The following is a 57,671-nucleotide window of genomic DNA, read 5'->3' on the forward strand; positions in this document are numbered from 1 at the left end:
AAACCCAATCGGATGAACGATGCAGTCCAGGATGAGGAGATACAGCAAGCAGACCATGTGAAAAGAGTAAGGGAAGAAATACAGAAGCATCTGCTCACCTGTTTGACTGAGGAGCTGCATGTTTCCCGCGATTGGGTGGAGCCAAATGCAAATATCCAAAGTCTTGGTGTGAATTCTATCAAGATGATGAAGCTCATTCGATCGATCGAGAAAAACTACCATATCAAACTAACAGCCAGAGAGATACATCAATATCCTACAATTGAACGCTTAGCCAGCTATCTATCAGAACATGAAGACCTCAGCAGCTTGTCTGCTGACAAAAAGGGCACGGACACATATAAAACCGAACCGGAAAGGAGTCAGGCAACTTTTCAGCCTCTCTCTGAGGTTCAAAAAGGATTATGGACATTGCAAAAAATGTCACCCGAAAAAAGTGCATATCACGTACCTCTCTGTTTTAAATTTTCGTCAGGGCTTCACCTTGAAACATTACAGCAGGCTTTCGGCCATGTATTGAATCAGCACCCAATCTTAAAGCACGTCATCCAAGAGAAAGACGGAGTGCCATTTCTTAAAAATGAGCCAGCACTTTCAATTGAAATCAAGACAGAAAATATCTCAAGTATGAAAGAGTCTGATATTCCTGCTTTTCTTAGAAAGAAAGTAAAGGAACCGTATGTAAAGGAAAACAGCCCGTTAGTGCGTGTCATGAGCTTTTCCAGATCTGAACAAGAGCATTTTTTATTAGTTGTCATTCACCATTTGATTTTTGACGGAGTTTCGTCTGTCACATTTATACGCAGTCTGTTTGATACCTATCAGCTTCTTTTAAAAGGACAGCAGCCGGAAATAGCTGTTTCTCCTGCCATTTATCATGATTTTGCGGCATGGGAGAAAAACATGCTTGCCGGCAAAGACGGTGTGAAGCATCGTACATATTGGCAGAAACAGCTATCGGGAACTTTGCCGAATCTTCAGCTGCCTAATGTCAGCGCAAGTTCAGTCGATTCTGAGTTTAGAGAGGATACATACACCAGGCGGCTGTCCAGCGGCTTCATGAATCAGGTCAGAACGTTTGCGAAAGAGCATTCTGTAAATGTCACGACGGTATTCTTAAGCTGCTATATGGTGCTGCTTGGCCGTTACACCGGCCAAAAGGAACAGATCGTCGGCATGCCGGCCATGGTGAGGCCGGAAGAAAGATTTGATGATGCCATTGGACATTTTCTCAATATGCTCCCGATTCGGAGTGAGCTGAACCCGGCAGACACTTTTTCTAGCTTTATTTCAAAATTGCAATTAACGATATTGGATGGACTTGATCATGCAGCATATCCTTTTCCAAAAATGGTGAGGGATCTGAATATTCCTCGCAGTCAAGCAGGTTCACCGGTATTTCAAACCGCTTTTTTCTATCAGAATTTTCTTCAATCCGGAAGCTATCAAAGCTTGCTGAGCCGCTATGCTGACTTCTTTTCTGTCGATTTCGTTGAGTGTATTCACCAAGAGGGCGAATACGAATTAGTATTTGAACTGTGGGAAACAGAAGAAAAAATGGAGCTGAACATCAAGTACAATACTGGGCTGTTTGATGCGGCTTCTATATCCGCCATGTTCGACCATTTTGTTTATGTAACAGAGCAGGCGATGTTGAATCCTTCTCAGCCTTTAAAAGAGTATTCTTTATTACCAGAGGCAGAGAAGCAGATGATTCTCAAAACATGGAACGCCACAGGAAAAACGTATCCATATATAACTTTTCATGAGTTGTTTGAGCAGCAGGCGAAAAAGACGCCTGATAGAGCGGCTGTCAGCTATGAAGGTCAAACATTGACGTATCAGGAGCTTGATGAAAGAAGCACACAGCTGGCCATTTATTTGCAGGCGCATGGAGTGGGTCCTGACCGTCTGGCGGGGATCTATGTGGATCGATCGCTGGACATGCTAGTGGGTTTATTAGCGATCCTCAAGGCTGGGGGAGCGTATGTGCCGCTAGACCCGTCCTATCCGGCTGAACGATTAGAATACATGCTTGAGGACAGTGAAGTTTTCATTACACTGACGACATCGGAATTAGTAAATACGTTGAGTTGGAACGGTGTCACAACAGCTCTTTTAGATCAAGATTGGGATGAAATTGCTCAAACAGCCTCTGATCGAAAAGTGCTTACACGCACTGTCACGCCGGAGAACTTGGCATATGTCATTTATACATCCGGCAGCACAGGAAAGCCAAAAGGTGTCATGATACCGCATAAAGCTTTGACAAACTTTCTCGTTTCGATGGGGGAAACACCAGGTCTTACGGCAGAGGATAAAATGCTTGCTGTCACAACCTACTGTTTTGATATCGCAGCTCTGGAATTATTTTTGCCTTTAATAAAGGGCGCACACTGCTATATTTGTCAAACGGAGCATACAAAAGACGTTGAAAAACTGAAACGGGACATCCGCACGATCAAACCGACAGTGATGCAGGCAACCCCCGCTACGTGGAAGATGCTCTTTTATTCAGGCTGGGAAAATGAAGAGAGCGTGAAAATTTTATGCGGAGGCGAAGCATTGCCTGAGACATTAAAACGATATTTCTTAGATACGGGCAGCGAAGCCTGGAATATGTTCGGGCCAACCGAAACAACTATCTGGTCAGCGGTTCAGCGCATTAACGATGAATGCTCTCATGCCACGATAGGAAGGCCAATCGCCAATACACAAATCTATATTACGGATTCTCAGCTCGCGCCAGTGCCGGCAGGTGTCCCGGGTGAGCTGTGCATTGCAGGAGACGGTGTGGCGAAGGGCTACTACAAAAAGGAAGAATTAACGGATTCGAGATTCATTGACAACCCTTTTGAACCTGGGTCTAAGCTTTATAGAACGGGAGACATGGCCCGCTGGCTTCCGGGAGGGCGAATTGAATATATAGGCCGCATCGATAATCAAGTAAAAATCCGCGGATTCCGTATTGAACTTGGTGATATTGAAAGCAGGCTTAGTGAGCATCCCGGCATTCTGGAATGCGTTGTGGTCGCAGATATGGATAACCTAGCTGCCTATTATACAGCTAAACATGCAAATGCTTCTCTCACAGCGAGAGAACTGCGTCATTTTGTGAAAAACGCTTTGCCTGCCTATATGGTGCCTTCTTATTTTATTCAGCTTGATCATATGCCGTTAACCCCGAACGGAAAGATAGATAGAAACAGCCTTAAGAATATCGATTTATCAGGGGAGCAGCTAAAGCAAAGGCAGACCTCTCCTAAGAACATTCAGGATACTGTTTTTACCATTTGGCAGGAAGTGCTGAAAACGGGTGACATTGAATGGGATGACGGATTTTTCGATGTGGGCGGGGATTCGCTTCTCGCGGTCACTGTGGCTGATCGCATCAAACATGAACTATCCTGTGAGTTTTCTGTCACAGACCTGTTTGAGTATTCAACGATTAATAATATCAGCCAGTACATCACTGAACAGCGAATGAGCGATGCAAGTGACCATGTGCCGATAGAACCGCCAGCTCATATAGAAGATCAGTCTACCGAGATGAGTGATCTCCCGGACTATTATGACGATAGTGTGGCGATTATTGGCATATCGTGTGAATTTCCAGGGGCAAAAAATCATGATGAATTTTGGGAGAACCTCAGAGACGGCAAGGAAAGCATTGCGTTTTTCAATAAAGAAGAGCTTCAGCGCTTTGGCATTTCAAAGGAGATAGCGGAGAATGCCGACTATGTCCCTGCTAAAGCTTCAATTGAGGGGAAAGACAGATTTGATCCAAGCTTCTTTCAAATCTCTCCTAAAGACGCTGAATTTATGGACCCTCAGCTTCGGATGCTGCTGACTCATTCATGGAAAGCAATAGAAGATGCCGGTTATGCTGCGGGACAGATTCCGCAAACCAGTGTTTTTATGTCGGCAAGCAATAATTCTTATCGCGCGCTGCTGCCGTCAGATACAACAGAGAGCCTGGAGACGCCGGACGGCTATGTTTCGTGGGTGCTTGCACAGAGCGGGACGATTCCGACAATGATTTCTCATAAACTCGGGCTGAGAGGGCCAAGCTATTTTGTTCATGCCAACTGCTCATCATCTCTGATTGGATTGCATTCTGCCTATAAAAGCCTGCTGTCGGGTGAATCTGATTATGCTTTAGTTGGCGGTGCAACGCTGCATACCGAGTCAAATATCGGATATGTGCATCAGCCGGGGCTGAACTTTTCGAGTGATGGACATATTAAAGCTTTTGACGCTTCAGCTGACGGAATGATAGGCGGTGAGGGCGTTGCTGTTGTATTGCTGAAAAAAGCAGCTGATGCAGTAAAGGACGGGGATCATATCTATGCCTTGCTGAGAGGCATTGGTGTAAATAACGACGGCGCTGACAAAGTCGGCTTTTATGCTCCAAGCGTTAAAGGCCAGGCTGACGTGGTCCAACAGGTCATGAATCAAACGAAGGTACAGCCTGAATCCATCTGCTATGTAGAAGCACACGGGACCGGAACGAAGCTGGGGGACCCGATCGAGCTGGCGGCTTTAACAAACGTTTACAGGCAATATACAAATAAAACGCAATTTTGCGGCATTGGGTCGGTGAAAACCAATATCGGACATTTAGATACAGCCGCCGGTCTTGCGGGCTGCATTAAGGTCGTGATGAGTCTTTATCATCAAGAGCTTGCACCGAGTATCAATTATAAGGAGCCGAATCCAAATACAGACTTAGCCAGCTCTCCTTTTTACGTCGTTGATCAAAAGAAAACGTTAAGCCGTGAGATCAAAACGCACAGGGCTGCACTTAGCTCGTTCGGGCTTGGCGGGACAAATACCCATGCCATTTTTGAACAATTCAAAAGGGATTCAGATAAGAGAAAGATAGACGGAACCTGCATTGTCCCGATCTCGGCGAAAAATAAAGAGAGGCTGCAAGAGTATGCAGAAGACATTCTGGCCTATTTGGAAAGAAGAGGGCTTGAGAACAGCCAGCTGCCTGATTTTGCGTATACCCTTCAGGTGGGGCGCGAAGCGATGGAGCATCGCGTTGTCTTTATTGCCGATCATGTAAATGAGTTAAAACAGAGGCTCACAGATTTTATCAATGGAAAAACAGCGATTGAAGGCTGTTTTCAAGGAAGTAAGCACAATGCAAGAGAGGTTTCATGGCTGACGGAGGATGAGGACAGCGCTGAACTCATACGTAAGTGGATGGCCAAAGGAAAAGTAAACAAGCTTGCAGAAATGTGGAGCAAGGGAGCGCATATAGATTGGATGCAGCTTTACAAGGGAGAGCGCCAAAACAGAATGAGTCTGCCGACTTATCCATTTGCAAAGGAACGATACTGGCCGTCGCAGGATGACCGCAAACCGGTGGCGCAAATATCCGGAAATCAGACAGGGATCGGCTCTATTCATCCATTGCTTCATCAGAATACATCTGATTTTTCTGAACAGAAATTCAGTTCGGTTTTCACTGGTGACGAATTCTTCCTAAGAGACCATGTGGTAAGAGGAAAGCCTGTGCTTCCTGGTGTTGCGTACCTTGAAATGGCGTACGCGGCTATAAACCAGGCGGCAGGAAGTGAAATTGGCCAAGCTGTCAGAATCAGATTGAATCATACAGTCTGGGTTCAGCCTGTTGTGGTTGACAGACATTCAGCTCAAGTGGATATCAGGCTCTTTCCTGAAGAAGATGGAAAAATCACCTTTGACATTTACAGTACACAGGAAGACGGGGACGACCCTGTTATTCATAGTCAAGGCAGTGCGGAGCTGGCATCTGCCGTCGAAACACCAGTCGCAGATCTCGCTGAAATTTCACGCCGCTGCGGCAAAGGAAAGATGTCGCCTGATCAATTTTACGAAGAAGGCAGAAGCAGAGGAATGTTCCATGGTCCGGCCTTTCAAGGAATTAAGAATGTGAATATAGGAAACAGAGAGGTTTTGGCGCAGCTGCAGCTTCCAGAAATCGTTTCTGGAACGAATGAACAGTTTGTGCTGCACCCAAGTATCATGGACTCCGCCTTGCAGACAGCAACAATATGCATCATGCAGGAATTGACGGATCAAAAGCTGATTTTGCCATTTGCGCTTGAGGAGCTTGAGGTGATCAAAGGGTGTTCTTCTTCTATGTGGGCTTATGCTCGCTTAAGTGACAGCGATCACTCCGGAGGGGTTGTTCAGAAAGCGGATATCGATGTCATTGACGAGAGTGGAAGCGTATGTGTCAGGATCAAAGGATTCTCAACGAGAGTATTAGAAGGGGAGGTTCATACTTCAAAGCCTTCAACACGGCACGAACGCTTAATGCTTGAACCGGTGTGGGAAAAACAGAATGAAGAACGAGAGGACGAAGATCCTTCGTACACGGAGCATATCATTGTTCTCTTCGAAACTGAACGAAGTGTCACAGACAGCATTGCCTCCCACATGAAAGATGCCCGTGTGATTACTCTAAACGAAGCTGTAGGACATATTGCTGAACGTTATCAATGTTACATGCAGAACATTTTTGAACTCCTGCAAAGCAAGGTCCGTGAGCTTTCTGCAGGCCGTATCATCATTCAAGCGATTGTTCCGCTGGAAAAAGAGAAGCAATTGTTTGCCGGCGTTTCCGGTCTGTTTAAAACAGCAGAAATAGAGTTCAGCAAACTGACTGCTCAGGTCATCGAAATTGAGAAACCTGAAGAGATGATAGACCTTCACCTCAAGCTGAAAGACGACAGCCGGAGACCATTTGACAAACAGATTCGATATGAGGCTGGACACCGTTTTGTGAAAGGCTGGAGGGAAATGGTGCTTCCTTCAGCTGATACGCTTCACATGCCGTGGAGAGACGAGGGTGTTTATCTAATCACAGGCGGAGCAGGAAGCTTAGGCCTTCTGTTTGCAAAGGAAATTGCCAAGCGAACTGGCCGGTCTACTATTGTGCTGACGGGACGATCTGTTTTAAGTGAGGATAAGGAAAACGAACTGGAGGCTCTTCGAAGCATCGGAGCGGAGGTTGTCTATCGAGAGGCTGATGTAAGTGATCAGCATGCGGCTCGTCATCTTTTTGAGGAAATCAAAGAAAAATATGGCACTCTCAATGGAATTATTCACGGTGCAGGCAGCATTAAAGATCACTTCATCATTCATAAAACGAATGAAGAGTTTCAAGAAGTGTTGCAGCCTAAAGTAAGCGGGTTGTTACATGTAGACGAATGCAGCAAGGATTTCCCATTGGACTTTTTCATTTTCTTCTCATCTGTTTCGGGATGTTTAGGAAACGCTGGACAAGCCGATTATGCGGCAGCCAATTCGTTTATGGATGCATTTGCTGAATACCGCCGTTCTCTTGCGGCATCAAAAAAGAGATTCGGCTCCACCATTTCCTTCAATTGGCCGTTATGGGAAGAAGGCGGTATGCAAGTCGGCGCTGAAGATGAAAAGAGAATGCTGAAAACGACGGGAATGGTCCCGATGCCGACAGATAGTGGCTTGAAAGCATTTTATCAGGGGATAGCATCTGATAAGCCGCAAGTTTTTGTGATGGAAGGACAGCTTCAGAAAATGAAACAAAAACTGCTTTCCGCAGGATCGAAAGCCAAGCGGAACGATCAGAGAAAGGCGGATCAGGATCAAGGACAAACTAGAAAATTGGAAGCAGCCTTAATCCAAATGGTTGGCGCAATTTTGAAAGTAAACACTGACGATATCGATGTCAACACAGAGCTGAGTGAGTACGGATTCGACTCAGTTACATTCACTGTCTTTACAAACAAGATCAACGAAAAATTTCAGTTGGAGCTAACACCGACCATTTTCTTTGAATATGGCAGCGTCCAAAGCCTGGCTGAATATGTAGTTGCTGCGTATCAGGGCGAATGGAATCAAGATGCTACTGCTAAAGGCATAGATGAAAGAACAAACTCATTGCACAGTTTAAACAGCCTGGAGGCATCATTAAGCAACATGGTCAGTGCAATTTTAAAAGTAAATAGTGAAGATATTGATGTCAATACAGAGCTGAGTGAATACGGATTTGATTCCGTTACATTTACGGTCTTTACAAACAAGATTAACGAAGAATTTCAGTTGGAGCTAACGCCGACCATTTTCTTTGAATATGGAAGCATCCAAAGCCTGGCTGAGTATTTGACTGCTGAACATGAGGACACCCTGGTTCAGGAGCGCGAAAAACCAGAGGGACAGGAAGAGTTACAGACAAAATCCCCTGAAGCGCCGAAAATCACATCACGTAGAAAGCGCCGCTTTACACAGCCTGTTATTGCAAAAGCAGAAAGAAACAAAAAGCAGGCTGCCGATTTTGAGCCGGTTGCAATTGTCGGCATCAGCGGCCGATTCCCTGGCGCTATGGATATAGATGAATTTTGGAAAAACCTAGAAGAAGGAAAAGACAGCATCACAGAAGTTCCAAAAGATCGATGGGATTGGCGGGAGCATTATGGAAACCCAGACACTGACGTCAATAAAACCGACATCAAATGGGGCGGATTTATTGACGGTGTCGCTGAGTTTGATCCGTTGTTTTTTGGTATTTCGCCGCGAGAAGCTGATTATGTAGACCCTCAGCAGCGCTTGTTAATGACATACGTGTGGAAGGCACTGGAAGATGCGGGTTGCTCACCGCAAAGCCTTTCGGGTACAGGGACCGGTATCTTTATCGGTACGGGAAACACCGGTTATAAAGATCTATTCCAAAGAGCGAATCTTCCAATTGAAGGCCATGCTGCTACAGGTCATATGATTCCTTCGGTAGGCCCGAATAGAATGAGTTATTTTTTAAATATTCATGGTCCGAGCGAACCAGTAGAGACGGCCTGTTCCAGTTCTCTTGTAGCCATTCACCGTGCTGTGACTGCGATGCAAAACGGTGATTGTGAGATGGCGATCGCTGGAGGCGTGAATACGATCTTAACCGAGGAGGCGCATATTAGCTACAGCAAGGCTGGTATGCTCAGCAAAGACGGCAGGTGTAAAACCTTCTCCGCCGATGCGAATGGCTATGCCAGAGGCGAAGGGGTCGGAATGGTCATGCTGAAAAAGCTGGAAGATGCCGAGCGCGACGGAAATCATATTTACGGCGTTATTCGGGGGACGGCGGAAAATCACGGCGGAAGAGCCAATACCCTGACATCGCCTAATCCGAAAGCACAAGCTGATTTGTTGGTGCGTGCATATCGCCAAGCAGGCATAGATCCAAGCACTGTCACATATATCGAAGCACATGGAACAGGGACGGAATTGGGCGATCCGATTGAAATAAATGGGCTGAAAGCCGCGTTTAAGGAACTATCCAATATGAAAGGCGAGAGCCAGCCGGATGTTCCGGATCACCGTTGCGGCATCGGCTCAGTTAAAAGCAATATCGGTCATTTAGAGCTAGCAGCCGGTATTTCCGGTTTGATCAAAGTGCTTTTGCAAATGAAGCATAAAACGTTAGTGAAAAGCCTGCATTGCGAGACGCTTAATCCTTATCTTCAGCTGACAGACAGTCCGTTTTACATCGTTCAGGAAAAACAGGAATGGAAGTCTGTCACAGATCGTGACGGAAACGAGCTTCCGCGCCGTGCCGGAATCAGTTCGTTTGGGATTGGCGGAGTAAACGCGCATATTGTGGTTGAAGAATATATGCCAAAAGCCAATTCAGAACACACGGCTACAGGACAGCCAAACGTGATTGTGCTGTCGGCTAAAAATAAAAGCAGGCTGATAGATCGTGCTTTGCAATTGCTTGAGGCGATTCGCAATAAAAAATATACAGATCAGGAGTTGCACCGCATCGCTTACACCCTGCAGGTCGGGCGCGAAGAAATGGATGAGCGTCTGGCGTGTGTTGCGGGGACAATGCAGGAACTTGAAGAGAAACTGCAGGCGTTTGTTGACGGTAAGGAAGAAACAGACGAATTTTTCCGGGGACAGTCTCATCGAAATAAAGAGACCCAGACTATTTTTACAGCAGATGAAGATATGGCGTTGGCACTTGATGCTTGGATCAGAAAAAGAAAATACGCCAAACTTGCTGATTTATGGGTCAAAGGGGTCTCAATCCAGTGGAACACATTATACGGAGAGACCAAACCGCGCCTGATCAGCCTCCCTTCATATCCGTTTGCGAAGGATCACTATTGGGTGCCGGCAAAGGAACATTCAGAAAGAGACAAAAAAGAACTGGTTAATGCGATTGAAGATCGGGCTGCATGCTTTTTGACGAAACAATGGAGTTTGAGTCCAATTGGCTCAGCAGTGCCGGGGACAAGAACTGTTGCCATCCTGAGCAATCAAGAGACAGCAGATTTAGCAGCAGAAGTGTCTTCGTATTTTCCGAATCATCTCTTATTAGATGTGAGCCGGATAGAAAATGATCAGTCAGACATTGATTGGAAAGAGTTTGACGGCCTAGTGGATGTCATCGGATGCGGTAAGGATGATGAGGGCCGGCTGGATTGGATTGAATGGGTGCAAAGACTGGTTGAATTCGGGCATAAAGAGGGGCTCAGGCTGCTTTGTGTGACGAAGGGGCTCGAATCGTTTCAAAACACATCTGTCCGGATGGCTGGCGCCTCACGGGCTGGGTTGTATCGAATGCTCCAATGCGAGTACAGCCATCTTATATCAAGGCATATGGATGCAGAGGAGGTTACTGATCATCGCCGTCTCGCGAAGTTGATCGCTGATGAGTTTTATTCCGATTCTTATGATGCGGAGGTTTGCTACAGGGATGGTTTACGGTATCAAGCTTTTCTAAAAGCTCATCCGGAAACAGGTAAGGCCACGGAACAGAGCGCGGTCTTCCCGAAAGATCATGTGCTTCTCATTACAGGCGGCACACGAGGCATCGGACTATTATGCGCCCGTCATTTTGCAGAGTGCTATGGAGTGAAAAAACTGGTGCTGACCGGACGAGAACAGTTTCCTCCGCGAGAGGAATGGACTCGTTTTGACACCTCGAACACATCAGTTGCCCAGAAAATCCAGGCAGTGCGGGAGCTGGAAGCGAAGGGTGTACAGGTGGAGATGCTGTCGCTGACGTTATCTGATGATGCTCAGGTTGAGCAAACGCTGCAACATATCAAGCGAACATTAGGACCGATTGGCGGTGTCATTCATTGTGCAGGTCTGACGGATATGGATACGCTGGCATTTATCCGAAAAACTTCAGATGATATTCAGCGGGTGCTGGAACCTAAGGTGTCAGGTCTTACAACGTTATATCGCCATGTGTGTAACGAGCCTTTACAGTTTTTTGTCTTATTTTCTTCTGTTTCAGCCATTATTCCGGAGCTTTCGGCGGGACAAGCTGACTATGCGATGGCCAATAGCTATATGGATTATTTTGCAGAAGCACATCAGAAACATGCGCCGATCATCAGTGTTCAGTGGCCGAACTGGAAAGAAACCGGTATGGGTGAAGTGACAAATCAAGCGTATCGGGAAAGCGGCTTGTTGAGCATTACGAATTCAGAAGGCTTACGTTTTCTAGATCAAATTTTATCGAAAATGTTCGGACCGGTTGTTCTCCCTGCGATGGCGAATCAAACAAACTGGGAGCCGGAACTGCTGATGAAGAGGAGGAAACCGCATGAGGGCGGTTTGCAGGAAGCTGCTTTACAGAGCCCGCCAGCCAGAGACATTGAAGAGGCCGATGAAGTTTCCAAATGTGATGGGTTATTATCTGAAACACAGTCCTGGCTTGTTGATCTGTTTACCGAAGAGCTGAGAATAGATCGTGAAGACTTCGAGATTGACGGGGTGTTTCAGGATTATGGCGTGGATTCGATCATTTTGGCACAAGTGCTCCAGCGTATAAACCGCAAATTAGAAGCAGCACTCGATCCATCGATTCTATATGAATACCCGACAATTCAAAGGTTCGCAGATTGGCTGATCGGTTCTTATTCCGAAAGGCTGTCCGCTTTATTCGGAGGCAGGATATCGGATGCATCAGCACCTTTGGAGAACAAAATAGAGGCGGAGGCAGCTGTTCCTGCGGAGGATCGAGCTCTTACACCTCAGATTCAGGCGCCAGCGATTTTGTCACCGGACTCTCATGCAGAAGGTATTGCCGTTGTCGGACTCTCTTGCCGATTCCCTGGGGCAGATACATTGGAGTCATATTGGTCGTTACTATCCGAGGGGCGTTCGTCAATCGGCCCGATTCCGGCAGAGCGTTGGGGCTGTAAGACGCCATATTATGCCGGCGTGATTGATGACGTCAGCTATTTTGATCCTGATTTCTTTTTGCTTCATGAAGAAGACGTAAGGGCGATGGATCCGCAAGCACTACTCGTATTGGAAGAGTGTCTGAAACTCTTGTATCACGCCGGTTATACGCCTGAGGAAATAAAGGGAAAGCCTGTCGGTGTTTATATCGGAGGCAGAAGCCAGCACAAACCTGATGAAGAGAGCCTTGATCATGCCAAGAATCCGATCGTGACAGTCGGCCAAAATTATTTAGCGGCTAATCTTTCACAATTTTTTGATGTCCGCGGCCCGAGTGTTGTAGTTGACACCGCATGCTCGTCAGCTTTGGTCGGCATGAATATGGCCATTCAGGCGCTGCGTGGCGGAGATATTCAATCCGCCATAGTCGGCGGTGTCAGCTTGCTGAGCTCAGATGCCTCTCACAGGCTGTTTGACCGGCGCGGCATTTTAAGCAAGCATTCATCCTTCCATGTGTTTGATGAGCGTGCTGACGGAGTTGTGTTAGGTGAAGGCGTCGGAATGGTCATGTTAAAAACGGTAAAACAGGCGCTGGAAGACGGAGATACCATATATGCTGTTGTGAAAGCGGCCTCGGTCAATAATGACGGAAGAACGGCGGGGCCTGCAACACCTAATCTGGAGGCGCAAAAGGAAGTCATGAAAGATGCGCTTTCCAAAAGCGGAAAAAAACCAGAGGACATCAGCTATCTTGAGGCAAACGGGTCAGGTTCAATTGTAACCGATCTCCTTGAGCTAAAAGCGATCCAATCAGTGTACCGTTCTGGGCACTCATCGCCTCTTTCTCTTGGCTCAATCAAGCCGAACATCGGGCATCCGCTATGTGCTGAAGGGATCGCCAGCTTCATTAAGGTTGTGCTGATGCTGAAAGAGCGCCGCTTTGTCCCATTTTTATCAGGTGAAAAAGAGATGGCGCATTTCGATCAACAGAAAGCGAACATCACGTTCAGCCGAGCCCTGGAAAAATGGACAGATTCGCAGCCTACTGCGGCTATTAACTGCTTTGCCGATGGGGGGACGAATGCCCATGTCATCGTAGAGGCGTGGGAAAAAGATGAAAAACACGCCATCAAGCGCAGTCCAATATCGCCTCCTCAATTAAAGAAACGAATGCTTTCGCCAGGCGAGACAAAGCTGGAAGCGGAGACTTCGAAAATGACTGCGGCAAACATATGGGATACTTATGAGGTGGAGGTCTAACGTGAAAAAGATAACGAAACAACTCACATTATCGTTAAAAAATCCGTTTATTTATCACCATGTGGTTTACGGACAAAATGTCCTGCCGGGATTGGCTTATATCGATATAATCTACCAGATATTCAGAGAACACGGCTTCTCCTGCTCAGAGCTTCAGCTGCGGAATTTATCTATCTATCAGCCATTGACGGCGGAACAGGATGCAGTAATTGTTCTGAATATCCAATGCGCGGAGAAAAAAGAAGGAAAGTGGCAAATCACAGCCAAGGGAATTGAAAAACGTGACGGGAAAGAAGCTTCGGAAGAAAAGCTCTATATGAAGGCTGACATGCACGCAGACTCCCCAGCCATATTTGAAGAAACACTGGATTTCAGTCAAATCAAAGCATCTGCACAGAACGTTGTTCAGCTTGATGATGTATATGAACAATGCAGACGTCAGGAATTGGTGCACAGCGAATATATGAAAGCAAAAGGCTGCATCTATGAAGAGGAAGACGGCGTTCTTCTTGAGCTTTCTCTCGGTTCGGAAGCCATGCTTCACGCAGAAGGCTTTATGTTTCACCCGACTCTCATAGACGGGAGCGGGGTGGGTGCCAATCATTTGCTCACATCTTTGCTTAAAGGAGAACAGAGGCTGTATTTGCCTCTGTTCTATGAATCCTTTTCCGCTTCTGCACTTTTGCAGTCGGATTGCATGACAAGAATTAAGCGCTCCTCCGTCCGGCGGGAAAAAGAGCTGATTTATGTAACACTTGAATTTTTTAATGCGTCGGGAGAAAAAGTGGCTGAGTTGAAAAACTTTACAAGCAAATTGGTGCGAGAAGCGGAGCTGATTAGCGGAAAACATCAAAATGCACAGGAGACACAGATGACAAGAGCGGACACTGCTGAGCGTGAGAAACCTGCTGACATGGTATCTTCTCCCGTTAATTCCTATAGCGGGGCTGAACAGTTCGTAAGTCAATTAATCGCAGAGAAAATCAATAAGCCGGTAGAACAAGTTGAAAAACAGGTCGGTTATTACCAAATGGGACTGAATTCATCGGGCTTGCTTGAGGTGGTAGAAACGATCAGTGATAAGATCGGTGAGAGCCTTTCGCCGACTCTTCTGTTTGAGCATACCACCATAGCGGAGCTGTCAGCGTTTCTTGCCGAGGAATATGCTGAGCATTTTAGTGCCGCTGGTTCCCTTGGCCTTGGCCAGAATGAAAGAGCACGCGTTTCCGACACAATAAACGATCGTAAGACTGTTGAAGCTTCTCGTCCTGCACCTATTGAGGCAGCAGGCGATATTGCGATTATCGGCTTGGCGGGCAGGTATCCGAAGGCAGCCAATATTCATGAATTTTGGAACAATCTGAAAGAGGGAAAGGACTGCGTTAGCGAGATTCCTGAGTCGCGCTGGGATTGGCAGCGACTTGAAGGAATCACATCTCCTTCGGGTAAGGACATTTCCAAATGGGGAGGATTTATTGATGACCCCGACTGCTTCGATCCTCAATTTTTCAGAATCACGCCAAGAGAAGCGGAGACAATGGACCCTCAAGAGCGGCTGTTTTTAGAAACATGCTGGGAAACGATTGAGGATGCGGGCTATACGCCAAAGACGTTGGCCAAGCCTAAAGGACGAAATAAAAGGCAGCATGTAGGAGTTTTTGCCGGTGTCATGCACAAGGATTATACATTAGTCGGAGCTGAAGAAGCATCAGCAGAAAATGTGTTTCCTCTTTCGCTCAACTATGCGCAAATCGCCAACCGTGTTTCTTACTTTTGTAATTTCCACGGTCCGAGTATGGCTGTCGATACGGTATGTTCATCCTCTTTGACCGCAGTGCACTTGGCGTTGGAAAGCATACGTCACGGTGAGTGCGATGTTGCGTTAGCAGGCGGAGTGAACCTGTCTTTGCACCCGAATAAATATATGACATACGGGGTCTGGGATATGTTTTCCACTGACGGACACTGCCGTACGTTTGGAAAGGATGGGGACGGTTATGTGCCGGCCGAGGGTATAGGCGCGGTTTTATTAAAGCCTTTGCGCCAGGCGGAGGAAGACGGAGATCGCATTTATGCGGTTATTAAAGGAAGTGCTGTGAATCATGTGGGCACTGTAAGCGGCATTTCAGTGCCGAGCCCTGTTTCTCAAGCTGATCTGATTGAGACATGCTTGGAGAAAACGGGAATCGACCCGCGGACGATCAGTTATGTGGAAGCCCATGGAACCGGCACGTCCTTAGGAGATCCGATCGAAATACAGGGATTAGTGAAAGCGTTCCGCCAATATACGCAGGATCGGCAGTTTTGTTCAATCGGTTCTGTAAAGTCGAACATTGGGCACGCCGAATCCGCCGCGGGGATCAGCGGTTTAAGCAAGGTTGCCCTTCAGCTTCACCATCAAAAACTTGTGCCTTCTTTGCATTCGGAAGAACTGAATCCGTACGTTGATTTTGAAAAGTCTCCATTTTATGTACAGCATGAAACAGAAACGTGGAAGCAGCCTGTTATCAAGGAGAATGGGGAAGAGGTCCCTTATCCGCGGCGGGCGGGTATCAGTTCCTTCGGAGCAACTGGTTCAAACGCACATATTATCCTTGAGGAATATATTCCTCAAACAGCGGAGCAGGACGTTTCTTTGTCCTCAGATTCTGACATATCCGCAGTTATTCCGCTTTCTGCCCGTAATCAAGAACGTCTCCGTGTATATGCAAAACGTCTCTTGGATTTTCTTCATGATGGGATTCAGATTAGAGATTTGGCGTATACATTGCAGGTAGGCCGTGAACCGATGGAAGAACGGGTTACTTTCTTAGCATCCGGAATTCAAGAATTGAGCGACCAATTGAAGGCTTTTATAGAAGGACGAAAAACCATTCAGCATTGCTGGAAGGGCCGCGTGTCAAGAGGAAGCGAACCATCGCGTCCCGCCGAATCGGTACATAAATTGCTGGAGCAAAGAAAACTTGATCAAATTGCGGAGCAGTGGGCGAACGGATCTGGTGTTGACTGGAAGCTGCTTTACGAGGGAAACAAACCAAAGCGGATCAGCCTGCCGACTTACCCATTTGAGAGGGTGCGTTATTGGGTGCCGAAAGCGGAGAAAAAGACTGATCGTTCAATACAGGAGCGGCACATCCTGCATCCTCTTCTGCATCAAAATGTGTCCGACATATCGGGTGTCCGCTTCCGTTCAGCGTTTACAGGCCGTGAATTTTTCTTGAAGGATCATGTCATAAAGGGCGAACACGTTTTACCTGGCGCAGCTTTATTGGAGATGGTTCGGGAAGCTGTGGAAAGGGCAGCTGCGGATCAGTTCCCGACAGGATTCCGGCTCCGGAATATCGTCTGGGTCCGGCCGTTCGCCGTCACGGAACAGCAGAAAGATATAGACGTACGTCTATATCCTGAGGACAATGGTGAGATTACATTTGAAATCTGCCGGGACCCTGAAAGCGCAGAGGAGTCGCCGATTGTATATGGGCAAGGGAGTGCAGTGCTTTGTGAGGCTGGTGAAAATCCGGTCATCAACATTGAAGAACTGAAGGCAAGCTATAATGGCCGGACGCTGTCACCTTTTGATTGCTACGAGGCTTATACAGAAATGGGTATTCATTATGGTGACAGCCACAGAGCGATCGACAGCCTATATGCCGGCGAAAACGGAGTTCTAGTGAAATTGACGATGCCTCCTGTAATCTCTGATACAGAAGACCATTATATTCTGCATCCGAGCATGATAGATTCGGCATTTCAAGCATCTATCGGTTTGAGGCTGGGAGGAGCTACGAGTTTAGAAGACAGAAAGGCAATGCTGCCTTTTGCCATACAGGATGTCCAAATCTTCAAAGGCTGCGAGGCATCTATGTGGGCGCGGATCACATATAGCGAGGGCAGTACAGCTGGGGATCGTATGCAGAAGCTTGATATCGATTTATGCAATGAAGAGGGGCAGGTTTGCGTGCGATTGACGGGCTATTCTGCAAGAGTGTTAGAAATAGATCAAGAAGGTCCTTCTGAAGCGACTGACACGCTATTGTTCGAACATATTTGGGAAGAACGTGCTGCAGAGAGGCAAGAGCTCATAGAGTACGACACGTATAAAGTCGTTGTCTGTGATGTTGGAGAACAAATGGAAAGCCTCCAAAATCATCTTGACTGTACAGTTCTGCAGCATGATACAGAGACAATTGATGAACGGTTTGAAGGTTATGCCATACAGTTATTTGAAGAAATCAAACAGCTAATGCACTCAAAAACAGGGGGACAAACATTCATTCAAGTGGCGGTGCCTGCGTTGGACGAGCCTCAGCTATTAAGCGGCTTAACTGGATTGCTCAAAACGGCTGAACTGGAAAATCCAAAACTGACAGGACAGTTGATCGAAATAGAAACCGGGATGTCAGCTGGTGACCTATTCGAAATATTGGAGGAAAACAGACGCTATCCGCGTGACACGCATATCCGCCACTGGCAAGGGAAGCGATTTGTAAGCAAGTGGAAAGAAGTGTCTGGTGAGCACCTAAGTGCTGACATGCCATGGAAGGATAAAGGCGTGTATCTGATCACAGGCGGTGCGGGCGGTCTTGGATTCATCTTTGCAACTGAAATTGCAAACCAAACGAATGATGCGGTTGTGATCCTGACAGGACGCTCTCCGCTTGATGAAAGGAAGAAGAAGAAGCTTAAAGCCTTACAGAAACTTGGCATCCAAGCGATTTACAGACAAGCTGATCTGGCTGACAAACAAACGGTTGATGCCTTATTAAAAGAAACCCAAAACGTTTATGGAGACTTAGATGGCATCATTCACAGCGCCGGTTTAATAAAAGATAATTTCATTATGAAGAAAAAGAAAGAAGAGGTTCAAACCGTTCTTGCTCCAAAGGTAGCAGGACTGATTCACCTTGACGAAGCAACGAAAGATATTCCGCTCGATTTCTTTATCCTTTTTTCCTCAGGTGCCGGAGCAGTAGGAAGCGCGGGACAGGCTGATTACGCAATGGCCAATGCATTTATGAATGCATTCAGCGAATATCGAAATGGCCAAGCAGAGCTGCACAAGCGTTACGGAAAAACTCTTTCAGTGTGCTGGCCGCTGTGGAAAGACGGGGGCATGCAAATTGATGCGGAAACTGCAAAAATGCTGAAAAGAGAAACAGGCATGGTGGCCATGGAAACAGATCGTGGGATTCAGGCGCTATATCATGGCTGGACGTCAGGAAAGCCGCAAGTGTTAGTTGCTTCCGGTGTTACTGATCGGATTCGTGCATTTTTACATGAAACGGGACATGGCAAAGGCCAATCTCACGATATCAAAAAAAGCAGTCTCAATCAGGAGGCAGAAAAAGCAGACATGATCGGGGAAATTGATGAAGAGATACTAAGAGAAAAAGCGGAGAACTATTTTAAACAGGTGCTTTCTTCGGTGATTAAGCTGCCAGCCGGCCAGATTGATGCTGAAGCTCCTCTCGAGGATTACGGGATCGATTCTATCATGATCATGCATGTAACGGGTCAATTAGAAAAAGGATTCGGTTCTTTGTCCAAGACGTTGTTCTTTGAATATCAGGATATTCGCTCATTAACACGGTATTTTATTGATTCCCGCAGAGAAAAACTGCTGGACATCTTGGGAATTGAAACAGGAAAACCTTCTGTTGAAAGAAAATCAGAACCTGAAATCCCAGTTACCCTAAGAAAGTCTGGATTTCTTCCTTTGCGAGATAAAGAGCAGAAGCAGTTAAGAGAGAAGGAAACGGAAGAAATCGCGATCATCGGTATCTCAGGTCGCTATCCGCAGGCAGACAACATTGATGAATTGTGGGAAAACCTGAGAGACGGTCGAGACTGTATTACTGAAATTCCTGCAGACCGCTGGGATCACAGTCTTTATTATGATGAAGATAAAGACAAGCCTGGAAAAACCTACAGCAAGTGGGGAGGCTTCTTGAAGGATGTAGACAAGTTTGATCCGCAGTTTTTCCATATATCGCCGCGTGAGGCAAAATTAATGGACCCGCAAGAGCGTTTATTTTTGCAGTGCGTGTATGAAACGATGGAAGACGCAGGCTATACAAGAGAGCACCTCGGCCGTAAGCGTGATGCTGAGCTTGGCGGAAGCGTCGGTGTTTACGTCGGTGTCATGTACGAAGAATATCAGCTGTACGGGGCACAAGAGCAGGTGCGGGGAAGGTCTCTGGCTTTAACGGGAAATCCATCATCCATCGCGAACCGGGTATCTTATTATTTTGATTTTCACGGACCGAGTATTGCTTTAGACACCATGTGTTCTTCTTCTTTAACGGCTATCCACTTGGCCTGCCAAAGCCTGCAGCGCGGAGAGTGTGAGGCGGCATTCGCGGGCGGCGTGAATGTGTCAATCCATCCAAATAAATATTTGATGCTCGGGCAGAACAAATTTATGTCCAGCAAAGGCCGATGTGAAAGCTTCGGACAGGGCGGAGACGGCTATGTGCCGGGGGAAGGCGTTGGAGCAGTGCTTCTGAAGCCATTGTCTAAAGCAGTTGAAGATGGTGATCACATTTATGGAATCATTAAGGGGACAGCCATCAACCACGGGGGAAAAACAAACGGGTACTCAGTGCCCAATCCGAATGCCCAAGCAGATGTCATCAAAAAGGCGTTTGTGGAAGCGAAGGTTGATCCGCGGACAGTCAGTTACATCGAAGCCCACGGCACGGGAACCTCTCTCGGTGATCCTATTGAAATCACAGGGCTGTCCAAAGTGTTTACGCAAGAAACCGATGACAAACAATTTTGTGCAATAGGGTCAGCCAAATCAAATATCGGGCACTGTGAGAGTGCGGCAGGTATCGCAGGAGTAACGAAGGTATTGCTCCAAATGAAATACAGGCAGCTTGCGCCTTCCCTGCATTCAAACGTGCTGAACCCGAATATTGATTTCCTTAACTCGCCGTTTAAAGTACAGCAAGAGCTAGAAGAGTGGAAGAGGCCGATCATCAGTGTCAATGGCAAAGACATCGAATTACCGAGAATCGCAGGAGTCTCTTCATTTGGTGCCGGAGGTGTGAACGCCCATATTTTAATAGAAGAGTATGCTCCGGAACCTGTGGAGGAGCGTTTACCAGCGAGGAAACAGCCGGCTGTCATTGTGCTCTCAGCAAAAAATGAGGAAAGACTTCAGAAACGCGCGGAGCGATTGCTGCATGCCATTCGTGAACAAACATATGTTGAAGCAGATTTACACCGAATTGCCTATACGCTGCAAGTCGGCCGGGAAGCGATGAACGAACGGCTGGCGTTCGTTGCGGAAACGATGCAGGAGCTTGAAGAAAAGCTGTATGAATGTATCTCCGGAACAGAAAATCGTGAATATGTCTATCGCGGACAAGTAAAGAGCAACAAAGAAGCCATTGCTGCTTTTGCTGCTGATGAGGATATGTCAAAAACAATTGAGGCATGGCTGCAAAAAGGAAAATATGCGAAGGTTTTAGACCTGTGGGTAAGAGGTTTGCGAATCGACTGGAGCACGCTTTATCAGAATCAAAAACCGCGGCGTATCAGTTTACCTGTCTATCCTTTCGCAAGAGATCGCTATTGGATAGACGTACATGCAATGGCTGAGGAAAAAAGAACGGAGGAGCCATTCGTTCCGGTACAGCCTGTCCTTCCAAAGCCGTCTGTAACCAGAGAAGCCAGCAGCAAGCCTGCCAATATTACGTTACAGCCTTTAATGACCAATCAGGATCGTTTAGAGCGTGTTCCATCAGATACAGAAACAGAGACGATCACGGCGGAAGCCTTGTGCGATGAACTGACAGCGGGCTTAGCGGAAGTGCTGTACATGGACCAAAACGAGATTGATCCAGACGAAGCATTCATAGATATCGGTATGGACTCGATTACCGGGCTCGAATGGATAAAAGCAATAAATAAACAGTATGGCACATCACTAAATGTCACAAAGGTATATGATTATCCGACAACACGTGATTTCGCTGTTTACTTAGCACACGAGTTAAGCACACAGGCTGGGGAGAAAAAACAAACGGAGACGTACACGCCGATCAGACAAAAAACAGCGGTACCTGCTGCTAAACCGGCTAATATATCTCTGCAGCCGTTAGAACATCATCAGCCAGTGCAAGAGGAGGCTGAAGAAACGATTCAATATGCAGCGGCAGAAATATCTGCATCAAGACAATATACTGTAGCAATTGAAACGCTGCATGAAAACTTGAGGGAAAGCATAGCAGACGTGTTATACATGGAGCCATACGAGGTGGATATTGACGAAGCGTTCATAGATATCGGAATGGACTCGATTACCGGACTCGAATGGATAAAAGCGGTGAACAAGCAATACGGAACGTCACTTACGGTAACCAGAGTATATGATTATCCAACGATACGTGATTTTGCCGAAATGCTAAAGTCCGAGCTTGGAACTCATCTTGATAGAAAGATAGAGCATACTGACTCTTTCGAAGCAGCCCAGCAAAAGCCAGCAGCATCATCTAATCCAAAGCCGGCAGAACGGCCCCTTCAGCCTGTTCAACATCCAATAAAGAAAGAACATGTGAAGAAAACGGTTCCTGTTCATCAAGACCGCCCGGAGGATGCGATAGCGATTGTCGGGATGTCGGGAAGATACCCGGGCGCTCGTAATGTAAGAGAGTACTGGGATAACCTGGTTCATGCGAGAAATGCCATTCGGGACATTCCAACATCACGGTGGGATGTAGACAAATACTATGATCCTGTCCTCAACAAAAAAGGGAAAGTCTACTGCAAATCAATGGGGATGCTGGATGATATTGAACATTTTGATCCATTGTTTTTTAATATTCCGCCATCAGAAGCGGAATTGATGGACCCGCAGCATCGAATCTTTTTGCAGGAAGGCTATAAAGCCTTTGAGGATGCCGGATATAATGCCCGAACATTAAATGAGAAAAAATGCGGCGTTTATCTTGGGATTATGAGCAATGAATATGGAGTTATGCTGAATCGGCAGGCAAGAGCAAATGCCACCGGGAACAGCTTTGCGATCGCTGCGGCGCGTATTCCGTATTTTCTTAATTTAAAAGGGCCAGCGATTCCTATTGATACCGCATGTTCATCTTCATTGGTCGGCACACATTTAGCGCGCCAGGCACTTATAAACAAAGAAATTGATATGGCGCTGGTCGGCGGGGTCAGCTTATACCTGACGCCGGAATCTTACATGAGTATGTGTGAGGCCGGCATGCTTTCACCTGATGGACAATGTAAAGCATTTGACAATAGCGCGAATGGTTTTGTGCCCGGCGAGGGTGCGGGTGCGCTGGTTCTGAAAAGGCTGAAAGATGCGGAAGCGGACCGTGACCATATTTATGGCATTATCATTGGCTCGGGTATTAATCAGGACGGGAAAACAAACGGAATCACGGCACCGAGTGCAAAAAGCCAAATGGATCTGGAAAGAGACATATATGAAACATACGGCATACATCCTGAGAGTATCAGTTATGTCGAGATGCACGGCACAGGAACAAAACAAGGCGATCCAATTGAATTAGAAGCTCTGTCCACCGTATTTCAAGAAAAAACAGACAAAAAGCAGTTTTGCGCAATCGGTTCCGTCAAAAGCAATATTGGCCATACATCCGCGGCGGCAGGAGTAGCCGGGGTTCAAAAAGTGTTATTGTGCATGAATCATAAAACACTTGTGCCGACATTGAACTTCACGACACCGAATGAGCATTTTGAATTTGAGCATTCTCCTTTATACGTAAATACGGAGCTTAAGCCTTGGGAAACGGGTGATGGAAAACCGCGGAGAGCATGTGTGAGCTCTTTCGGATATAGCGGAACGAATGCCCATATTGTGATAGAGGAATATCAGCCTGACAAGAGGAACGATCCATTAACAAAGCAGCACCGCTCAGCATTATTTGTACTTTCAGCGAAAAAAGAGAAGCAATTGAAGGCCTATGCGGAAGCAATGAAAGATTTCGTAACTTCCAATGAAGATATCGATCTGGAGGATATGGCATACACGCTTCAGACGGGCCGGGAAGCAATGGATTATCGCATGGCGTTTTTGGCGGATTCGAGAGAAATGCTGATCAAAGCTTTAGATGATTATTTGGCTGAAATGCCGAACGGCAGCATATTTGCTGCTCACGTGAAAACGAAGAAGAGCGAAATCAAGCTGTTTGAAACGGATCATGATGCCAAAGCATTGCTGCAAACATGGATAGAGAAAAAAAGGCTGGAGAAAGTAGCGGAACTATGGGTGAAAGGGCTGCAGATAGATTGGAACAAGCTTTATGGGGAATACACGCCTCGCCGAATCAGCCTACCTGCTTATCCGTTCGCGGAAGAGTATTACTGGCTGCCAACTCAAGAAGGTGAACCCGAAACCATTGCTACAGCTCTGCCTCAATCCGAACTGATGCCAAAGCGCTGCTTTCTGCGTAAACAGTGGCAGCCTTGTCCGATTGAACCGGCAGAAATGACGAATCAAACCGTCGCCATTTTGGCAAATGAGGAGACAATGGCATTAGCGGAAGAGCTTTCGACGTATTTCTCGACATACCGTATATTTGACAGCCAAGAGCTGGATCGGGTATCTGCTGCTGACTATGAACACGTTGCTGGAGCAATCGATCTGATCGGGTGCGGAACGAGCCATGAGCATTCTATGGGCTGGATAAACTGGCTCCAAAAGCTGATCGAGCAAGGACGTGCAAGCAAGCATCATTTGACGATCTTGGGTGTAACAAAGGGGCTGGAGGCCTACGCAAATGAAGGTGTTCTTTTGTCTGGTGCTTCACGGGCCGGTTTATACCGCATGCTTCAAAGTGAGTACAGCCATCTTACTTCAAGACATGCAGATATGGAATGCGAAGCCTCTCATGAGGAGCTGGCCAGACTGATTGCAGTTGAATATTATGCCAAGAGCACAGAATCAGAAGTCTGTTATCGAAACGGACAGCGATATCGCGCATATTTGGCAGAGCAGCCAGCAGAAGCCGCTCTTAGTCATAAGCAAGTATCGTTTTCAACAGACAAAGTCCTGCTTATTACAGGCGGGACAAGAGGTCTCGGCTTGCTGTGTGCGCGGCATTTTGTGAAAACATACGGCGTTAAGCGGCTGGTCCTTATCGGCCGTGAAGAGCTTCCGCCGCGTGACCAGTGGAATTCGGTAAAAATTTCCTCGCTTTCCGAGAAAATAAAAGCCGTTCAAGAGCTAGAAGACATGGGTGCGCAAGTTCAGGTGCTGTCTCTGGATCTCACAGACAGGGTTGCTGTCGAACAGAGCCTGAAGACAATACACGAAACAATGGGGGCGATTGGCGGAGTCATCCATTGTGCCGGGATGGTGAACAAACAAAACCCGGCTTTTATCAGAAAATCACTAGAAGAGATCGGACAGGTGCTTGAACCGAAAGTTGAAGGTCTGCAAACGTTGTTTGACCTGCTTCAGGATGAACCATTGGCGTTTTTCACCTTGTTTTCATCAGTATCAGCGGCCATCCCTGCACTAGCAGCAGGACAAGCTGATTACGCGATAGCAAATGCTTTTATGGATTATTTTGCGGAGGCTCATCAAGATAAATGTCCCATTGTAAGCATTCAGTGGCCTAACTGGAAGGAGACCGGTTTAGGCGAGGTTCGAAGCAAAGCTTTAGAACAAACTGGATTGATCAGTTTGACAAACGACGAGGGATTACAGCTGCTTGACCAGATTCTATCAGACAGACAGTATGCTGTCGTGCTGCCGGCAGTACCAGATACAAACGTTTGGAAGCCGGATAAGCTGATGCAGCCGTCACTGCCTGTCGAAGCTCTCTCGCATCCTGAGACGAAAGAGCAAACCGGCACTCGCAACCTGTTCCCTGAAACAGTCGACTGGCTCGTAACTCTTTTTTCAGATGAACTGAAAATAGCTGCAGAAGACTTTGAAACGGATGAACCTTTCCAAGAATACGGAATCGACTCGATTATATTGGCCCAGCTGGTACAGCAGATGAACCAACAATTAAATGGAGATATTGATCCGTCAATTTTGTTTGAATACCCGACAATAGAATCCTTTGCACACTGGCTCATTTCGAAATATGACATATCAGCTGTTTTACAGCCATCTGTTTCTGAGAAACAGACACCTGTCAAGCCGCAATCAGCAATGAAACAGAAGCCGGTGCCAGAACAGCGGCCGCAACAGATAAGCCATGAAAAAACGGCACTTCTTGCTGAGGCCATCGCTATCATCGGTCTTAGTTGCAGGTTCCCGGGAGCAGAAACCCTAGAGGAATACTGGGATTTAATACGTGATGGACGGTCTGCGATTGCGCCTGTTCCGCCTGAACGATTCGGGAACTCCAGCTCGAATTACGCGGGCCTCATTGATGAAATGAACCGATTTGATCATGATTTCTTCATGATGTCCGAAAACGATGTCAGAGCGATGGACCCTCAAGCTTTGGCTGTATTGGAGGAAAGCTTGAAGCTGTGGTATCACGCCGGTTATACAGAGAAAGAAGTGAAAGGCATGAGGGCTGGTGTTTATATAGGAGGCCGCAGCCAGCACAAGCCTGATCCGGCCAGTCTTTCAAAAGCAAAAAATCCGATAGTCGCTGGCGGACAAAACTATTTAGCGGCTAACATTTCACAATTTTTTGACTTGAAGGGACCGAGTATTGTCCTGGATACCGCTTGTTCCTCTGCACTGGTGGGGCTGAATATGGCCATTCAGGCTCTGCGAAGCGGAGATATTGAGGCAGCGGTTGTAGGCGGCGTCAGTTTGCTTGATGCTGATGCGCATCGAATGTTTCATGAGCGCGGACTTTTATGTGACAAACCGTCATTCCATATTTTTGATAAGCGGGCAGACGGTGTCATTTTAGGAGAAGGCGTGGGCATGGTTCTCGTCAAAACCGTCAGCCAAGCGCTTGAAGACGGAGATTCCATATATGCAGTCATTAAAGCCGCTGCGATTAATAATGACGGAAGAACGGCAGGCCCATCATCTCCGAATCTCGAGGCACAAAAGGACGTCATGCTGTCAGCGCTTGAAAAAAGCGGCAAAAAGACTGAAGAGATCAGCTATCTCGAAGCGAACGGATCGGGGTCGGCAGTAACAGATTTACTTGAATTAAAGGCAATCCAGTCCATTTACCGTTCTGAATCAAAGGCTCCGTTGGGGCTGGGATCGGTGAAACCTAACATCGGCCATCCATTATGTGCAGAGGGGATTGCGAGCCTGATTAAAGTAGCTTTAATGCTGAAGCATAGACAATTGGTTCCGTTCCTGTCAGGTAATGAAAATATGCCGTATTTTGATATAGAAAAAACAGATTTGTATTTCAGCAGATCGCAAGCCGAGTGGAAGGAGACAACGCCGGCTGCGGCAATTAATTGTTTTGCAGATGGCGGAACGAACGCCCATCTCATTATAGAAGCCTGGAATGAATCGGTTGCTCGTCCAATTAGAAGAAAACCTCTGCCTTTGCCGGAATTAAATAGGCAGCCCGTTTTAATCAAACCATCAGCTCAAAACGTGCAGGAAAAAGTGCATTCAGACACAGGGGCTTCTAAAGATATGTTTTGGAAAACTTTCAAATAAGAGAGGAGTGGGAAAATGATAACTGAACAACTGCACATTTCATTAAATAATCCAATCATGTCCAACCACAAGGTATATGGACAAGCGTTATTACCCGGCCTTGCTTATATAGATTTAATCTACCAAGTATTCCAGGAACATGGTTATGCATACCAAGAGCTTGAATTAAAAAACCTGACCATTTTTTACCCTTTGATCGCAGATGAGTCATATGACATTGCCCTGACCATTCACGTGTCTGAAAGAAAGGAAGGGACATGGTCCATCATCATCGACGGACAAAAACAGCATGGAGAATCGCTATCTGACAAGAGACAATATGTGACTGCTGACATGCATCGTAAAGAGCAAACCGCTTTTGCCGAATCAATAGACCTTAATCAGTGGAAAAGTACAGCTGACAGGATTCTGAATTTAGATGAAATCTATGAACAATGCCGTTCTCAGGAGTTAGTCCATACCGGCATGATGAAGGCAAAAGGGCGGATTTATGAAACCAAAGAGGGTGCTTTAATTGATTTAGCAGTTGGACAGGAAGCCCTGCGCCATTCTGAAGCTTTTCTGTTTCATCCGACGCTTATTGACGGCAGCGGCATAGGTTCAAGCTGCCTGATCTCAGATCAAACGATGTACCTGCCATTGTATTATGAATCGTTTTCTGCTTCAGAACGATTGCAAAAAGGATGTACAGCACGGATCCTCTCCTCATCTGTGCGCCAAAAGAAAGAGCTCACTTATATGACGATTGAATATTTTAATTCATCAGGACAAAAAGTGGCCGAGCTGAAACAATTTGCAGGCAAGTCTGTACGGAATATGTCAGCCTTTCATTCTCCAAAAGAAATTCAAGAAGAAAGAGCTGCTGTCTCTCAGAACATCAGTCAGGACTATCCCGCATTTGAAATGTATTTGCGTCAGCTGCTTGCTAAGCAGCTTGAAAGGCCGGCAGAACAAATGGATATCCACGCTGGGTACTATGAGCTTGGTCTGGATTCTCCGTCATTGCTTACCATGGTTCAGGAAATTGGAGATAAGGTTGGAGCGGATCTTGCTCCGACACTGCTGTTTGAATTTACAACAATTGCAGAACTAGCTGCTCATCTTGCTGATCACTATTCAATTGGAGAGGCGGACGATGCTGTCCGCCAATCTCCTTCACCAATGAAGGATTCTCCTGATGGTGTTACCTCTTCACCAGAGATCGGGGAGGACATTGCCATTATCGGAATGGCGGGACGCTATCCTAAGGCAAAAAACATACAGGAATTTTGGGAACATCTTAAAGCGGGTACCGACTGCATCACAGAGATTCCAAACTCACGCTGGGAGTGGAAAGAAAACAATGGACAGGATTCACCTGCAGGCAAGCCACTCTCGAAATGGGGCGGGTTTATCGAGGAGGCTGATTGCTTTGATCCTCAATTTTTCAGAATCTCTCCGCGTGAAGCGGAAATGATGGACCCTCAGGAACGGTTATTTTTAGAGACATGCTGGGAAGCTATTGAAGATGCGGGTTATACACCAGAGACAATTGCTTCACCGCAGGGAGAAAATAAAAGACAGCATGTCGGTGTGTTTGCCGGCGTAATGCATAAGGACTATTCCCTTATAGGGGCTGAAGCTCTATCAGAACACAATCCATTTCCTTTATCGCTGAATTATGCGCAAATCGCCAACAGGGTCTCTTACTATTGTAATTTCCACGGCCCAAGCATGGCGGTGGACACGGTCTGCTCTTCCTCATTAACTGCGGTTCATCTGGCAATAGAGAGCATCCGGAATGGAGAATGCGAGGCCGCGCTTGCCGGAGGCGTCAATTTGTCATTGCATCCGGCTAAATATATCAGCTATGGCAGTGTAGGAATGCACTCAAGTGACGGCTATTGCCATACTTTCGGCAAAGACGGAGATGGCTACGTATCTGGAGAAGGTGTCGGGACAGTATTGCTCAAACCGCTGCGAAAAGCTGAACAGGACGGTGACCGAATCTATGCTGTCATCAAAGGAAGTGCGATAAATCATGTAGGAAAAGTAAGCGGAATTACAGTACCGAGCCCGGTAGCTCAAGCTGATGTTATCGAAGCGTGTCTAGAAAAAACAGGAATTGATCCGCGCACCATCAGCTATGTTGAAGCCCATGGCACTGGCACCTCATTGGGAGATCCGATTGAAATACAGGGGTTAGTAAAAGCTTTCAGCCGCAATACGCAGGACAAGCAATTCTGTTCAATCGGTTCTGTTAAATCGAATATTGGCCATGCTGAAGCTGCAGCCGGCATTAGCGGCTTAACGAAGACTGTCCTGCAGCTGCATCATAAAACCTTGGTGCCGTCATTACATTCAGAAGAGCTGAATCCTTATTTGAAGCTTGATCAAACCCCATTTTTTGTCCAGCATGAAACAAAGGAATGGGAGCAGCCATCTTTTACAGAAAACGGGGTGGACGTCACATATCCCCGCCGTGCCGGTTTAAGTTCGTTTGGCGCTTCAGGATCAAATGCGCATCTTATTTTGGAAGAATATATTCCGGCAGAGAGCCATTCAGAGACGATTTTAACGAAAAATGAAGAAATAGTGATACCTTTGTCTGCGAGAAACAAAGATCGTCTGCAGGCTTACGCTCTTAAACTTCTTGATTTTCTTAGCGAGGACGTCAATCTTTTAGCGTTAGCTTATACCATGCAGGCAGGACGGGTTGAAATGGAGGAGCGTGCGGCCTTCATTGTAAAAGACATAAAAGATTTAACGGCTAAACTTCGAGCGTTTGCCAATGGCGAAGAAGAGATCGAGGGCTGCTGGACCGGACAAGCCAAGGAGAATCAGGAGGCGGCTGGGCCAACTTCGGTAAATGCGCTGAATAACAATTTGATAACAGACAGTGAAATGATGGAAATGGCGAAAGCATGGGTTCAAGGAAAGCGGGTCACCTGGGAAGACCTATACGGCGATCGCAAGCCGCTTAAAATCAGTGTTCCGACCTATCCGTTTGCAAGGGAGCGCTACTGGATCCCGGTTCCTGAAATGAAAACCAGCACTGTGAATCATATCTTACATCCGCTGGTGCACCGCAATACATCAGACTTTACTGAGCAGCGCTTTAGCTCTGTATTTACAGGCACGGAATTTTTCCTTTCAGATCATGTTGTAGAGGGACAGAAGATTTTGCCGGGCGTTGCCTATTTAGAAATGGCAAGGGAAGCAGCGGAAAAAGCTGCAGGCGATCTGGACGGCGAACAAAGAGTGGTGTCGCTTAAAGACATTGTGTGGGTGCGTCCTATCACGATAGAAAGTGAACCAAAAGAAATACATATTGGCCTTTTTCCTGAGGATAACGGGGACATTTCCTTTGATATTTATAGCAGCTCTGAACATAAAGAAACCCTGACGATACACTGCCAAGGCCGCGCTGTCATTTCAGATGAAGCGGAGACTTCCATTTTAAACCTTTCATCAATACAGACAGAATGCAGCCTGGACACAGTGACGTCAGAACAATGCTATGCAGCGTTTCGAAAGATTGGGCTTGACTATGGAGAGGGCTATCAAGGGATTGAAAAAGTCTATGTCGGCAAAGATCAATTGCTTGCAAAAATCTCGTTACCCGCTTTTCTAAAAAACGACAAGCAGCATTTTGCGCTCCACCCGAGTTTGATGGATTCCGCGTTCCATGCCACAGTCGGTTTTATCGTTAGCTCAGTCAATGCCGCTGGACAAGCTCAGACGCTGTCTCTTCCATTTGCGTTGCAGGAGGTTGATATTTTCAGCCCATGTCCAGAGAAGATATGGTCTTATATTCGATACAGTTCAGACAGTAAAGCGGAGGACAAAGTCAGAAAGTATGATATTGATTTATGTGATGAGAACGGACATGTTTGTGTGCGAATGAAGGGTGCCTCGATGCGGGCACTTGATGGAGAGCAGCATTCAAAGCCGCAACTATTAACTGATTCTCAGCTGACCGGGCATACGATGATGATCCCTGTCTGGGAACCAGTCTCTTCAGATACGGAGGATAATGCTTCGTTTGCTGGTACACGAGTTGTTTTATGCGGTGCTGCTGAAGCTGATCGGGCATTAATAAAGCATCATTATCCGCAAGTATCCTTTATCGATATCCGGCCTGCAGATGACATTGAGGGAATAGCGGACAAACTGCAAGCGTACGGAAGCATTGACCATGTTTTGTGGATTGCCCCGTCACACCGGGGAAGTATAGGTAGTGATGGACAAGAAGAAGCTGTTCTTCACTTATTTAAGCTTGTGAAAGCATGCCTGCAATTAGGCTATGGCGAGAAACAACTTGAATGGTCTCTTGTGACCGTCCAAGCGCAGCCGGTTACGCAACATGAGGCAGTACAACCCGCTCATGCAAGCATTCATGGGCTTGCCGGCACAATGGCAAAGGAATATCCACACTGGAAAATCCGTCTTCTCGATCTTGAAAAAGGCTGCACATGGCCGGTAAATCACATGTTTGCGCTCCCAGCTGACCGCCTTGGCCATGCTTGGGCCTATCGTAATCAGCAATGGCATCAGCAGCAATTGATCCCATATCGGCACTCACTGTCAGGCGACACGCTATATCGGAAAGGCGGAGTCTATGTGGTCATCGGAGGAGCCGGGTATATCGGAGAGGCGTGGAGTGAGTACATGATCCGCCGCTACCAGGCGCAAATCGTTTGGATTGGGCGAAGTCAACTTAATGCTGCCATCCAGTCAAAAATAGACCGACTTTCGGCGCTTGGCCCTGAGCCTTTCTACATTGCAGCCGATGCAGCCGATAAGCATTCATTGCAGCAGGCTTATGAACAAGTGAAAAAACGTCATCCTCATATTCACGGGATTGTTCACTCTGCGATGGTTTTATTTGAGCAAAGCCTGGAAAAAATGAAGCCGGAAGAATTCACCGCTGGACTGGCGGCGAAGATCGATGTCAGTATTCGGATGGCCCAAGTGTTCCGTCAGGAGAATGTAGATTTTGTTTTATTCTTCTCTTCGCTTGTAGCCCATATCAAAAATGTGAAGCAAAGCCATTATGCCTCTGGCTGTACATTTGCAGATGCTTTTGCTCACCGGCTTTCTCAGAGCTGGGCATGCCCTGTAAAAGTCATGAACTGGGGATATTGGGGGAATAGTGAAGCGGCTGAGGATGAACATTATGTACAACTCATGAATCAAATCGGCTTAGGTTTAATTGAGCCTGCGGAGGCTATGAAGGCGCTGGAAGCACTGCTTTCTGGGCCAGTCAGCCAAACAGCTTTCATTCATACGACAAAGCCTGTAGCAGTCGAAGGCGTGAATCAGAATGAATTCATCACTCTTTATCCAGAGCAACCTTCAGCAGATGCAGAGAGCCTGATGGAGCGTCTGCCGACTACGGGACGATTTCAAAGAGTGACACATGAAGAGCTTGATGATCTTCTTTACAGGCTGTTGTTAGGACAGCTGCAAACAGCCGGGCTGTTTGATGGTTATACATTATCGGTTGAACGTCTTCAACAATATAAGACTCGTGAATTTTATGGAAAATGGATTCGGCAAAGCAGCGAATTTCTCTTGCAGCATGGCTATCTTAAGAAAGTTGGAGATTCATTGGTGAGGAAGGACCAAGCAGAGGATATCGAGCTGCTTTGGCAAGAATGGAACGCGAAAAAAGAAAAGTGGCTTAAAGACAGCGAGACAAAGGCGATGGTTGTATTAGCAGAGGCCATGCTGAAAGCATTACCGGATATTTTGACAGGGAAAGTCCCTGCAACAGATATCATGTTCCCGCATTCCTCGATGGAACTTGTGGAAGGCATTTATAAGCATAACCAAGTGGCAGACTATTTTAATAAAGTGCTTGCCGATACATTATTAGTTTATCTGGATGAACGTCTGAAGCACGACCCTGAGGCATCGATTCGCATTATGGAAATAGGCGCAGGCACAGGCGGCACGAGTGCCGGAATCTTTGAAAAACTGAAACCATATCAAAAGCACATCAATGAATATTGCTATACAGATCTGTCTAAAGCATTTTTGCTGCATGCAGAAAAGGAATATGGGGCGGAAAATCCGTACCTGACATATCAGCTTTTTGATGTGGAAAAACCGATTGATCAGCAGGAATTTGAAGCGGGAGGCTATGATGTCGTCATTGCCGCTAATGTCCTTCACGCAACAAAAAATATCCGTCAAACACTGCGGCATACAAAAGCGGTAATGAAAAACAACGGAATGCTGCTGCTGAATGAAATGGCGGGAAACAGCCTGTTCCCTCACATCACCTTTGGTCTTTTGGAAGGCTGGTGGCTGTATGAAGATCCTGCAGTGCGGATTCCCGGCTGTCCAGGCTTACATCCTGACAGCTGGAAAGCGGCACTTGAAAGCGAAGGCTTTGAATCTGTCTTTTTCCCGGCCGAGGCGGCACATGATCTGAGTCACCAAATCGTCGCAGCCTCAAGCAACGGGCTGGTTCGACGTATGATGAAAAATGTGATCTTGCCGGAGAAGGTTGTTTCACAAGCGTCTAATCAGGAGCCAGCCTACATTCATACCATAGATTCAGAGGAAGCTGGACAATCGAAACATGCTCTCCTAAGAGAAAAAAGCACAGAATATATGAAAAAACTAATCGGGGAAACGTTGAAAATTCCTGCAGGAAAGATTGAGTCATCTGAACCGCTTGAAAAGTACGGTATTGATTCTATCGTTGTTGTCCAGCTGACGAATACATTGCGTAAAGAATTTGACCATGTAAGCAGCACTTTATTTTTCGAGTACCAGACCATTGACGCATTAGTGGAGCATTTCATCAAAACAAAAACAGAAGCGCTGATGAAATTAACAGGTCTTGACCGTCAAGTTCAACAACAGACACCGGCCGAAAGCAGAACCCAATCTTCACAGAAACCTGATCAGGCCGCTAAAAGAACACGGCGCTATCGCAAGCTTGGCTTCAGCGGGGAGAAAGAAACACCGACAAACACTCTTGCAAGCCGTGACGTTGCCGTTATCGGCATTTCTGGACGCTATCCTCAGGCGGAAACAGCAGAAGACTTTTGGAATAACCTAAAAGAAGGAAGAAATTGTATTGAGGAAATTCCGAAAGATCGCTGGGATTGGAAAGCTTATTACGATAAAGAAAAAGGAAAAGAAGGATCAATTTATACGAAATGGGGCGGATTTATCAAGGATATGGACAAGTTTGATCCATTATTCTTTCAGATTTCTCCGCTTGAGGCAGAAAGAATGGACCCTCAGGAGCGATTATTTCTGCAAACCGCTTATGCAAGTATTGAAGACGCGGGATACACGCCTGACTCGCTCTGTTCAAGCAGAAAAATCGGCGTCTTTGCCGGGGTCATGAACAAAAATTATCCGACCGGCTACGGCTATTGGTCTATCGCCAACAGAATATCCTATTTACTGAATTTCCAAGGCCCGAGTCTTGCAGTCGATACAGCCTGCTCATCATCCCTGACAGCGATTCATTTAGCGCTGGAAAGCATTTATAGCGGATCGAGTGATTGTGCCATTGCCGGCGGTGTCAATTTAGTTGTCGACCCGGTTCACTATCAGAATTTATCTGTCATGAATATGCTCTCTGCTAGTGATACATGTAAATCATTCGGCGATGATGCAGATGGATTTGTCGACGGTGAAGGCGTAGGCGCCATTGTGTTAAAGCCGCTGCAGCAAGCAATAGCGGACGGTGACCATATTTACGGTGTGATAAAGGCAAGTGCCATTAATAGCGGAGGAAAAACAAATGGATACACGGTTCCAAATCCTCATGCACAGGCACAGGTGATTAAAGAAGCAATGGAGCGCGCCGACATTCCTGCCCGAACCATCAGTTATTTAGAGGCGCATGGAACAGGCACTGCATTAGGAGATCCGATTGAGATAGCGGGGTTAACAAAAGCATTCGAGAAAGATACGCAGGAGAAACAGTTTTGTGCGATCGGCTCCAGCAAATCAAATATCGGTCATTGTGAAAGTGCAGCCGGAATTGCAGGGCTGACAAAAATACTTTTTCAGTTTAAATATGGCAAAATTGCGCCATCATTGCATGCTCAGCGGTTGAATCCGAACATCGAGTTCAGCCATACGCCATTTGTCGTTCAGCAGCAACTTGGTGAATGGAAACGCCCGGTGATTGGCGGGCAAGAGGTGCCTAGGCGCGCTGGCTTGAGCAGTTTTGGCGCCGGAGGGTCCAATGCCCATATCATCCTGGAAGAATATATTCCAAGAACGGGGGCGCAAACGCCGAAAGACCATCCTCCAGCGATGATTGTGCTGTCGGCCAAAAACATGGAACGCTTGCAAGAAAAAGCGGAACAGCTGCTTACAGCCATCAAACAAAAAAGGTACCGCGAAACAGACCTGATCAGGATCGCCTATACCTTGCAAACGGGCCGTGAAGCAATGGAAGAACGGCTGGCCTTTATAGCGGAATCACTAGAGGATCTTGAGAGAAAGCTGAACGATTTTATCGAAAACAAAGCAGACAGCCTGTATCTGGATCGCATCGATGATAACAAAAAAGCGTTAGCAGTTTTATCAGCGGATGAGGATACGGAAAAAATCATAGAAGCATGGATGAGCAAAGGGAAATACACGAAACTGCTGGATCTTTGGGTGAAAGGCTTGTCTTTCGACTGGGGCATGCTGTACGGCACCCAAACGCCTGTCCGGATCAGTCTTCCGGCATATCCATTTGCAAAAGAACGTTACTGGGCACCAGGCGCGGCAAAGGCTCCGGCGTCTATAGAACAGGATCATGATCAGCAAACAGAAGAACCTTTCAAGGTTATGACTTTTCAAGAAGTGTGGAAAGAAGAGCCGGCGACTTTCACATCGAAACGTATCAAAACGCTCATCTGTTTTCTGACTGAAAGAGAAAAGCAAAACGCATTTGCTTCAGCCCTGAAAAACGTTGATCAAGATACCAAGGTCATTTTTATATCACAGGGCGAAGTGTACAGCAAACAGTCTGAATATAGCTACCAGATTGTGCGGCAAGAACCCGTTACTTTTGAAAAGGCCTTCCAGAGCATTAAAGAAGAACTTGGAGAGCCAGATGCAATCCTCTATATGTGGCCTATGGAAGACAAGCGCTGTATAAAGGACCATTCCTGTATTGTTTACCTATTACAAGGTATGTCCGCAGCAAAGCTTCATCCTTCACGGCTGCTGCTGGCAGGATGTTTTGAAGATGGTCTTGACCGAAGCTATCTGGAATCATGGATTGGCTTCGAACGTTCACTCGGGCTTGTCCTTCCGCATACAAAAGTGACTGGAATCTTTCAGCCGGCGGAACAAGGATCGATGGATGATTGGACACGTAAAATATGGGCAGAATTACAGGCTTCAGCTGAACAAACGGTTTTGTATCAGAATCTGAAACGATATGTAAATCACATTGAACAGACAACGTTACAACCGGACGACAGCAAATTGAAGTCTGGCGGTACTTACCTGATTACAGGCGGTGTAGGAGGGCTTGGTTATTTATTTGCCAAGCATTTGGCCAAAAACTATGCCGCAAACCTGATTTTGACAGGGAGGTCGCCTTTTAATGATGAGAAGCAAAAGCAAATAAAAGAATTAAAGGATCTAGGCGGCGAAGCGATGTATGCAGAAGCAGATGTGTCTGATCCTATCGCAATGGGAGACTGCGTAAAAAGAGGGAAAGACCGATTCGGTGCCATCAACGGTGTTATTCATGCAGCCGGAATCGAGAGCGACTCTGCTATTTTTGACAAAAAGATCGAAAGCTTCCAGCGCATCATTGAACCGAAAATCAACGGCACGATAGCGCTTGATGAATGGCTTAAAAATGAAGACCTTGATTTTATGTGTTATTTTTCTTCTTCTTCTGCGGTTTTAGGGGATTTTGGATGTTGTGATTATGCGATTGGCAATAGGTTTCAGATGGCTTACGCACAATACAGAAATGAGCTGCATAACGGTAAAACGTTTGTCATCAACTGGCCTGTGTGGAAGGATGGCGGAATGAAGATCGGTGATGAGGAAACAACGGATATGTACCTGAAATCAAGCGGCCAACGCTTCCTAGAAGCCGAGGAAGGTATCCGTATGTTTGAGCACATCCTAGCTCAGCAGGATGCTCAGCATCTCGTGATAGCCGGTCAGCCCAGCCGTGTCAGCAGATTTTTAGGAATGACTGAACCAGCTATTCCAGAACCGGCCACTCAAGCCCCTCTAGCACAAGAAAACAAGGATGAGGTAAAAACACTAAGCATTGAAAAGCGTTTAGAACACGACTTGAAAGAGCATATTCACACATTGCTTAAGATTTCAAAGGACAGGCTGAATTTGAACAAAAATTGGGCCGACTTCGGATTTGATTCGATCTATTTGGCTAAATTTTCGAATGTGTTATCAAAGCATTTCAACATCGAAGTGACACCGGCTTTATTTTTCGGCTATTCGACTTTACAAGAATTGATCGGCTTTTTCTTAACCGATCATAAAGAGCTGATTGAAGCATTTTACCGGGATGATGCATCAGAGGCGCAAAAGCCCCCTGAAGCTTATGCAGCAATTCCTGTAGCTCCAGAACCGGAAACCAGTAAACAAAGCATTCGGCAGGTTCACGATGAGCCTATTGCCATTATCGGCATGAGCGGCAGGTTCCCTCAAGCTGATTCGGTCCATGAGCTGTGGGATAATCTGAAAAACGGTAAATCGTGTATCTCTGACATTCCGGGCGAACGCCGGGAATGGGGGAGAGCTAACAGAGATCCAGAAAAAGCAGTGCCAAGGTGGGGTGCATTTTTGAAGGACATAGACCGGTTTGATCCGCTGTTTTTTCAAATATCGCCTAAAGAAGCCGAAAGCATGGATCCGCGCCAGCGCATTTTTCTAGAGGAAGCATGGCACACGTTTGAAGACGCCGGCTATATGGGAGATCGGATAAAAGGAAAATCCTGCGGTGTTTATGTAGGTGTGGAAGAAGGGGAATATGCGCATCTAACCGGAGATACGGATTACATTAACGGAACACAAAACGCCACGTTGTCTGCGAGAATCGCATACGCATTGGATTTAAAAGGGCCTAATATGGCTTTGACAGCAGCATGTTCATCTGGACTTGTGGCGATTCACCAGGCATGTTCAGCTCTGCGTCAGGGGGATTGTGAAATGGCTTTAGCCGGCGGCGTCAGCTTGAATATTTCTCACATGTCTTTTGAGGCGCTGACAAGGGCCGAAATGCTGTCTCCGAACGGACAATGCAAAGTGTTTGACCAGGATGCCAATGGTCTTGTGCCAGGTGAAGCGGTGGCTGCTGTTCTCTTGAAACCATTATCAAAGGCAATTGAAGATAAAGATCATATTTATGGCTGCATCAAGGCCAGCGGCGTGAATTACGATGGCAAAACCAACGGCATTACTGCGCCAAATCCTTTTAGCCAGGCAGAATTGATCGAAAACATTTATGAAAAAAATGAAATCAATCCGCTCGATATTCAATATGTGATGGCGCACAGTACCGGCTCGAATCTTGGTGATCCGCTTGAGGTCCAAGCGTTAACGAGCGTGTTCAGCAAATATACGAAGCAGAAGCAATTCTGTATGATCAGCTCAATTAAACCTTTAATCGGACACACATTTGCAGCGTCAGGAACGGTTGCTTTAATCAGTATGCTGATGGCTATGAAAAACCAGATCATTCCGGCCACTCATCACTGTGAATCGGAAAACCCGTATATTCCGTTTAAAGAAAGCCCATTTGTGCTTTGCAAAGAAAACCGTTCGTGGATCAGGAAAAATCAGAAGCCGAGGATGGGAACGATCAGCACGACTGGAATCAGCGGCACCAATGCACATGCAGTCATTGAAGAATACATTCCGGATGATCAGCCGTCCACACAGCGGCATCAAGGGTCACCGCAGGTCATCGTGCTTTCAGCCCAAAATGACGATCGGCTTCAGGATGCTGCCTGCCGCATGATTGCGTATCTGGAGCAGAATCATAACTTTTCTTTACCTGATGTGGCATATACGCTTCAGGTTGGGAGAAAAGCCATGGAAGCAAGGCTAGCGATCGTTGCAAACAATCAGGAGCAATTGGTGCGAAAATTGAAGGAATATGTGGAAGCAATGAAGAATGGTGGGATATCGGGCCAACAGAGATCCCTTTATACAGGATATACAGAAGGGATATTAGAAGAACAAGATGAAGCAGTTCTGCAGGCTCTCGCAAAAGAAAGAAATTTGGAAAACATCGCGGAATGCTGGGTGAAAGGATATCAGATTCCTTGGGAACTCCTTCATGATGGCGATCACGTTCGAATGGTTTCTTTACCTGGTTATCCATTTGCAAGGGAGCGGTATTGGGTTTCGTCAGGCACCCAGCAATCAGTGGCCGTTAAACAGCATTCACAAGATATGAAAACAGAGATTGACGAGCCGAATGGCAAAACCCATATTCAAAAGATCATTGTTCAATTTTTAGCACGAGAATTGGGCATATCTGAGGATCGAATCAATTTCAAAAGAAACTTTTTGGATTATGGGATGGATTCAATTCTTGGCCGAAAATTGATGCGGCATATCGAAAAAACCACGCAGCTGAAGATGGCCGGTCGGGAAATCCTTGAATGTCAGACAGTCCAAGCTCTATCTGACCATTTGGCCTTAAAAGCGGAAAAACAAAATCATAGCGCAGCAGCACATCACATAAAGGGCACGTATACAGACGAGCAAATCATCGGATTGATGCAAGAGGTGGCGCTAGGGAAATTGGATTTTAAGAGTGTGCAAAACATCATAGAAGGGAGTAAATCGTATGAATCATAAAGAAATTCTCGATGCCTTCAGATCAGGAGAATTAACCATTTCTGAGGTGGAAGAACATCTTAAAGGCATGAAGCGGCAGTTGAAAAACCCGCTTTCAGAAGGGCAAAAAGGGCTGTGGATGCTTCAAAAAATGTCTCCTGAGATGAGTGCATATAATATTCCTTTATGCTTTCGCTTCAGCAAACCAATACATGCAGAGACGTTCAAGAAAGCCCTTCTGTTTGTACAGAGACAATATCCGATCTTAGCCAGTGTGATTCAAGAAGAAAATGGCATTCCATTTCAATCGGTTCAGTTATCAAAGGATCTTTATTTTGTGGAAGAGGATATATCAGCAATGAAATCAGCAGATATCTTTCCTTTTCTAAAAGAAAAAGCAAAAGAACCTTTCCAGTTGGAAGCTGGTCCGTTATGGCGCACACACCTTTTTCATCGGTTAGAAGAATGCATTGTTCTTATAACAATTCACCATATCATATTTGATGGTGTGTCGATGCTGACATTGATATCGGCGCTATTCGAAGCGTATCAACAATTGCTGAATGGGATTGAGCCCTTGCAGCAGCCATTAACAGCTGATTATTACGATTTTGTCGATTGGGAAAAACGGATGCTGACTGGCAGAGAAGGGGAAGAGCATCTCGCTTACTGGAAAGAACAGTTGTCTGGGAGTCTGCCAGTTCTTGATTTGCCTGCTGACCGTCCGCGGTCTTCATCACGAAAATTCAAGGGGCAAGCTTATAAAAGCTTGCTCCCCCATCACCTGAAAAATCAAATTAAATCGTTTGCCCGCACCAATCATGTGAATGAATCGGTTGTGTTTCTCTCCATTTACAAAGTGTTGCTGCATCATTATACAAAACAAAAGGATATCATTGTTGGCGTTCCGACAATGGGTCGGCAAGAAGACAGATTTGAAACCCTAATCGGTTATTTTATCAATATGATGGCTGTTCGGAGCAAGAATATCGGATCTCAGCCATTAACAGCATTTATTCGGGAACTGCAGCTGACAGTGGCTGACGGCCTGGATCATGCGGCGTTTCCGTTCCCTGCATTGGTAAGAGAGCTGAATGTAGACCGCTCGGCCGCGGATTCTCCGGTTTTTCAAACAGCTTTTCTGTACCAAAACTTTTTTCAGGCAACAGGCTTGCAAAAAGTGCTCGAACCGTATCAAACGCTTGGCATCGAATATATTGAAGACATTCGGCAAGAGGGTGAATTTGAGCTGGCGCTCGAAATATATGAGCAAGAAAATGAAACAGTGCTTCATCTTCTGTACAACCCTGATTTGTACGAACTGTCCTCCATTGAAAGCATGATGGAGAACTATATGAAGCTCGCGCAGCACATGATGGAGGACCCGTCTTTGCCGCTTGAAGCTTACTCTTTGCAATTAAATCAAGAACAAACTAGTTTGCTGGAACAATGGAATGCGACAGGGACAAACATCGCAAATGAAAAGTGTATACATGAGGTGTTTGAGGAAAAAGCGAAACAAACCCCCGATGCGGTTGCTTTGATGTTTGAAGACAGATCACTTACATATAAAGAAGTAGATGAAAAAAGCACATCTGTGGCAGTCTACCTTCAACATCAGGGTGTTGGACCTGAACAGCCCGTTGGCATTTGTGCAGAGCGTTCGTTTGATATGATCATCGGAATTTTAGGAATACTGAAAGCTGGCGGAGCGTATGTGCCGTTAGATCCAAGTTTTCCGCAAGAACGATTAGAGTACATGCTCAAAGACAGTCAGGCATCCATTGTCCTCACCCAACCTAACGTTCATGATAGGATCAGCGGATTAACTGGCAGCCATGTAAAAGCGATCAATATCGAGTTAGCTTGCCGAAACGGTTATACAGACCAGCAAAGCAGCGGTTTAAAGCGGGAAGTAAAACCGGAACACCTCGCTTATATTATTTATACATCGGGAAGCACCGGAGAGCCTAAAGGGGTTATGGTAGAGCATCGGAGCATTATGAATACCCTGAATTTTCTTGAATCTCACTATCCTGTAACGGCTGAGGATGCATATTTATTGAAGACGAACTATGTGTTTGATGTATCGATCTCAGAATTATTCGGATGGTTTATTGGAGACGGCCGTCTAGTGATTCTTCCGCCTAATGGGGAGAAATCACCGCAGCTTTGCATGGATTATATTGAAACATATAAAGTGACTCACATTAATTTTGTGCCGGCCATGCTGCATGTTTTTTTAGAAATGGCGAAAGACAACAAGCGATTCACAGAGGACGGTCCGCTGAAGTATATGATGGTTGCAGGTGAAGCCTTCCCTAAAGAATTAGTGAAAAAGGCGGTATCGCTCTTTAAAAACTGCCGTGTTGAAAATATATACGGACCGACGGAAGCCTCCATTTACGCTGCGTATTTCGGATGCGGAAAAGGAGATATCGCAAGTCACCATACACCGATTGGAAAGCCTGTTTCCAACACGAAAATTTATATTGTGGACCAGCATTTGAAGCCTGTCCCGATCGGAAAGCCTGGTGAGCTTTGCATCGCTGGAGCCGGCTTAGCAAGAGGCTACTTTAAAAAGCCGGGGCTTACGGCTGAAAAATTTATTGATAATCCCTTTGAACCAGGGACGAAGCTATATAAATCGGGTGATTCAGCAAGATGGCTTCCTGACGGCAACATAGAATACTTGGGACGGATTGACAGCCAAGTCAAAATACGCGGTTTTCGCGTCGAGCTGGGCGCAATAGAAACAAAGCTGGGTGAATTTCCGGGCATTTTAGATCAGGCGGTAGTGGTGAAGCAGCTTGAGGGCCATCAACAGCTCGCAGCTTATTATACAGAGGAAAGCGGACATGCCTCTGCCAATCCAAAAGATTTGCGCCTTCATCTAAAATCGAGTCTGCCCGAATATATGATACCTTCACACTTTATCCGCTTAGATGAGCTTCCATTATCGCCCAGCGGAAAAGTGAACCGTAAAGAATTACAAAAACGCGAGATCGTGTTCAAAAGAAGGAAACCAAATCACTTGCAATTAACGGAAATAGAGGATCAGGTGCTGCGCATTTGGGAGGAAACGCTCAAGGTCAGCGGATTTGGGCCGGAAGACGGATTTTTCGATGCGGGCGGCGATTCGCTTCTGGCTGTAGCTGTGGCTGAACGAATCAAAAAAGAATTCGATTGTGAGTTTCATGTTACTGAGCTGTTTGAGTTTTCCACGATCCGTGCAATCAGTGAATACATTTTGGAGATGAAAAACTCAGATCTAGCCTGGACACAAAATGAAGATCATTATGATATCAAAAAAGATAGAAAACACCTAGAACAGAAGATTCCCCCTTATTTTGATGACAGTGTTGCGATTGTGGGGATATCTTGCCAGTTCCCGGGTGCGAAAAATCATCATGACTTCTGGAACCACATCAAAGAAGGCAAAGAAAGCATACGATTCTTTTCTGAAGAAGAGCTTCGCGCAAATGGAGTTCCCGAAGAATTGATACAGCATCCTGACTATGTGCCTGTGCAATCTGTGATCGAAGGGAAAGACTTATTCGATCCCGGTTTCTTTCAAATCTCGCCAAAAGATGCTGAGTATATGGACCCTCAGCTCCGCCTCTTATTGCTGCACTCCTGGAAAGCGATTGAAGATGCAGGATATGTGGCTAAGGAGATTCCGGCAACAAGTGTATATATGTCTGCAAGCAGCAATTCATATAGAACGTTATTGCCGAAGGAGACAACAGAAGGACATGAATCACCGGATGGCTATGTCTCATGGGTTTTAGCCCAAAGCGGAACCATTCCCACAATGATCTCACATAAGCTCGGATTAAAAGGGCCAAGCTATTTTGTTCATTCTAACTGTTCTTCATCACTAGTCGGTTTATATCAAGCATACAAAAGCCTGACATCGGGCGAATCACAATATGCGCTTGTCGGAGGCGCAACATTGCACGCACAATCAGCGATCGGCTACGTGCACCAAAACGGGTTGAATTTTTCAAGCGACGGGCATGTGAAGGCGTTCGATGCTTCGGCGGACGGAATGGCCGGAGGTGAAGGCGTAGCAGTCATCCTGCTGAAAAAAGCTGTGGATGCCGTAAAAGACGGAGACCATATTTATGCCATTATGCGCGGAATAGGTATCAATAATGATGGGGCAGAGAAGGCAGGCTTCTATGCGCCTAGTGTAAAAGGTCAAACAGAAGTGATACAGCATGTATTGGATACAACCAAGATCCATCCTGAAACGGTCAGTTATATTGAAGCACACGGGACGGGAACGAAATTAGGCGATCCTATTGAAATGTCTGCTCTAAATAAAGTGTACAAGCAATACACCGACAAAACACAATTTTGCGGAATTGGTTCAGTGAAAACGAATATTGGCCATTTGGATACAGCTGCGGGGTTAGCCGGATGCATTAAAGTTGCGATGAGTTTATACCATAATGAACTTGCACCGACCATCAACTGTAAGGAGCCGAATCCGGATATAAAGTTTGAAAGCTCTCCTTTTTATGTTGTTCGTGAACGAAAATCGTTAGAGAAACACGCAGGTGTCCATCGGGCGGCTCTGAGCTCATTCGGCCTTGGCGGAACTAACGCCCATGCAATATTTGAGCAATATGAAAACATTTCTGATGCAGGTACCGAAAACGAAGGCAATCAGCCTTACATCATTCCTATATCAGCAAAAAATAGTGAACGGCTCCAAGTATACGCGAAGGAAATGCTGTCCTATATCAGTCAAGACGAGCAAAGGTATTTCTCTTTAAGAGATATTGCATATACCTTCCAAGTCGGCCGTGAAGCAATGGATAACAGGATCGTTTTTATAGTGAACGATCTGGAAGAATGGAAACATCAGCTGGAAGCTTTTGTGACTGGAAAGCCGCTCGCAGAAGGCTGTATTCAAGGAGAAAAAACGAGAATGACATCCGCTGAACAGCTGCTTGGAAATGCTGAAGCAGATGATATGGCTTCATCACGGATATCAAAAGAAGAATTGAGAAAGCTTGCCAAGATGTGGGCAAATGGTTTTCACGTTGAATGGCGCAGGCTCTATCCAAATACAAAGCCACGCCGCATCAGCTTGCCGACATACCCTTTTGCCGAAGAACGATACTGGCCTGAAAGCAGCACCGGCGCTATAACAACAATTGAACCATCTCGTTTGCATCCTTTGGTGCACCATAATACATCGGTTCTGTCAGAGCAGCGTTTCAGCTCCATTTTCACAGGACAAGAGTATTTTATTGCCGAGCATATCATTAAAGGCATGGCGATTTTGCCGGCGGCGGTCACGCTTGAAATGGCAAGAGCCGCTATAGAACAAGGAATTGGCGGATTGGAGGATCATGAAACTGGAATCAGGCTGAAAAATGTCGTGTGGGTTCGCCCGGTTGTAGCAGGAAGTGAGCCGGTTCAGGTAAATATCGGACTTTACGATGAAGATGGCGGACACATTGCTTATCGGATGTATGGTGAGCCGGAATCCGCTGATGCAGAACCAGTTGTATATAACCAAGGTATAGCGGAATTGATTCAGTTAAAGCGAGAAAAAGCACTGGATCTTTCTAAGATCAAGAAACAATGTGATCAAAGCAGAATGGATGCTGCCTCGTTTTATGAAGGGATGATCGGCGCCGATTACGGTCCAGGTTACAAGAGTGTAGAGGCCGTATATAAAGGTGACGGCCAGCTGCTTGCAAAATTATCACTGCCAGAATCTGTTGCACATACGTTGGGCGATTATGTTCTTCATCCAAGTGTAATGGACGGGGCGTTACAGGCGGCTGAATATTTGCAAAATGTCGTCAGAGCGGAACTTTCAGACACTGAAGACTTTAAGGCAGCACTGCCATTTGCCCTGGAGGAACTTGAGGTCTTTCGTCAGTGCGTTTCTGACATGTGGGTTTATGTTCAATTCAACTCGAAAAACAAACCAGGAGATTTGATACAGAAAGTCGATATTCACCTATGTGATGAGCATGGCATGATCTGTGTGCGGCTGAAAGGATTTTCGACGAGAGTGATGGAGGCAGATATACAAACCGAACCATCAAAAATCAACGCTGAAACTTTATTGCTTCAGCCCGTTTGGCAAGAACAAAAGGCTGCTGACGGCTTAGCTGCAAAAAAATATGCAGAGCATCTCGTGTTCCTCTGTGAATATGACAATGAGACGAGAGAACAGATTGAAGCAGCCATCGAGGATGTCCATGTATACAGCCTGGAAGCAAGGCCTTCTTCAGTAGATGGGCGTTTCCATTATTATACAGAACAAGTGTTTAAAAAGGTACAAGAGATCATTCGTACGAAACCGAAAGACGGCATTCTCGTTCAGATCGTGACCTCTGCCGAGGGAGAACAGCAATTGTTTTCAGGGTTGACAGGACTGCTGAAAACAGCTTGTCAGGAAAATGCCAAACTAACCGGCCAAATGATTGAAGTCAGCAGTGAAGAAAGTGGAGGAAGCATTGCTGGCAAACTGTTAGAAAATCAAATGAGCAGCGATTCATATGTCAAATATCAAAACGGGACACGGTATATTGCTGATTGGCGTGAAATCAAACAGGCAAAAGGAGACGGCAGCAAACCGTGGAAAGACAATGGCGTTTATCTCATTACAGGAGGTGCCGGCGGACTAGGTCATATTTTTGCAAAGGAAATTGCGGAACAAACGAAAAATGCGACAGTCATTCTGGCAGGCCGCTCACCTCTTAGCGAAAGCAAAAGCAAAAAGCTGGAAGAGCTTCATAGCAAGGGGGCTGACATCACCTACAGGCAAACAGATGTTACCAATAAAATTGAAGTCTATCAGCTCATTGACGACATTCAAAAAAGATATGGCCGTCTGAACGGTATTCTTCATAGTGCCGGAATCATCAAGGACAGCTACCTGGTTAATAAACAGGCAAAAGATCTGCACGATGTACTGGCGCCTAAAGTAAAAGGGCTTGTTTATCTAGACGAAGCGAGCAAGGATTTGCCTTTAGACTTCTTTATTCTTTTTTCATCTCTTTCAGGAAGTTTAGGGAGCATTGGCCAGTCTGACTATGCGGCAGCCAATGTATTTATGGATATGTATGCAGGCTATCGAAATCGGCTTGCCGACCTCAGCCAGCGGCATGGGAAGACGCTTTCTGTAAACTGGCCTTTATGGAGAGATGGAGGCATGCAGGTCGATCAAGAAACTGAGAAAAGGCTTGTACAACTGGCCGGTATTGTTCCTATGAGGGCGGAAAAAGGAATTCAGGCATTATATCAAGCACTTCATTCAGAGGCAAACCAAGTAATGGTGATCGAAGGCGATGTGCAGAAAATAAAACAAAACATGCTGGCAAAAAACGCCTCCGCACCTATGGAAAAGAAGGAAGCAGAACACATGACTGAACAAATAAATAGCATTGATACAGACAGTTTGCTGGATAAAGTAAAGGCGATGTTAAAGCGAGAGATCGCCAAGCTGTTAAAGGTCAAGCTTGAAACGATTGATGATCATGCCGAGATGACGGTGTATGGTTTTGATTCTATCTCCATGACTGAATTCACCAACCATATCAATCGCGCCTATCAGTTAGAGCTGACGCCAACCGTATTTTTTGACCACCCGACGATTCATGCGTTTGGCAAGCATTTGTCAGAAGAATATCAATCGGTATTTGCGAAGACATTTGCTGTGCGCGCTACATCGACTAAGATTCAGCCTGCTGCGAAACAGGAACAAGCCGTGCGTGCCAAAGCTAAAAGACGCAGAAAGCAGCAAGTCATGCTGCCAAACGCCATACAGAGTGATGCTGCGCCTGAGCCAATTGCCATTGTGGGCATAAGCGGGATTTTTCCTATGGCGAAAGATGTTGAGGCGTACTGGAACATCTTAAAAGAGGGCAAAGACTGCATGACGGAAATCCCGAAAGATCGCTGGGATTGGCGTGAATATGAAGGTGATCCGGCGAAGGAAGTCAATAAAACGAACGTGAAATGGGGCGGTTTTATTGACGGAATTGCAGATTTTGATCCATTATTCTTTGGCATTTCCCCGCGTGAAGCTGAACAAATGGAACCTCAGCAGCGCTTACTGCTGACTTACGCCTGGAAAGCGATCGAAGATGCAGGTTATTCGGCGAAAAGGTTGTCAGGCACAAAGACCGGCGTCTTCATCGGAACGGGAAATACAGGATACAGCTCTCTTCTATCTAAAGCGAACTCGGCAATAGAAGGATCAGCGGCAGCCAATACGAGCCCATCGGTCGGTCCGAACCGGGTCAGTTATTTCCTTAATCTGCATGGGCCGAGCGAACCGATTGATACAGCGTGCTCAAGTTCACTAGTGGCGATCCACCATGCCATCTCTTCAATTGAGGAAGGCACTTGTGACATGGCATTAGCCGGCGGTGTAAATACGATTATCCTTCCTGAGGTGTATATCAGCTTTGATAAGGCGGGAGCACTGAGCAAAGAAGGAAAATGCAAGACGTTTTCAAATCAAGCCGATGGTTTTGCGCATGGGGAAGGTGCCGGCATACTGTTCCTGAAAAAATTAAAAGCGGCTGAAGAAGCGGGAGACCACATTTACGGAGTCATAAAAGGCAGTGCAATCAATCACGGCGGCCGTGCAGCCTCTTTAACGACTCCCAATCCGAAGGCGCAGGCAGATGTTATTCAGTCGGCATATCAAAAAGCGGGAATCGATCCGAAAACCGTGACCTACATTGAAGCCCACGGAACCGGGACGGAGCTTGGAGACCCGGTTGAAATTAACGGTTTGAAATCAGCTTTTAAAGCATTGGGTGTAAATGAAGGAGACACATCAGCCAATCCTTACTGCGGTTTAGGTTCTGTAAAGACAAACATTGGCCACTTATCGCTGGCAGCCGGTGCAGCAGGAGTTATTAAAATATTATTGCAGCTTAAGCATAAAACCTTAGTGAAAAGTCTGCATTGCGAAACCGTGAATCCATACATTCAGCTGAAAAACAGTCCGTTCTATATCGTACGGGAAACGGAAGAATGGAAAGCGCTGAAAAATGAACGGGGAGAAGAGCTTCCTCGCCGGGCAGGTGTCAGTTCATTTGGAATCGGCGGGGTAAACGCCCACGTGATTATCGAGGAATATATTCCGGAAGCATCCGATGAGAATATACCATCCATCACGCCGGAACATCCGGGTATCTTCGTTTTATCGGCTAAAAATAAAGCGCGGCTAAAAGAACATGCACAGCAGCTGGCAGATGCGCTTGATAAGCAAACATATAGTGACGTAAATCTCGCCCGAATCGCTTATACACTGCAAGCCGGACGGGATGCGATGGAAGAACGTCTCGGGATTATTTCCGGTTCCATTGAGGATTTACAGCAAAAGTTAAAAGACTTTGCAGCGGAGAAAAACGGTGTGGAGGATGTATTTAAAGGCAGGATTGATAAAGGCACACTCCAAATGCTGACAGAGGACGAAGAGATTCAAGAAGCCGTCGAGAAATGGATGGAACGGGGAAAGTATGCAAAATTGCTTGAATTATGGGTAAAAGGGCTTGATGTAGACTGGACGAAATTGTATGGCGAGAATCTGCCAAAGCGCATCAGCTTGCCGACGTATCCTTTCGCAAAAGACCGTTATTGGATCTCTGATCATATTGAAAAAAGCGGCAGCATTGATGCAAATCAAGCAGCCTCCCGCCTTGGCGGAGCCGTGCTGCATCCATTAATGCATCAAAACACATCGAATTTCTCGGAACAAAGGTTTAGCTCTATTTATACGGGAGAAGAGTTTTTCCTTGCTGATCATGTTGTGAAAGGCCAACGGATTTTGCCGGGAGTGGCTCATCTTGAATTGGCGCGGGCAGCTGTTGAGCAGGCCGCAGAGGTACAAGGTGTACCGTGTACCATGAAGCTAAAGAATGCGGTGTGGGTGCGGCCTATTGTTGTAGAGGATCAGCCGCAGCAAGTACACATTAGGCTTTTACCGGGAGAAAATGGTGAGATCTCTTATGAAATCTATGGTCATTCAGACGTTACTGGCGAACAGTCAATCGTCTACAGTCAAGGCAGCGCGGTATTGAATCCTGCTGAAAGTCTGCCGGCGGTTGATTTGCAATCTATGCGGGAGCAGTGTCAGGAAAGCCATTTCAGCGTAAACGAAGTATACGACACCTATCGAATGATTGGATTTGAATATGGTCCTGCTTATCGCGGAGTGAAAAAAATCTATACAGCTGAACAATTTGTTTTGGCAAAATTGTCATTGCATCCGTCAGCTGCAGATACGCTCAGCCAATACAAAATGCACCCTGGGCTGATGGATTCTGCTTTGCAGGCGTCAAGCATTTTGACAGGCGCCGGGGATAACCAGCTGACACTGCCTTTTGCGGTCCAGGAGCTTGAAGTCTTCGGAGCATGTTCGTCAGAAATGTGGGTATACGCAAGATACAGCCAAGGCAGCAAGGCAACTGATAAGGTGCAAAAGCGCGATATTGATATTTTAGATGAGAGCGGCAATGTTTGCGTACGGATGAAAGGATTATCTTTCAGAGCAGCGGAAGGCGGCTCTGGATCGGCGGAATCTGATCAAACGCTGGAAACCCTGATGTTTGAAGAAAAATGGGTGCCTAAGGATTTTAAAAAAGAAATTCCTGAGCCTCATTACGAACGGCACATTGTCATGCTTTGCGACATGAATGGCCTCTCAAAAGATCGCATTGAATCAAGATTGACAGGAGCGGAATGCATCGTTTTGGAGTCATTCCGCGAAGGACTTGCAGAGAGGTTCCAAGATTATGCCGAACAAGCGCTTGAGACGGTCCAGGGTCTTCTCAAAAGCAGACCTCAGGGCAATGTTCTGATCCAGCTGCTTACCTCTGCACAAAGAAAGCAGTACTCATTCTCAGGGCTATCGGCGCTCCTTAAAACTGCCGGCTTGGAGAATAAAAAACTAATCGGCCAGACGATTGAAATCGATTCACATGAAAATATTGAAAGTATGATAGAAAAACTGAAAGAGAATAAAAGGCACACAGAAGATCAGCACATCAAATATGAAAAAGGCAAACGGTACATCAATGATCTGGATGAAATGCAAATAGATGATCGGGAAATAAGCATGCCATGGAGAGATAAAGGTGTATACCTCATCACGGGCGGCGCAGGAGGACTTGGGTTTATTTTTGCAAAAGAGATTGCTCGTCAAGCCGAACAGCCTGTGCTCATTCTGACAGGCAGATCCGAGTTGAATGCGGATCAGCAGGCGGAGCTTAACGAACTTCAGCAATTAGGGGCTCGCGCAGAATACAGGCAGGTTGACGTGACACAAACGGAAGCAGCCTCCGAGCTTATCACAAGCATTACGTCTGATTACGAAGACTTGAATGGTGTCATTCACACCGCTGGGCTGATTAAAGATAACTATCTTATGAGCAAAACCAATGAAGAGCTGACACAAGTTCTCGCTCCTAAGGTGAAAGGGCTTGTGAATGTGGATGAGGCAACCGAGCATCTTGCGTTAGATTTCTTTATCCTCTTTTCTTCAATATCAAGTGTTGCCGGCAGCGCGGGACAGGCCGATTATGCAATGGCTAATGCATTTATGGACAGTTATGCTGCTTATCGGAATGCGCTTGTAACCGCCATGTACAGGCACGGACAAACGTTGTCAATCAATTGGCCGCTCTGGAAAGAAGGCGGCATGCGCGCGAATAAAGAAATTGAAAACATGACGTTGAAAAACACAGGTGTGACTCCAATGCGGACCGAGACCGGCATTCAAGCGCTGTATAAAGCTTTGGCATTTGGCAAAGATCAAGTCATCGTCATGGAAGGAATCAAAGACATGATGAGGGAAAAGCTGACTCAAAAGCCGTCTTCTGATGATGTACCAATGAAAACAGTGCAAGTACCGGTGACATCTGAAGCAAGAATGGATCAAGGGAATATGTTTGACCACATTCAAGAAGTTTTAAAGCAAACAATCTCTCAATTGCTCAAAATCAAACCTGAAGAGATTGACCCGGACATGGAGTTTAATCAATATGGATTTGATTCGATTACGTTAACTGAATTCGCAAATACACTGAATGAGAAGTACAAGCTGGATCTTACGCCTACGATCTTCTTTGAGCACGCAACTGTTTATGCATTTGCAGGGTATCTGTCAGAAGAATATCCAAATGCTTTTACAGCTCAAACGCCTGCCAAAGCTGAGGTGCTGATGCAGCCTGTCGAACAGAATATAAAAAATATGACGTTTTCGACTGAAAACCGCTTTGTACAACCTTCGATAACACCAATGCAAAAGGAAGCTGATCACAAGCCTGAGCCTATTGCGATTGTTGGGATGAGCGGCGTTTTCCCAAAGGCAAAAGACGTTGAGGAATATTGGAAGAACCTGTCATCGGGCACAGATTGTATTACAGAGGTTCCAAAAGACCGCTGGGATTGGCAGGAGTATTACGGAGACCCTCTGAAAGAAGCGAATAAAACAAACGTCAAATGGGGCGGTTTTATTGATGAAGTAGCTGACTTTGATCCATTGTTCTTCGGCATATCTCCGCTGGAGGCTGAGCAGATGGAGCCTCAGCAGCGCCTGTTGATGACCTATGCGTGGAAGGCGGTAGAAGAAGCGGGACACTCAGCGAGAAGCCTGGCAGGAACCAAAACGGGCATCTTCATCGGGACAGGAAACACAGGGTACAGTTCACTTCTGTCAAATGTAGACATCGAAGGCTCAGCGGCTGCGAATATGAGTCCTTCTGCAGGACCGAATAGAGTCAGTTATTTCCTGAACATTCATGGACCGAGTGAACCGATCGACACTGCGTGCTCAAGCTCTTTGGTCGCCATTCATCATGCGGTTTGCGCCATTGAAAATGGAAACTGTGAAATGGCGATTGCGGGAGGGGTCAACACGGTCGTAACTCCGCAAGGCCATATCGCCTATGATAAAGCCGGGGCGCTGAGCAAAGAAGGAAGATGCAAAACATTTTCTGACAAAGCCGATGGATTCGCAGTCAGTGAAGGTGCCGGCATTCTCTTTCTGAAAAAGCTGACAGCGGCTGAACGAGACGGTGATCATATTTACGGTGTCATTAAAGGAAGTGCGGTAAACCACGGTGGCCGCGCAAATTCTCTAACGACTCCTAATCCGAAAGCTCAGGCGGATGTCGTAAAAACAGCATATGAAAAAGCGGGAATTGATCCAAGAACCGTAACTTATATTGAAGCGCATGGGACTGGAACCGAGCTGGGCGATCCAGTAGAAATCAACGGCTTAAAAGCGGCATTTAAAGAGCTGTATGAAAAAACGGGGGACCCGGCTGTTCATGGCAGCCATTGCGGACTTGGGTCAGCGAAAACAAACATCGGTCACTTATCGCTGGCGGCCGGTGTGGCGGGTGTCATTAAAGTGTTATTGCAGCTCAAGCATAAAACGCTTGTCAAAAGTCTGTACAGTGAAACTGTTAATCCATATATCAGACTGGATGACAGCCCGTTTTATATTGTGCAGGAATCGAGAGAGTGGCAGGCGCTTCGTGATGAAGCCGGCCAAGAGCTGCCGCGCCGCGCAGGTATCAGTTCGTTCGGGATAGGCGGCGTCAATGCCCACGTGGTCATTGAGGAATATATTCCGAAAGAAACAACCCATCCTGCAACAGCACCAGCTGTGACAGCACAGCACCCGGGCATCTTTATTTTGTCGGCAAAGGATGAAGATCGTCTGAAAGACCAAGCCCGGCAATTAGCAGACTTTATCAGCAAGCGATCTATCACTGCTCGTGACCTCACTGATATTGCTTATACACTCCAAGAGGGGCGTGATGCAATGGAGGAGAGACTAGGGATCATCGCTGTCTCGACTGGGGACTTGCTGGAAAAACTGAACCTCTTTATAGAAGGGGGCACCAATGCGAAGTACATGTACAGAGGCAGAGCAGAAAAAGGTATCACACAAACATTGAGATCAGATGACGAAGTACAGAAAACGCTCAACAATAGCTGGGAGCCTCACATATATGAAAGACTGCTTGATTTATGGGTAAAAGGCATGGAAATAGGCTGGAGTAAACTGTATGACGGCAAACAGCCGAAACGCATCAGCCTCCCTACCTATCCATTTGCGAAAGAACGCTACTGGATAACGGATACGAAAGAGGAGGCAGCCGCCCATCAAACAGCTTTAAAAACAGTCGAATCAGCAGCTTTGCATCCATTGATACATGTCAACACATCTGATTTGTCAGAGCAGCGTTTCAGCTCGGCCTTTACAGGTGCTGAGTTCTTTTTCGCCGATCATAAGGTGAAGGGAAAACCGGTTATGCCGGGGGTGGCATATCTTGAGATGGTTCATGCTGCCGTTATAAGGGCGGTAAGAGGAACCGAAGATCAACAATCTGTTATTCACATCAAAAATGTTGTGTGGGTGCAGCCGATTGTGGCGGACGGCCAGCCTGTTCAAGTGGATATCAGTCTAAATCCCCAGCAGGACGGCGAGATTGCTTTTAACGTCTATACAGAGGCTGCACACAATGATCGAAAGATACATTGTCAAGGCAGTGCTTCAATCCGCAGGGCAGGAGACATTCCAGTCCAGGATATCAGCGTGCTTCAAGACCAATGCAGTTTAAGCACACTCTCACACGACCAATGTTATGAATTGTTTAAGGCGATCGGCATTGACTACGGACCTGGTTTTCAAGGGATAGCTCGGCTTTACATCGGCCGCAATCAAGCCTTGGCAGAGCTTTCTCTGCCTGCTGGTGTAACTCACACACTGAATGAATTCGTTCTTCATCCAAGTATGGCCGATTCTGCTTTACAAGCGTCGATCGGGCTAAAGCTGAATTCCAGTGACGAGCAGCTTTCTCTGCCTTTTGCGCTGCAAGAGCTAGAAATATTCAGCCCGTGTACAAATAAAATGTGGGTGTCTGTGACATCTCGTCCTAATGAGGACAAAATACAGAGACTGGATATTGATTTGTGTGATGAACAAGGCCGAGTGTGTGTAAGAATCAAGGGGATTACCTCAAGGCTGCTGGAAGAAGGCATACAACCGCCAGACGGGCCGACATCACTAGGAAACTCCAAAGCAACTCTTAACGGAGCGCTTCTTATGGCGCCGATATGGGATCGAGTGCAGCTGGAGAAGAGGATCATTTCGCCTGCTGATGAGCGTGTTGTCATCCTCGGAGGGGATGACAACAGCAGAAAAGCTGTTCAAAGGCAGATCCCATTTGCCAAGGAGCTGTCCATTGAGCCGAACGCATCAATTCATAGAATTGCAGGACAGCTTGAAGCACTCGGATCGTTTGACCACATCGTGTGGATGTCTCCTTCTCGTGTGACAGAGTGCGAAGTCGGCGATGAAATGATTGAAGCCCAAGATCAAGGCGTCATTCAAATGTATAGGCTCATTAAGGCAATGCTTTCTTTAGGCTATGGACAGAAGGAGATAAGCTGGACGGTCGTGACGGTGAACACACAATATGTTGATCAGCATGATATTGTCGATCCGGTCGATGCCGGGGTGCACGGCCTGATCGGTTCAATGTCAAAAGAATATCCAAATTGGCAGATAAAGCTGATCGATGTTAAAAAATACGAAGACTTGCCGTTATCTCAACTCCTTTCCTTGCCTGCCGATCAAGAAGGGAATACGTGGGCCTATCGAGACAAGGTCTGGCATAAGCTTCGTTTGATTCCAGTACACAACAATCAACCGGTGCACACGAAGTATAAGCACGGAGGTGTTTATGTTGTCATAGGCGGAGCTGGCGGTATTGGTGAGGCGTGGAGTGAATATATGATCAGAACATATCAGGCGCAGATCGTTTGGATTGGCAGAAGGAAAAAGGATGCAGCCATTCAAAGCAAGCTGGACAGACTTGCACGTCTAGGGCCAGCCCCGTATTACATTCAAGCAGATGCGGCTAACCGAGAGGAATTAGAACGCGCGTATGAAACAATGAAACAAACGCATCGAGAAATCAACGGTGTCATTCATTCTGCGATTGTCTTACAAGACCGAAGCCTGATGAATATGAGTGAGGAATGTTTCAGAAACGTTCTTGCTGCAAAAGTTGATGTAAGCGTGCGAATGGCCCAAGTTTTCCGGCATGAACCACTGGATTTTGTTTTGTTTTTCTCTTCCGTACAATCGTTTGCAAGAGCTTCCGGACAAAGCAACTACGCTGCGGGCTGCAGTTTTAAGGATGCTTTTGCACAACGGCTTTCTCAAGTATGGCCTTGTACAGTGGCCGTGATGAATTGGAGTTATTGGGGAAGCATTGGTGTTGTTTCATCACCGGATTACCAGAAGAGAATGGCTCAGGCAGGCATAGGCTCAATTGAAGCCCCTGAAGCAATGGAAGCTTTGGAATTGCTGCTCGGGGGACCGTTGAAGCAGCTAGTGATGATGAAAATGGCAAACGAAACGAATGATGAAGCAGAACAGACAGAAGAAACGATTGAAGTGTACCCGGAAACTCACGGCTCAGCCATTCAAAAGCTGCGAAGCTATCACCCGGGTGACAGCACAAAGATTCAACAACTGTTATAGGAGGGGAAGCGCCAATGCTGAACACAGAAGACATTCTCTGTAAAATGCTTTTCGCACAATTACAGTCCATAGGGTTTTTCACAGAAAGTAAATCCCAGCCGGTATTGGAGAATTTCTATGGCAGATGGTTTGAAGAAAGCCAATCGATTTTAGAACGGCATCAATTTCTCAAGCTAACGGAGAACGGATATGTTCCAACACGCTCAATAGGCACCATGAGCGAGCTGTGGAAAGAATGGAATGAACAAAAATCTGACCTGCTTCAAGATCATAATATGAAAGCCATGGTGACATTGGTGGAGACAGCACTTAAAGCCTTGCCGGAGATTCTGACCGGCAAGGCGTCAGCCACCGATATCCTGTTTCCGAATTCATCTATGGATTTAGTAGAAGGGGTCTATAAAAACAATCAAGTCGCAGACTATTTTAATGATGTTCTTGCAGATACGTTAACAGCCTATCTGCAAGAACGTCTGAAGCAAGAGCCTGAGGCGAAGATTCGAATATTAGAAATCGGAGCCGGGACCGGCGGGACAAGCGCGTCTGTTTTTCAAAAATTGAAAGCATGGCAGACACATATAAAAGAATATTGTTATACAGATCTGTCTAAAGCTTTTTTAATGCATGCAGAAAATAAGTATGGTCCTGACAATCCATATTTGACATATAAACGATTTAATGTCGAGGAGCCGGCGTCTGAACAGCATATTGATGCGGGAGGCTACGACGCGGTCATCGCGGCAAATGTGCTTCATGCCACAAAAAATATCCGGCAGACATTGCGAAATGCAAAAGCAGTTTTGAAAAAAAACGGGCTGCTCCTTTTAAATGAAATAAGTGATCATAATATATACTCGCATTTGACGTTCGGCCTTTTGGAAGGCTGGTGGCTGTATGAGGACCCTGATCTTCGCATACCGGGCTGTCCGGGCCTGTATCCGGATACTTGGAAAACGGTGCTTGAGAGTGAAGGATTTCGCTATGTTTCCTTTATGGCTGAACAATCGCATCAGCTCGGCCAGCAGATCATTGCCGCTGAAAGTAACGGAGTCGTCCGTCAAAAGAAGAGAACGGAGGCAGAAGAAGATCCAAGCCATATACAAATGAATGCTGAAATCGATCATTCACAGGAAAGCGATTCTCTCATCGAACAAACGGCACAATTTGTGAAGCATACGCTGGCAAAATCAATCAAACTATCACCAGAACGTATTCACGAAGATACGACATTTGAGAAGTATGGAATTGATTCGATTTTGCAGGTGAATTTCATTCGTGAATTAGAAAAAGTGACGGGAG

General features: G+C 46.3%; 5 protein-coding genes (2 of these 5 cut by a window edge). All 5 read left to right on the forward strand.

The window, feature by feature from the left end; translation table 11 throughout:
• Positions 1-13,428 carry the 3' portion of a polyketide synthase PksJ gene (pksJ, locus tag AC07VD_RS09775; RefSeq protein WP_494721717.1) on the forward strand. Its footprint begins 1,704 nt before the window's first position, so the window shows 13,428 of its 15,132 coding nt (coding positions 1,705-15,132); its start codon lies off the left edge, out of view; it ends in the stop codon at positions 13,426-13,428.
• Complete coding sequence (pksL, locus tag AC07VD_RS09780; RefSeq protein WP_494721718.1) at positions 13,412-27,025, forward strand: polyketide synthase PksL; 13,614 nt, start codon at positions 13,412-13,414, stop codon at positions 27,023-27,025. Before pksJ ends, pksL begins: the two co-directional genes overlap by 17 nt.
• A 15-nt stretch (positions 27,026-27,040) precedes the next feature.
• A complete protein-coding gene (gene pksM, locus AC07VD_RS09785; protein ID WP_494721719.1) occupies positions 27,041-39,838 on the forward strand; it encodes a polyketide synthase PksM in 12,798 nt (4,265 codons plus the stop codon).
• A 67-nt stretch (positions 39,839-39,905) separates the two neighbouring features.
• Positions 39,906-56,372, forward strand: a complete 16,467-nt coding sequence (locus tag AC07VD_RS09790) for a non-ribosomal peptide synthetase (RefSeq protein ID WP_494721744.1) — start codon at positions 39,906-39,908, stop codon at positions 56,370-56,372.
• 14 nt (positions 56,373-56,386) lie between these two features.
• Positions 56,387-57,671 carry the start of a beta-ketoacyl synthase N-terminal-like domain-containing protein gene (locus AC07VD_RS09795; protein WP_494721720.1) on the forward strand. Its footprint extends 6,350 nt past the window's final position, so the window shows 1,285 of its 7,635 coding nt (coding positions 1-1,285); its start codon is at positions 56,387-56,389; its stop codon lies beyond the right edge, outside the window.

This window comes from Bacillus sp. GW821-FHT01G09 (genome assembly GCF_059422205.1).

Coding starts and splice junctions, on each gene's coding strand:
- pksL (WP_494721718.1), top strand. CDS start 13,412: ATGAGGTGGAGGTCTAACGTGAAAAAGATAACGAAACAACTCACATTA.
- pksM (WP_494721719.1), top strand. CDS start 27,041: ATGATAACTGAACAACTGCACATTTCATTAAATAATCCAATCATGTCC.
- AC07VD_RS09790 (WP_494721744.1), top strand. CDS start 39,906: ATGAAGCGGCAGTTGAAAAACCCGCTTTCAGAAGGGCAAAAAGGGCTG.